This is a genomic window from Geodermatophilus amargosae (genome assembly GCF_900116515.1).
In the GTDB taxonomy this organism is placed as follows: Bacteria; Actinomycetota; Actinomycetes; order Mycobacteriales; family Geodermatophilaceae; genus Geodermatophilus; species Geodermatophilus amargosae.
In genome coordinates this window covers 1-57,671 of the sequence record NZ_FPBA01000030.1, presented here as the reverse complement: position 1 = coordinate 57,671, position 57,671 = coordinate 1, and the positions used below count along the sequence as shown (strand labels likewise).

The window sequence follows — 57,671 nt, the reverse complement described above, 5'->3', positions numbered from 1 at the left end:
CACCGCCGTCGAGGGTGAGCCCTCGTTCCTGCCGGCCAACCGCCAGACGAAGATGTGGAACGGCGGGCCCTACGGCCGCACCCTCCACTTCGGCGTCCGCGAGCACGCCATGGGCGCGGTCATGAACGGCATCGCGCTGCACGGCGGCACCCGCGTCTACGGCGGCACCTTCCTCACCTTCTCCGACTACATGCGCGGCGCGGTCCGCCTGGCCGCGCTCATGCAGCTGCCGGTCACCTACGTGTGGACACACGACTCGATCGGCCTGGGCGAGGACGGCCCGACCCACCAGCCGATCGAGCACTTCGCCGCGCTGCGGGCCATCCCCGGCCTCGACGTCGTCCGCCCGGCCGACGCCAACGAGGTCGTCGTCGCCTGGCGGACCGTCCTCGAGAACAACGACCGCCCGGCCGGCCTGCTGCTGTCGCGGCAGAACCTGCCGGTGTTCGACCGCTCGCAGATGGGCTCGGCGGAGGGCACCGCGCGCGGTGCCTACGTGCTGGCCGACGCCTCGAACGGGCAGCCCGAGGTGATCCTGCTTGGCACCGGCTCAGAGGTGCAGATCGCCGTGGCCGCCCGCGAGCGGCTCGAGGCCGACGGCGTCCCGACCCGCGTGGTCTCCGTGCCCTGCGTCGAGTGGTTCGCCGACCAGGACCAGGCCTACAAGGACGAGGTCCTGCCGCCCACGGTCCGCGCGCGCGTCAGCGTCGAGGCCGGCGTGCCGATGGGCTGGCGGGAGTTCGTCGGCGACGCCGGCCGGATCGTCGGGCTGACGCACTACGGCGCCAGCGCGTCCTACTCCGTCCTGTACGAGGAGTTCGGGCTCACCGACGAGGCCGTCGTCACCGCCGCGCGCGAGTCCCTCGAGGCCGCCCGCTCCGGGAACGCCGTGCCGGCCGGCCCGGTTGCGGCCACCGGCGGCCTCCCCCACCCGACCGGCGACCGATGAAGGACCCCCTGCTCCCCACCACTCGCAGGCTCGCGGCGGGACCCTGCAGGGAGCCGTACCGCACCAGTCCGGAAGGGACCTGACCATGGCACAGAACGAGAACCTGGCCCAGCTGTCGAAGGCGGGCGTCGCCGTCTGGCTCGACGACCTGTCGCGCGACCGCATCCGCAGCGGCAACCTGCAGTCCCTGGTCGACGAGTTCTCCGTCGTCGGCGTCACCACCAACCCGACCATCTTCGCCGCGGCGATCAGCGGGTCGGAGTCCTACGACGACCAGCTGCACGCGATGGCCGTCCGCAAGGTGAGCGTGGAGGAGGCGCTGCGCACCATCACCGCCGCCGACGTCCGGGACGCCTGCGACCTGCTCGCGCCGGTCGCCGAGCGGCAGCCCGGCGACGGCCGGGTGTCGCTGGAGGTGGCGCCGGGCCTGGCCCACGACACCGACGCGACGGCGGCCGAGGCCGCACACCTGTGGTGGCTCGTGGACCGGCCGAACCTGTTCATCAAGATCCCGGCGACCGAGGAGGGGCTGGCGGCGATCACCACCTCGATCGCGCGCGGCATCAGCGTCAACGTCACCCTCATCTTCAGCTCCGAGCGGTACCGCGCCGTCATGGACGCCTACCTCTCCGGCCTGGAGCAGCGGGTGGCCGAGGACGCCGACGCCGACCTGACCCAGATCGCGTCCGTCGCGTCCTTCTTCGTGTCCCGCGTGGACACCGAGGTCGACAAGCGGCTGGACAAGGTCGGGGCCGACCCCTCGCTCAAGGGCAAGGCCGCGCTGGCCAACGCCCAGCTGGCCTACCAGGCCTACGAGGAGGTCTTCTCCTCCGACCGCTGGAAGGCGCTGGAGGCCAAGGGCGCCCGCCCGCAGCGGCCGCTGTGGGCCTCGACCGGCGTCAAGAACCCCGAGTACTCCGACACCCTGTACGTCAGCGAGCTCATCGCCCCCGGCACGGTCAACACGATGCCGGAGAAGACGCTCAAGGCCTACGCCGACCACGGCAGCCCGGGCACCCCGGTGCAGGAGGCCTACGACGACGCGACGGCCACGATGAAGGCCATCGCCGACGCCGGGGTCGACCTCGACGACGTCTTCCGCGTCATCGAGGACGAGGGCGTGCAGAAGTTCGTCGACTCGTGGGACGAGCTCACCGACTCGGTCAAGGAAGAGCTCGAGGACAAGGCGTGACCTTGCAGTTCCGCTGCTCCGGCCTCGAGGTCCCGGAGAACGTCCGCACCCAGCTGGGCGACGACGACGTCGCAAAGCGGCTGGTCGCCGAGGACGCCACCCTCTGGGGCCCCGAGGCCGAGAGCGAGGCCTCGGTCCGGCTCGGGTGGCTGGACCTGCCGGCGACCTCCCGCGCGCTGGTGTCGGGCCTGGCGGAACTGCGCGCCGAGCTGGCCGGCGAGGGTCTCGACCGGGTGGTGCTGTGCGGCATGGGCGGCTCGTCGCTCGCGCCGGAGGTCATCTGCCGCACCGCGGGCGTGCCGCTGGTGGTCCTCGACACCACCGATCCCGGCCAGGTCGCCGGGGCGATGAGCGACCTCGACCGCACCGTGGTCGTGGTCAGCTCCGAGTCCGGCGGCACGATCGAGACCGAGAGCCACCGGCGGGCCTTCGTGGCCGCGTTCACCGAGGTCGGGCTGGACGAGAAGGAGGTCGGCCGCCGCTTCGTCGTCGTCACCGACCCCGGCTCGCCGCTGGCCGACACCGCCGCCGCCATGGGCGCCCGTGCGGTGTTCCTGGCCGACCCGAACGTCGGCGGCCGCTACAGCGCCCTGTCGGCGTTCGGCCTGGTGCCCGCGGCCCTGGCCGGGGTCGACGTCGGCGCGCTGCTCGACGAGGCGGCCGACCTCGCCGAGCACCTCACCGAGCCGGGCAACCCGGCGCTGGAGCTCGGCGTGGCCCTGGGCGCCGGCTTCCGGACCGGCCGCGACAAGGTGGCCCTCGGTGCCGGCAGTGGCCCGCGCACCGAGGGCTTCGGCGACTGGGCCGAGCAACTCATCGCGGAGTCCACCGGCAAGGGGGGCCGCGGGCTGCTGCCCGTCGTCCTCGAGTCGGTGGACGCGCCGGGCTCGACGGCACCGGACGCGCTGCTGGCCGTCGTCGACGGCGACCCGGTCGCGGGCCGGCCGTCGGTCGGCGTCACCGGGCCGCTCGGCGCGCAGTTCCTCGGCTGGGAGTTCGCGACGGCCGTGGCCGGCCGGGTGCTGGGGATCAACCCCTTCGAACAACCGAACGTGACCGCGTCCGAGGAGAACACCGCACGGATCCTCGAGTCCGGCCTGCCCGACGAGCGGCCGCTGGCCACGATCGGCGCGGTGGAGCTGTGCGCCTCCGGCGGTGTGCTCGACGGCGTCGACCTGTCGGCGTCCGACGGGCTGCGCCTGGCCCTCGACGCGTTGCTGGCCGCCGTCCCGCCGCGCGGCTACCTCGCCGTCATGGCCTACCTCGACCGCGTGGCGGACGCCCGCGCCGGGGAGCTGCGCGCGGCGGTGGCCCGGCGGACGGAGCACGCGGTCACCTTCGGGTGGGGGCCGCGCTTCCTGCACTCGACCGGCCAGTACCACGAGGGCGGCCCGCAGGTCGGGGTGTTCCTGCAGCTGACCGGGGCGGTCCCCGAGGACCTGCCGGTGCCCGACCGGCCCTACTCCTTCGGCGTGCTGCAGGCCGCCCAGGCCGCCGGCTACCGCCAGGCGCTGGCCGACCGGCAGCGCCCGCTCCTGCACCTGCACCTGACCGACCGGTCCGCCGGCATCGCTCAGGTGCTCGACACCCTCGGCTGAGCGTCCGCTCTCCAGCCCCACGAGGAGGGCCTGTGATCCCCAATCCCCTGCGCGACCCCCGGGACCGGCGGCTGCCGCGGGTCCCCGAGCCGTGCGCCCTGGTCGTCTTCGGCATCACCGGCGACCTGGCCCGCAAGAAGCTGCTCCCGGCGGTCTACGACCTGGCCAACCGCGGGCTGCTGCCCACCAACTTCGCGCTGCTGGGCTTCGCCCGGCGGGACTGGGGTGACCAGGACTTCGCCGAGCTGGCCCGCGACGCCGCCCGCAACGCCGCCCGCACCCCGTGGCGCGAGGAGGTCTGGGAGCGGCTGGCCGGCAACGTCCGGTTCGTCCAGGGCTCCTTCGACGACGACGACGCCTTCGACCAGCTCGCCAACGCGCTGTCGGACCTGGAGAGCAGCCACGGCATCGGCGGCAACGCCGCGTTCTACCTGTCGATCCCGCCGGCGATGTTCCCGGTCGTGCTCAAGCAGATGCAGCGCACCGGCATGGCAGAGAGCACGCCCGACCGGTGGCGGCGGGTCGTCGTCGAGAAGCCCTTCGGCACCGACCTGGCCTCCAGCCGGGAGCTCAACGAGCTCGTCGACTCGGTGTTCAGCGCCGAGGACGTCTTCCGCATCGACCACTACCTGGGCAAGGAGACCGTCCAGAACCTCATGGCGATGCGGTTCGCCAACGAGCTGTTCGAGCCGGTCTGGAACGGCCACCACGTGGACTCGGTGCAGATCACCATGGCCGAGGACGTCGGCATCGGGGGGCGCGCGGGCTTCTACGAGAAGACCGGCGCGGCCCGCGACGTGCTGCAGAACCACCTGCTGCAGCTGCTGGCGCTGACCGCCATGGAGGAGCCGGTCGAGTTCTCCGCCGACGAGATCCGCACCGAGAAGCTCAAGGTGCTCCGGGCGGTGTCGCTGCCCGAGGACCTGCGCCGCTTCGCCGTCCGCGGACAGTACGAGCAGGGCTGGCTGGCCGGCCAGCGCGCCAGGGGCTACCGGCAGGAGGAGGGCGTCGACCCGGAGTCGGCCACCGAGACCTTCGCCGCCGTCCGGCTCGGCGTGGAGACGCGCCGCTGGGCCGGGGTGCCGTTCTACCTGCGCACCGGCAAGCGGCTGCCCCGCCGGGTCACCGAGATCGCGCTGGTGTTCAAGCGGGCGCCGCACCTGCCCTTCGCCGACACCGACACCGAGGAGCTGGGCAACAACCAGCTGGTCGTGCGCGTGCAGCCCGACGAGGGGGTGACGCTGAAGTTCGGGTCGAAGGTGCCCGGCAGCGTCATGGAGGTCCGGGACGTGTCCATGGACTTCCTCTACGGCGAGCAGTTCACCGAGGCCAGCCCCGAGGCCTACGAGCGGCTGCTGCTCGACGTCCTGCTCGGGGACGCGACGCTGTTCCCGCGCAACGCCGAGGTCGAGGCGTCCTGGGCGGTCATCGACCCGCTGGAGGAGTTCTGGTCCGGCAGCACGCCGCAGCCCTACCGGGCCGGCGAGTGGGGACCGCGCGCCGCCGACGAGATGCTGGCCGCCGAAGGGCGCCGGTGGCGGCGACCGTGAGCGGCCGGCCCACCCGAGCAGAGGAGACCCCGTGACGACGTTGTGGGACACCACCGGTTCCGCGGTGGTCAAGGAGCTGGCCACCCAGCGGCGGACCGGCGGGGCGGTGCTCTCCGGCGTGGCGCTGACCCTCGTGGTCGTCGCCGACGAGGGCCGCGTGGCCGAGGCCGAGGAGGCCGCGACGGTCGCCGCCGAGCAGCACCCCTGCCGGATCCTCGTCGTCGTCCGCCGGCAGATCGAGGCCCCGGTGCCCCGGCTGGACGCCGAGGTGTCGATCGGCGGGCGGCTGGGCCCCGGCGAGGCGGTCGTCATGCGCATGTACGGGCGGCTGGCCCTGCACGCCGAGTCGGTCGTGCTCCCCCTGCTGGCCGCCGACGCGCCGGTGGTCACCTGGTGGCACACCGAGCCGCCGCGGCAGCTCACCACCGACGCGCTGGCGGTCATCGCCGACCGGCGGATCACCGACAGCGCCGCCTCGGCCGACCAGCTCGCCGCGCTGCGCACGCGGGCCCAGGACTACGCCCCCGGCGACACCGACCTGACCTGGACCCGCGCCACCGGCTGGCGGGCCACGCTGACCTCCGCCCTGGACTCGGTCTCCGGCCGCCGGGGCGACGCCGTCCGGGTGCTCGGTGCCCGCATCGAGGGGGATCCCGGCGCGGGCACCGCGCAGCTGCTCAGCGGCTGGATCGCGGCGCGCACCGGCATCGCGTCGGAGGTCGTCCAGGCGACCCGGCACCCCGGGCCCAGCGGCATCGACTCGGTGCTGCTGACCCTGGACCAGGACGAGGAGGTCCGGGTGCACACCGACCGCCGAGGCGGCGCGGTGATCAGCCAGCCCTATCGGCCCGACGCGACGATGGCTCTGCCCGACCGCCCGCTCGGCGACCTGCTGGGCGAGGAACTGCGCCGGCTGGACTCCGACGAGCCCTACGCCGAGGCGCTGGAGGCCGCGACCGGGCTGACCGGCCTGGTCGGCCGTGCCCCGGTCCGCGCGCACGTCTGGGTCGACCCGGCCGAGCAGACGGGCGCGCCGTTCGCGAAGGACGACGTCGGGGAGGACAGCCCGCACGGCGAGGCGCCGACCGTGCCCCTGGACTCCGAGGGAGCCGACGAGGTGGCCGAGCACGGCGAGCACGACACCCCGGACCCGACCGCGCCCGAGGCAGCGCCCGAGTCAGCGCCCGAGTCAGCGCCCGAGGCGGCCCGGTGACGCTCCCGCCCGGGGACCGGATCCTCGCCGCGCTGGCGGAGGCGGCCGACGGCCCGCTCGCCGACGTCCCCGGTCTCCAGGTGGTGGTGGAGCCCGACGCGGAGGCGCTGGCGCGGGCGGTGGCGTCCGCCCTCCTCGCCCGGCTGGCCGCCGCCCAGGCGGTGCACGGGACGGCGTCGGTGGTGCTGACCGGCGGCGGCATCGGCACGGCGGTGCTGCGGCACGTCGCCGAACTGGCCGCGGAGCCCGCCCCCGGCCAGCAGGTCGACTGGACGGCGGTCGACGTCTGGTGGGGTGACGAGCGCTTCGTGCCCGCCGACGACGACGAGCGCAACGAGAAGGGCGCCCGCGAGGCGCTCCTGGACCGGGTGGGGGTCCCGCCGGAGCGGGTGCACCCGATGCCCGCCTCCGACGCCGGCTTCGACACCCCGGAGGAGGCCGCGGACTGGTACGCCGGGGCCCTGTCCGACGCCGCCGGCGACGGCCCGGTCCCCCGCCTCGACCTCCTGCTGCTGGGGATGGGCCCAGAGGGCCACGTCGCCTCGATCTTCCCGGACTCCCCCGCGGCGACCGACGAGCGCACGGTGGTCGCGGTGCGGGACTGCCTGAAGCCGCCGCCCACGCGGGTGAGCCTCGGCTTCTCCGCGATCGCCGCTGCCGAGGAGGTCTGGCTGCTGGTGTCGGGCGAGGGCAAGGCGGAGGCCGTCGCGCGGGCCCTCGGTGGTGCCGCCCGCACGGACGTCCCCGCCGCCGGCGCCCGCGGCCGCCGCGCCACCCGCTGGCTGCTCGACGCCGCGGCGGCGAGCCGGCTGCCCGGGGCCGGCTGACGGCGGATCCTGGCGGCCGGGGACTGCTCGCCCCGGACACGCCGGAGGCCTCGGCGGCGGAGTACCGCGCCGCCGAGGCCGTCAGTTCGGCGTGTTAGGCGCCGCGGCGGGCCCGCAGCTTGGCGAGGGCCTCCTCGAGGAGGGCGTCGCCGTCGGCGTCGCTGCGCCGCTCCCGCACGTAGGCGAGGTGGGTCTTGTAGGGCTCGGTCCGCGGCGCCGGCGGCGGCGCCTGCGCGTCCTGGCCGGCCGGGAGGCCGCAGCGCGGGCAGTCCCAGGACTCCGGGATCTCCGCGTCGGCGGCGAAGGCCACCCGGGTCTCGTGACCCGAGCTGCACCAGTAACCGACCCGGTGCCGCGGCGCTGCCTCCCCCCGTTCGGCCTCACCCATCGGACCCGCACCGACCCGGGTCCCCCGGATCGCGTTGCCACCAGCCACGAGCGCCCCCTTGTGGACGGACCTGCACGGCGCTGGACGCACCGCCGGGGCAGTCTATGGCCTGCGGGGTGTTCCCTCGATCACGATTTCGCTCCGACCTGCGGTTCGGGACCGCTGCAGGGTCCCGCCGCGCGCTCGCGAGCGGTGGAGGGCAGCGGGGTCCTCACACTCAGACCTTGAGCAGGATCCCCAGCGTCACGACGCACACGGCCCAGACGAACCCGACGATGACCGTCAGCCGGTTGAGGTTCTTCTCGACGACGGAGGACCCGGACAGCTGCGAGGAGACCGCGCCGCCGAACATCGAGGACAGGCCGCCGCCCTTGCCACGGTGCAGCAGGATCAGCACCACCAGCATCACGCTGGTGAGGACCAGCAGCACGTTGAGGACGAGTTCGAACACGCCCCCAGCCTAACCGGAGTGCCGGGGCGTCCCGGTCAGCGCACGCCCGCGGTGGCCAGGTCGTGGCCGGCGTAGGGCTCCATGACCAGCCCGTTGTGCAGCCGCTGCCCCGCCAGGAGCTGCACCCGCGTCTCCACCAGCGGCACGTAGGCACCGGTCGCGCCGGCCGCCGTCGCGACGTCCCGCCAGGCGCTGCGCGCGGCCTCCGGGTCGGCGGCCGCCCGGGCGGTGTCCACCAGCCCGGAGATCGCGGGGTCGGCGAGCCGGGCGTAGTCGGTGTTGCCGACCAGGCTGATCGAGCGCCCGTCGACCAGCGGCACGAGGAACGAGCCCGGTGTCGGGAAGTCGGCGGTCCAGGTGGCCAGGACGATGCCGAAGCCGTTGCGGGCCACGTTGTCCGGGCTGCCGACGTCGGTGGCGTAGAAGGTGGTCGCCGGCAGCGGCCGCACCTCCACGGTGATGCCCACCTCGGCGAGCTGCTCGGCGACCTTCTCGGCGACGAGGACGCTCGCCGACGCGTCCGGGACGGCCAGCACGGTGCTGAAGCCCTCCGGCTGCCCGCAGGCCTCCAGCGCGGCCCGGGCGGCGTCCGGGTCGGGACCCGGGTCGGGGTCCTCGGGGCCGCCGTCCAGCGACCGCGGCCACAGCCGCGACGTCCGCACGGCGGCGTCGGCCCCGCCCACGGTCTCCTGGACGGCGCGGCGGTCGATCGCGGCGGCCACCGCGGCGCGGCAGCCGGGGTCGTTCATCGGCGCGACGTCGGTGGGCAGCGCGAGCAGCCGCACGGCGCCGGTGGTGAGGTCGTCGACGCGGTCGGCCAGCGGCACGTCCCCGCCGGCACCCTCCGCGAGCCGGGACTCGGTCGCCGCGTGCAGGCCGGTGCCGGAGATGTCCACGTCGGCCGAGCCGGCCAGCAGTGCCTGGTCCCGCTCGAGGTTGGACAGGCCGGTGCGGACGACGACGCGGTCGGGCAGCGCCGTGCGGACCTCGTCGGTGGCCGCGTCCCAGTGGGGGTTGCGGTCGAGCACGATGCCGGTCTGGGCGTCCACGGTGGTGATCGCGTAGGGGCCGGAGGAGACCGGGTCGCTGCCGTAGGCGGCGCCGGTGTCGTTGGTGACGGGCACCGGGCTGCTCGAGGGCAGCGCCAGGACGTAGGGGAAGTCCGGCTGCGCCGACCGCAGCCGGAAGGTGATCGTCGCGTCGTCGGGCGTCTCGATCGCCGCCAGCCCCAGCTTGTCCGGGGCCTCGTCCTGGTAGGGCCCGGCGTAGGGGTTGTCGGGGTCGTCGAGCAGGTCCACGACGTACGTGGGGCCGCCGACGACGACGTCGGAGGCGAACGACCGCTCGATGCCGTACTTGACGTCGCGGGAGGTGATCGGCGCCCCGCCCTCGAACAGCGCGCCCTGCTCGAGGGTGAACGTCCAGGTCAGCCCGCCGTCGGGGGTGGTGCCGGTGTCGGTGGCGAGGTCGGGCACCAGCTCGCCGGTGCGCCCCGGCTCGCTGGCGTAGGTGACCAGCGTGCGGGTGTAGAGCCGCATGAGGTTCCAGACACCCGGCTGGTAGGACCGCTGCGGGTCGAGGCTGTCGACCTCGCTGGTGACCACGCGCAGCGTGCCGCCCGCCGCGTCGGAGGGTGCGCGGACGCCGTCCACGCCGGCGTCGGGGCCGTCGCCGAGCACCGGGACGCCGGAGTCGTCGCTGCCGCCGCCGCTGCAGCTGACCGCCACGGCGACCACCAGCAGGACGACGAGGACCAGGCCGAGCACGCGCCCGGCGGTGCCCCGCAGCAGCCCCGCCAGCCGGGAGGACCGGGAGCGGGTGGGCCCGTGCAGCGTACTGCCCACCCACCCCACCCCCCGTTCGGCCGCGGGCGGCTAGCTGCTGCTGCCCCCTGCGGCGCTCCGACAGATCTGCGCGAACTCGTCGGTGTCGAGGCTCGCGCCCCCGACGAGTGCACCGTCGACGTCCGGCCCGGCCAGGATCCCGGCCGTGTTGGCGGCCTTCACCGACCCGCCGTAGAGGATACGGACCACCGCGGCCGTCTCCGGGCCGAAACGCCCGTCGAGGCGCGACCGGAGTGCGCCACAGACCTCCTGGGCGTCGTCGGGAGTGGCCACCTCGCCGGTGCCGATCGCCCAGACCGGCTCGTAGGCGAGCACGATGCCGCGGACCTGCTCGGCCGTCAGCCCCTCGAGCGCGGCGTCGAGCTGGTCGGTGCAGTGCCCGACGTGCTGCCCGGCGCGGCGGACGTCGAGGCCCTCGCCGACGCACAGGATCGGCGTGAGGCCGTGCCGCAGGACCGCCTGCACCTTGGCCGCCACCGTGGCGTCGTCCTCGCCGTGCAGCGCGCGCCGCTCGGAGTGGCCGACGACGACGAACCGGCAGGCCAGCGCGGCGAGCATCGCACCGCTGACCTCACCGGTGTAAGCGCCGGAGTCGTGCGCCGACAGGTCCTGCGCGCCGTAGCCGACGGGCAGCTTGTCGCCGGTCACCAGGGTCTGCACGCTGCGCAGCGCGGTGAACGGCGGCAGGACGACGACCTCGGCGTCGTCGAGGTCCTTCTCGGTGAGGCTGAAGACCAGCTTCTGCACCAGGCCGATGGCCTCCAGGTGCGTCATGTGCATCTTCCAGTTGCCCGCGATCAGCGGCCGGCGGCCGGTGCGCGGCGCCCGGGGGGCGGTGCGTGCCATCGCTGTCGCTCCTCAGTCCGCCAGCACCGCGAGGCCCGGCAGCTCCCGGCCCTCGAGGTACTCCAGCGACGCGCCGCCGCCGGTGCTGATGTGCCCGTAGGACGCCTCGTCGAGGCCGAGCTGGCGGACCGCGGCGGCGGAGTCGCCGCCGCCGACCACCGACAGGCCGTCGACGGCGGCCACGGCCTCGGCCACGCCGCGGGTGCCGGCCTGGAAGGGCGCCAGCTCGAACACGCCCATCGGGCCGTTCCAGAACACCGTGCGCGCCCCGGCCAGCTCGCCGCCGAAGGCCTCGACCGTGCGGGGGCCGACGTCGAGGCCCAGCTGCCCGTCGGGGATCTGCTCGACCGGGACGACGGTGGTCTCGGTGTCGGCGCTGAACTCCGGCGCGCAGACGACGTCCAGCGGCAGCACGATGCGCTCCCCCGCGTCGGCCAGCAGCCGGCGGCAGGTGTCGACCTGGTCGGCCTCCAGCAGCGACTTCCCGACGCCGTGGCCCTGTGCGGCCAGGAAGGTGAAGCACATGCCGCCGCCGACGAGCAGCCGGTCGACCTTGGGCAGCAGCGCCTCGATGACGGCGAGCTTGTCGCTGACCTTCGACCCGCCGAGCACCACGACGTAGGGCCGCTCGGGGTCGCTGGTCAGCCGGGTGAGGACGTCGAGCTCGGTGGCCACCAGCCGGCCGGCGACGTGCGGCAGCCGCTGGGCGACGTCGTACACCGACGCGTGCTTGCGGTGCACCGCGCCGAACGCGTCGTCGATGTAGACGTCGGCGAGCGCGGCCAGCCGGTCGGCCAGCTCCCCGCGCTCGGCGTCGTCCTTGGACGTCTCGGCGGCCTCGAAGCGGACGTTCTCCAGCAGCAGGACGCCGCCGTCGGCCAGCGACGACGCCTGCGCCCGGGCGTCGTCACCGGCGACGTCGGAGGCCAGCGGGACGTCGGCGCCGAGCAGCTCGCCGAGGCGCGCGGCGACCGGTGCCAGCGAGTACTGCGGGTCGGGCGCGCCCTTCGGCCGGCCCAGGTGCGCCGCGACGACGACGCGGGCGCCGGCGTCGCCCAGGGCCTGCAGCGTGGGCAGGCTGGCGCGGATCCGGCCGTCGTCGGTGATCGCCCGGGTCTGCTTGTCGAGGGGGACGTTCAGGTCGGCGCGCAGGAGCACGCGCCGGCCCGACACCCCCTCGGCGAGCAGGTCGTCGAGGGACCGCATCAGACGGAGGCGCCGACGAGCTCGACGGAGTCGACCAGCCGGTTGGAGTAGCCCCACTCGTTGTCGTACCAGCCGAGGACCTTGACCATCGGGCCGAAGACCTTGGTCAGCTTGGCGTCGTAGATGCACGAGGCCGGGTCGGTGACGATGTCGGAGGAGACGATCGGCGCCGAGGTGTACGTCAGGATCCCGGCCAGCGGCCCGGACTCCGCGGCCGCGCGGTAGGCGGCGTCGACATCGTCGGCCGAGGCCTCGCGGGTGAGCTGGACGGTGAGGTCGGTGGCGGAGCCGGTGGGCACGGGCACGCGCATGGCGTAGCCGTCGAGCTTGCCCTGCAGCTCCGGCAGCACCAGGCCGATCGCCTTGGCGGCGCCGGTCGAGGTCGGGACCATGTTGAGCGCGGCGGCGCGGGCGCGGCGCAGGTCCTTGTGCGGGCCGTCCTGCAGGTTCTGGTCGGCGGTGTAGGCGTGGATCGTCGTCATCAGGCCGCGCTCGATGCCGAAGGCGTCGTGGAGCACCTTGGCCAGCGGGGCCAGGCAGTTGGTGGTGCAGGACGCGTTGCTGATGATCGTCTGCGAGCCGTCGTACTGCTCGTGGTTGACGCCCATGACGATGGTGAGGTCGTCGCCGGTGGCCGGCGCGGAGATGACGACCTTCTTCGCGCCGCCCTTGTCCACGTGCTTGCGGGCGTCGTCGGCCTTGGTGAAGAAGCCGGTGGACTCCACGACGACGTCGACGCCGAGGTCGCCCCAGGGCAGCGAGGCCGGGTCCCGCTCGGAGAGCACCTGCATGGTCTTGCCGGCGATGTCGATGCCGCCGTCGGAGGCCTCGACGTCCTCGCCGAGCACGCCCAGGATGCTGTCGTACTTGAGCAGGTGGGCCAGGACCTTGGGGCTGGTCAGGTCGTTGACCGCCACGATCTCGATGTCCTTGCCGCTGGCCGCGGCCGCCCGCCAGAAGTTGCGGCCGATGCGGCCGAACCCGTTGATGCCCACGCGTACGGTCACGACAGACCTCCATGTGTCCCGGCGACGCCCGTCGCCCCGGTGGGCCGCACGGCGCGCGGCCTCGATCGGCGTCGACCCTATCGGCCGGGACGTGGACCGTCCGGGTGAGGTCAGACCCCGGGGACGAGCTCCTGGAGGTCGCGGGGCGGAGCGGGGACGGGCAGCACCGCGGCGGGCGGGACCGGGACGGCGGACGGCAGGGGCGCCTCGGCGGCGACCACGCGGTCGCGGCCGGTGGCCTTGGCCGTGTACAGGGCGCGGTCGGCGGCCTCGAGCAGCGCGGCCGCCGAGGTGCCGTCGGCCGGGCAGACGGCGACGCCGACGCTGACCGTCACGGCGACCGGCTCGCCGTCGAGCAGGTGCCGCGCCGCGGCCACCTCGCGGCGGACCTGCTCGGCGCGGACGAGCGCCTGCTCGCGGCCGGCGCCGGGCAGGACGACGACGAACTCCTCGCCGCCGAGCCGTGCGGCCGTGTCGCCCCCCCGGACGGCGGCGGACAGGGTGCCGGCGACGGAGGTGAGGACGCGGTCGCCCGCGGCGTGGCCGAACCGGTCGTTGACGGTCTTGAAGTGGTCGATGTCGACGACGAGGAGGGACAGCTGCCCGGTGCGCGGGCGGTGCGCGAGGTCGGCGTCGAGCGCACGGTCGAGGTGCCGGCGGTTGTGCAACCCGGTGAGCGGGTCGCGGACGGCCTCCTCGGCGAGGACCGCGCGCAGCCGCTCGACCTCCTCGACCTGCTCGGCGAGCTGCCGGTTGAGCCGCTCGACGGCGACCTGCCGCTGCTGCTGCTCGCTCACGTCGCGGACGACGAGGATCCGGCCCAGGGCGCGACCGCGCGGGTCGGCGACGGCGGAGTCCCGCACGTCCAGCCAGACCCCCGGCCGGACCTCGGCGACGCGGTGGCCGTCGAGCCGCTCGGTGGTGCCGAGCACGGCGACCGCCGCGGGGCCGGCGACCTCCGGGAGCGGACGGCCGACCAGGTCGCCGTCGAGCTCGGGCCGCAGCCGCCGGAGCAGCCGCTCGGCGGCCGGGTTGACGTCGATGAGGACGCCGCCGGGGTCGACGACGAGGACGGCGTCGGGGACGGTGTCGACGACCTGCTCCCGGGCGACCGGGACCAGCCGCAGCAGCCCGCCGCGGAAGATGGCCCAGCAGTCGATCAGCCCGGTGACGAGGAAGAACAGCGGGGTGACGTCGGTGCCGCGCCCGTCCAGCTGGCTGACGACGGCGACCACGTTGCCGGTCGTGGAGAGCACCGCCGACCCCAGCAGGATGCCGATCTGGCTGCGGAAGGCGCCGACCGAGGCGACCCAGCGGCGTGCCAGGTGGGTGTAGGCCACGCCCACCAGGACGTAGGAGTAGGCGGTGTGGGCGAGGAAGAGCGGCCCGAAGACGACCTCGGTCTCCCCGCCGGCCGGACCCGTGGCCATGCCGGACACGACCAGGTCGCGGGTCGGCGGGAGGGCGGCGAACAGCACCATGAGCAGCGGCTCGACGAGCAGCAGCGCGGCCCGCCGCGGCGCCAGCCGCCAGGACGGGTCGGACACGGTGCGGGCGAGGACGTACGTGCCGATGACGACGAGGCCGACCGAGGCGAGCAGCAGCGGGAGGTACACCCGGCGCACCACCTCGGTCTGCAGCCCGTAGACGGCGACGTCGGCCAGCGACCAGACGGCGACGCCGCCCATGGTCACCGCGAGCGCGGTCGCCGCGGGCGTGCGGTCTCGCTGTCGCCAGGCCAGGACCCCGGTGCACACGGCGACCAGCGCCGCGCAGGCGAAGACCACCGCCCACAGCTGTGGTGTCATCCCGGCTCCTCGTGGCCACGGGCGAGCCCTGTCGGCCTGCCGCTGGCGGGAGATTCGGCTCGACTGCGTCCGTTCTGGAGCCGGTTACCCCCTCGGGATGAGGGCGCCCGCGGACGGACGAGGGGCCCCCGCACCGGTGCGGGGCCCCCTCGTGAGGTCCCGCTACTGGGCGAGCATGTCCTCGGTGACGACCGACTCGGTGTCGGGGATGCCGAGGTCCTTCGCGCGCTTGTCGGCCATGGCCAGCAGACGCCTTATCCGGCCGGCGACGGCGTCCTTGGTCATCGGCGGGTCGGCGCGCTGCCCGAGCTCCTCCAGCGAGGCCTGGCCGTGCTCGAGGCGCAGCCGGCCGGCGACCAGCAGGTGCTCGGGGGCGTCGTCGGCGAGGATCTCCAGCGCCCGCTCGACGCGGGCGCTGGCCGCCACCGCCGCGCGGGCCGAGCGGCGCAGGTTGGCGTCGTCGAAGTTGGCCAGCCGGTTGGCGGTGGCCCGGACCTCGCGGCGCATCCGCCGCTCCTCCCAGGCCAGGACCGCGTCGTGCGCGCCCATGCGGGTGAGCAGCGCGCTGATCGCGTCGCCGTCGCGGACGACCACCCGGTCGGCGCCGCGGACCTCGCGCGCCTTGGCGGCGATGCCGAGCCGCCGCGCCGCGCCGACCAGCGCCATGGCCGCCTCGGGGCCCGGGCAGGTGACCTCCAGCGAGGAGGACCGGCCCGGCTCGGTGAGCGAGCCGTGCGCCAGGAAGGCCCCCCGCCAGGCGGCCTCGGCGTCGTTGATGCTGCCGGAGACCACCGACGGCGGCAGGCCGCGCACCGGGCGGCCGCGCTGGTCGACCAGCCCGGTCTGCCGGGCCAGGCCCTCGCCGTGCTTGGCGATGCGGACCAGGTAGCGCACGCCGCGGCGGATGTTGCCGCCGGCGAGCACGCTGACGCCGCTGGTGTAGCCGTAGACCTCGCTGATGTCCCGGCGCAGCCGGCGCGCGACCGAACCGGTGTCCAGCTCGGCCTCGATCACGACCCGGCCGCCCACGATGTGCAGGCCCCCGGAGAAGCGCAGCAGCGCGGTGACCTCGGCCTTGCGCTCGGAGGTCCGCGTGCACTCCACCCGGGACAGCTCGTCCTTGACCATGGCGGTCATCGCCACGACGACCACCCCCTGCTCTGCTGCGGCGCCATCCTCGGCGTCACCTCTCCCCCTCGTACCGTCCGCGCACCACCGTTCCCGGTGCACCGGTTGGGACCGTTCCCCCTCACCGCGCCCCGACCACCGATGCCAGCGCGGCCGACAGCCGCGCGGGGTCGTGACGTGGTGAGCCGTCGGGCGCGGCGACCGGAGCCAGTACCAGCTCGGCGCCGCACTCGCGCACCGCTGACAGCAGACCACAGCGGTCAACAACCGATTCCGCATCCGCGACCACGGTGTGCAGCGCCACACCGCCCAGATGGGCCTGCAGCACCCTCAGGTGCTCCTCCGGGGAGAACCCGTCCGTCTCCCCCGGCTGCGGCTCCAGGTTGAGCACCACGACGACGCGGGCGCGGGTTGCGGCCAGCGCGGCGCGCAGCCGCGGCACCAGCAGGTGCGGCAGCACCGACGTGTACCAGGACCCCGGGCCCAGCGAGACGACGTCGGCGGCGGCGATGGCGGCCAGCACGTCGGGGTGCACGGGCGGGTCCGGCGGCGACACGAGGATGTCGCGGACCCGCCCGGGTGTGGAGGCGATCGCGACCTGCCCGCGGATGGTGCGGGCGCGGGCGGGGTCGTCGGGGTCGACGGTCTGCACGCGGGCGACGAGGTCCAGCGGCACGTCGGCCATCGGCAGCACTCGGCCGCACGCGCCGACGAGCTCGCAGACGGCGTCGAGGGCGCGGACGGTGTCGCCGCCGTGCAGCTCCACCAGCCCGGTGAGGACGAGGTTGCCGACCGGGTGCCCGGCCAGGACGCCGGTGCCGCCGAGCCGGTGCTGCAGCAGCCGGGCCATCTCCTGCTGGCCCGGGTCCTCGCCGGCGAGCGCGGCCAGCGCCATCCGGAGGTCACCAGGGGGCAGCACCGGCATCTCCCGCCGGATGCGGCCGGAGGAGCCGCCGTCGTCGGCCACGGTGACGACGGCGGTCAGCTCGGGGGTGAGCTGCCGCCAGGCGCCCAGCGCGGCGGCCAGGCCGTGCCCGCCGCCGAGGGCGACCACCTTCGGTGGAGCCCCCGCTCCAGGTGCTGCCGGGCCGCCCACTACTCGCGGCCCAGGTCGCGGTGGCGCGCGACCGTGTCGATGCCCTCGGCGGCCAGCCGGCGGGCGAACTCCTCGGCGATGGCGACGCTGCGGTGCTTGCCGCCGGTGCAGCCGACCGCGAGCGTCAGGTAGCGCTTGCCCTCGCGCCGGTAGCCGGGGGTGAGCAGCCGCAGCACCTCGGTGTAGCGGTCGAGGAAGGGCCCGGCGTCCTCCTGGCCCAGCACGTAGTCGCGCACGTCGGGGTCCTGCCCGGTGTGCGGGCGCAGCTCGGGCAGCCAGTGCGGGTTGGGCAGGAACCGCGCGTCGACGACGAGGTCGGCGTCCAGCGGCAGCCCGTACTTGAAGCCGAAGCTCAGCACGGTCGCCGTCAGCGGCGGGGTGCGGCCCTCCCGGGCGAAGGCGTTCTCCAGCGTGGCGCGCAGCTGGTGGACGTTGAGGTCGCTGGTGTCGACCCACAGGTCGGCCTCGCCGGCGATGCCGGTGAGCAGCGCCCGCTCGGCGGTGATGCCGTCGAGGATGCGGCCGGAGCCCTGCAGCGGGTGCTCGCGCCGGTTGGACTCGTAGCGCCGCACCAGCACCTCGTCGCGGGCGTGCACGTAGACCACCCGCGGCCGGTGCCCGGCCCCGGCGAGCACCCGGATGGCCTCCTGCAGGTCGCTGGAGAACGCCCGGCTGCGGACGTCGACCACCGCGGCGAACCGGCGGACGTCGCCGCGGGCGCCGAGCTCGACCATGGGCAGCAGCAGTGCCGGCGGCAGGTTGTCGACGACGAACCAGCCGAGGTCCTCCAGCACCCGCCCGGCGCTGTTCTTGCCCGCGCCCGACAGCCCGGTGACGACGACGACCTCGACCGGCGGCAGCTCGGTGCTCGCCGGGTCGAGCGCCGCGGGGACGTCGGACTGCGGGCCGGCGGGCGGCTCGCTCGAGGGCCTCACGACCGGCTCGGCGACCGGCTCGGCGTCCGGCTCCGGCGGCGCGCCGTTGCCGGCGGGGACCGTCGTCCCCGTGTCCTGCGCACGGCTCACGAGGCGACCCGGCCGACCTCGGCGGTGTCCCCTGCCGCCGGGCGGGGCGTGCCCCGCTCGGCCGGCCCGCTGGGGGCCGTCGTGCTCTCGACCGTGTCCACGGCGGCCTCGGCGGAGGACTGCCCCTCGGCGGGCTCGGCGACGGCCGCCAGCACCGCCTCGGCGGTGCGCCGCCCGATGCCGGGGACGGCCGTCAGTTCCTCGACCGAGGCCGCGCGCAGCCGCTTGAGGGACCCGAACTGCTTCATCAGCGCCTTCCGCCGCGTCTCCCCGAGACCGGGGACGTCGTCCAACAGGGAGACCAGCATGCTGACCGAACGCTTCTGCCGGTGGTAGGTGATCGCGAACCGGTGGGCCTCGTCGCGCACCCGCTGGAGCAGGTACAGCGCCTCGGAGGTGCGCGGCAGGATCACCGGGTCCGTCTCGCCCGGCAGCCACACCTCCTCCATCCGCTTGGCCAGCCCGCAGACGGCGACGTCGACGACGCCCAGCTCGTCCAGCGAGCGCGCCGCGGCGGCCACCTGCGGGGCGCCGCCGTCGACGACGAGCAGGTTCGGCGGGTAGGCGAACCGGCGCGGCCGGCCCTCCTCGGCGGCGATGCCCTGCTCGTCGCGCCGGTCGGCCTCCTCCTTGAGGTGGCGGGCGAAGCGGCGGCGGACCACCTCGGCCATGGCCGCGGTGTCGTCGGTGCCCTCGTGCACGGAGAAGCGCCGGTAGTCGGACTTCTTGGCCAGGCCGTCCTCGAACACGACCATCGAGGCGACGACGTTGGTCTGCTGCACGTGGCTGATGTCGATGCACTCGATGCGCAGCGGCGCCTCGGGCAGCTCGAGGGCCTCCTGCAGCTCCGACAGCGCCAGCGAGCGGGCGGTGAGGTCGCTGGAGCGCTTGACCCGGTGCCGGGCGAAGGACTCCTTGGCGTTGCGCTCGACGGTCTCCATGAGGCTGCGCTTGTCGCCGCGCTGCGGGACCCGCAGCGACACCCGGGAGCCGCGCAGCTCGCTGAGCAGCTCCTCGTAGACGTCGGCGTCGTCGGGGAGCTCGGGGACGAGCACCTCCCGGGGCACCGCCTCGCCGGCCTCGGTGGTGCCGGTGGCGTCGTCGACCCCGCCGTAGACCTGCAGGAGGAACTGCTCCACCAGCTCGCCGGTGGTGACCTCCTCGACCTTGTCGATGATCCAGCCGCGCTGGCCGCGGACCCGGCCGCCGCGCACGTGGAAGACCTGGACGGCGGCCTCGAGCTCGTCCTGGGCGAAGGCGACGACGTCGGCGTCGGTGCCGTCACCGAGGACGACGGCCTGCTTCTCCAGGGCCCGCTTGAGCGCGCCGAGGTCGTCGCGCAGACGGGCGGCCCTCTCGTACTCCATCGCCTCGGCGGCCTCGGCCATCTCCCGCTCCAGCCGCCGGACCATGGCGTCGGTGCGGCCGGCCATGAAGTCGCAGAAGTCGTCGACGACCTGCCGGTGCTCGTCGGCGCTGACCCGGCCGACGCACGGCGCGGCGCACTTGCCGATGTAGCCGAGCAGGCAGGGCCGGCCGATCTGCCCGGCCCGCTTGAAGACGCCGTTGGAGCAGGTGCGCGCGGGGAAGACGCGGGTGAGCGTGTCGAGGGTCTCGCGGATGGCCCAGGCGTGCGCGTAGGGGCCGAAGTAGCGGACGCCCTTCTTCTTCGGCCCGCGCATCACCTGCAGCCGCGGGTACTCCTCGTTGAGGGTCACGGCCAGCGACGGGTAGCTCTTGTCGTCGCGGTACCGGACGTTGAACCGCGGGTCGAACTCCTTGATCCAGTTGTACTCGAGCTGGAGGGCCTCGACCTCGGTGCCGACGACGGTCCACTCGACGGCGGCCGCCGTCGTCACCATCTGGCGGGTGCGGGGGTGCAGGCCGGCGACGTCGGCGAAGTAGCTGTTCAGCCGCTGGCGCAGGCTCTTGGCCTTGCCGACGTAGATGACCCGGCCGTTCGGGTCGCGGAACTTGTAGACGCCCGGGCTCTCGGGGATGCTCCCGACCGCCGGGCGGTACGTGGACGGGTCGGGCACGCCTCCACAGTAGGTGGGACCCCCGACGGTCCGCCGGGGAACTCCACCGGTGTGGTTCAGGTCAGGCGTGCCTCCAGCCACGACAGCAGGTCGGCGGTCACCTCGTCCCGGTTGGTCTCGTTGAAGACCTCGTGCCGGGCGTCGGGGTACACGTGCTGCTCGACCGGGAGGCCGCGGTCGCGCAGCAGGTCGGCCAGCGCGGTCACCTGGGCGGCCTCCTCGCCGCCCACCGGGTCGCGCTGCCCGGACAGCAGCAGCACCGGCAGGCCCGCGGGCAGGTCCGCCACGGCCTCGGGGCTCGCGCAGCGGGCGACGAGGGCGAACATCCCGGCGCCGTAGCCGTACGTCGGGGGGAAGTCGTCGCCGCAGAGCGGGTCGGCCACGTAGGCGTCGACCTCGGCCTGGTCGCGGGTGAGCCAGTCGAAGGGCGTGCGGGCCGGCTCGTAGGGGGCGTTGTAGCCACTGAGGGCGTCCATCGGCTGGTCGCCCATCCCGCCGGCGACCGCGGCCTCCAGCTGCGGCACCGCCTCGGCGATGTGCGGCGCCACGCCGATCGGACCGGAGAGGACCAGCCCCGCCAGGCCGGCGCCGTCACGCTCGGCGGAGGCCAGCGCCACCGCCGAGCCGAGCGAGTGACCGAGCAGGAACCTCGGGACGCCGGGGTGCTCGTCGGCCAGCCGCTGCCCGAGGTCGCGGACGTCGTCGAGGACGTCACCGCTCGTCGCCCCGTCGCCGAAGCGGCCCGGCCCCGTGGACTCCGCCGTCCGCCCGTGGCCGCGGTGGTCGAGCGCGGCCACGGCGAACCCGCGGGCGGTCAGGGCCGCGGCCAGCCGCCCGTAGCGGCCGGCGTGCTCGGACAGCCCGTGCACCAGCTGGATCGTCGCGCGCACCTCGCCGTCGGGCGCCCAGCGGCGCTCGGCCAGGCGGGTGCCGTCGGCAGCGTCGGTGAAGGTGGGGTCGGTCATGGGGCTGGCCTCCTCGGACGTCGTCGTCGGAAGTCAGCCTGCCGTTCCGCACCCGGTCCCGCAGCCGGACCGCCGCGGGCGGGCGGTCAGCCCACGGGGTGCGAGCGCTGCAGCGCGGGCAGGTGCACCGCGGCGACGGCGCGCTGGCCCAGGCGGACGGTGCGGGCGCCGAGCACGAGCGCCGCGACCACCCCGACCCCGCCGGCCAGGAACGCCACGGCACCGGGCACGGCCAGCTCCCCGGTGACGCTGAGGACCGCCACGGTGACGAGCGCGGCCAGGACCACGGTCGACCGGATCCGCGGGCCGGTCACCGGTGATCCGCAGTTGGACAGGTCGGGATCGCAGTCGGGCGTGAGCGCGCTCATGGGCGTCTCCTCCATCGGGGACCCCGTCACGCCGAACCCACGGCGTGACGTCCGTCACAGAGAAGATAGGCGCAGTGACGCCCCGGACTCAAGGGGGGCCGGGTGGCCCCTTCACCGTGAGGATCGGGCACTCGACGGTCAGCAGGATCCGCTGGGCGGCGCTGCCCATCAGCAGCTTCCCGACGGCCGACCGCCGGCGCAGGCCGATCACGAGCAGGTCGGCGCCGGTCTCCGACACGGCGTCGGCGAGCTCCTCGGCGACGTCGCGGCCGATCGGCCGGCGCAGCTCGAAGGGCACGCCGGACACGGTGAGCTCGTCCTCGAGCCGGCGCAGCGGGTCGCCCTGCAGGTACTCCTCGTCGACCAGCGCGTCGCCCCGGCTGCTGTTGACCACCACCAGCCGGGCGCCGCGGCGGTACGCCTCGGCCACGCCGTGCTCGAGCGCGGCCCGCCCCCGCGGGGTGGGCACGTGCCCGACGACGACCACCGGCTGCCGGCTCACCGCTCGTCCCCCTCCCCGGGCGGGGCACCGACGGTCTCGCGGTGCCCTCGCTCCGAGTGCCTGAGCCCCTCGCCCGCCTGCAGCTCCTCCGGCGTCGCCCGGCGGCCGCGGACGGCGCGCAGCGCGATCGGCAGCACCAGCGCGAGCAGCGCCAGCCCGAGCACGATCCGGCTGAACCAGGTGTCGACCAGCACGCCGAGGTCGCCGCTGCTGATGGCCAGCGCGCGCCGGAGGTTCGTCTCGGCGACCGGGCCGAGGATGAGCCCGATGACCGCGGGTGCCACCGGCCAGCCGTAGCGGCGCATGGCGAAGCCCAGCAGGCCGATGACCAGCAGCAGCACCAGGTCGAGCGGGTCGGCGTTGACGGCGTAGCAGCCGAGCGAGGCGAACAGCAGGATCCCGGCGTACAGGTAGGGCCGCGGCACGCGCAGCAGCTGCACCCATACCCGCGCCAGCGGCAGGTTCAGCACCAGCAGCATGAGGTTGCCGATGAGCAGTGAGGCGATCAGCGTCCAGACCAGCGTCGACTCGGTGGACAGCAGCGTCGGCCCGGGCTGGATCCCGTAGCCCTGGAACGCGACCAGGATGATCGCCGCCGTCGCCGAGGTGGGCAGGCCGAGGGTGAGCAGCGGCACGAGCACGCCGGCGGCCGCGGCGTTGTTGGCCGCCTCCGGGCCGGCGACGCCCTCGATCGCGCCGCGGCCGAACTCCTCCGGGTGCTTGGTCAGCCTCCGCTCCGTCGCGTAGGACAGGAACGTCGGGATCTCCGCGCCGCCGGCGGGCAGCGCGCCGAGCGGGAAGCCCAGCGCCGTCCCGCGCAGCCACGGGCCCACCGAGCGGCGCAGGTCCCGCCGGGTGAACCACGGCCCGGACGCCGCCATCACCTGGACCGGGCCGCGGCGCAGCCGCGAGGCCACGTGCAGCGACTCCCCCACGGCGAACAGCGCGACGGCGACCACGACGACGTCGATGCCGTCGGCCAGCTGCGGGATGCCGAGGGTGAACCGCTCCTGCCCGGTGAGGACGTCGGTGCCGACCAGGCCGAGGTAGAGGCCGACGCCGAGGGAGGCCAGCCCGCGCAGCGGCGACGAGCCGAGCACCGTGGCCACCGCGACGAAGGCGAGGACGGCCAGGGCGAAGTAGTCGGCCGGCGTGATCCCGATGACGAGGTCGACGACGGTCGGCGCGACCAGCGCGAGCAGCAGCGTGGCGATCGTGCCGGCGACGAACGAGCCGAGCGCGGCGGTGGCCAGCGCCGCGGCGCCGCGGCCGGCCTTGGCCATCTTGTTGCCCTCGAGCGCGGTCATGATCGAGCTGGACTCGCCGGGGGTGTTGAGCAGGATCGACGTCGTCGACCCGCCGTACATGCCGCCGTAGTAGATGCCGGCGAACATGATGAAGGCCGCCGTCGGCTCCAGCGTGTACGTGACCGGCAGCAGCAGCGCGACGGTCATGGCCGGGCCGATGCCGGGCAGCACGCCGACCGCCGTCCCGAGCAGCACCCCGAGCAGCGCGAAGAGCAGGTTGACCGGGGTCAGGGCGTCGGCGAACCCGCCGAGGAGGTCGGTGAACGCCCCCATCAGAACCAGCTCGTCGCGAGCTCGAGCAGGACGCCGCCGGGCAGCGCGACGCCGAGGGCCTTGACGAACACGATCCACACGACGACCGACAGCACCCCGCCGGCCAGCAGCGGACGGACGACGCCGCGGGCACCGAGCGCCCAGGCGACCAGCGCGAACATCAGCGTGACCGCCAGCGGCCAGCCGACGACGTTGATGAGCAGCGCGTGGCCGAGGAAGGCGACCGCGATGATCCCGACCGCGCCCCACGACGTCGGGGCGTCGGGGTCGATGTCCTCGCTGTCGTCGGACGGGCCCCGGTCGCCGCGCAGCACGCGGAAGCCCAGCGCCAGCGCGGTGGCCAGCACGACGGCGCCGACGAGGTAGGGGAAGAAGCGCGGGCCGATGGTGTTCGACGAGCCCGGGATCGCGATGTTCGCGGCGTCGAGCAGCAGGTAGAGGCCGAGCGCCCCGAGCAGCACGACCATCGCCAGCTCGCCGCGGCTGACGCCGGTGCGCGGGGCGGCGGGGTGCCGGCCGGTGGCGGCGGCGTGCGACCCGGTGGCGTCCCGGGTGGAGACGTCGGGGTCGGGCGACCCGCTGCTCACTGCACCAGCCCGATCTCGCGCAGGATCGCCAGCACCCGCTGCTCCTCCTCGGCGAGGAAGCGGCCGTACTCGTCCCCGGTCAGCAGCAGGTCCTCCCAGCCGTTGGCGGCCACCGCCTCGGTCCACTCCTCGCTGTCGTGGACGTCGACGACGAGCGCGGTGAGGTCCTCGCGCGCCTGGTCGGACATGCCCGGCCGGGCCATGAGCCCGCGCCAGTTGGACACCTCGACGTCGAACCCGGACTCGACCAGCGTCGGCACGTCGGGCACCTGGTCGGAGCGCTCGGCGGTGGAGACCGCGAGGCCGACCAGGTCGCCGGTGCGGACCTGCTCGCCGTAGTCGGCGGTACCGGAGATCCCCGCGGCGACCTGGTTGCCGAGCAGGGCCGCGAGCGACTCCCCGCCGCCGGAGTAGGCGATGTAGTTGACCTGCCCGGGGTCGATGCCGGCGGCCTGGGCCAGCAGCCCGGCGAGGATCTGGTCGGTGCCGCCGGCCGAGCCGCCGGCGATCGGCGTGCCCGACGGGTCGGCCGCCCAGACCTCGACGAAGCCCTGGATGTCGCTGTACGGCGCGTCGGCCGGGGCCACGATGAGCTCGGTCTCCCCGATCAGCCGGGCGATCGGGGTGACGTCGGTGAGCCGGGTGGCGGAGTCGTTGGTGTCGACGGCGCCCACCATGACCAGGCCCATCATCATGAGCAGCGCGTCGTCGGTCTCCCGGGAGAGCTGGCCGAGGCCGATGGTGCCGCCGGCGCCCTCGACGTTGAACACCTGCACGTTGCGCGCCAGGCCGCTGGTCTGGACGACGCGCTGGAAGACGCGGGCGGTGGTGTCCCAGCCGCCGCCCGGGCTGGCCGGCGCCATGAGCCGCAGCCGGGACAGGTCGCCGGGCTGCACCACCGTGCCGGCACACCCGGCCAGCGCCCCGGCCGCGGTCGCCAGCGCGGGCCCGGCCAGGGCCCCGGCGAGGAAGGACCTCCGGCTGAGGGGCACCAGCGGGCCTCCCCTCGGCCGTGACGACGGTCACACGGGACGCTAGACCCGCTCCCCCGTCGCCTCAACCGCGGTGGGGCGCCGACCGGGTGGCCGCCCGACGGTCAGGCCGGCGGCGGGGTCATCTGGGCGACGCGGACGGAGTTGCCGAACGGGTCGCGGAGGCCGAAGTCGATGCCATAGGGCTGCACGACCGGCTCCTCGGGCAGGTCGACGCCCTTCTCCTTGAGCTCCGCGTGCGTCTTGTGCGCGTCGTCGGTGGTGAGGAAGAGGTGGCCGCCGCCGGCGCCCTTGGTGACGAGCTCGCGCACCTGGTCGGCGACCTCCGGACCCACCGACGGCGGGGCGGGCCGCTCGAGCAGCACCGCGTGGCCGGGGTCGGAGGGGAGGGCGACGGTCAGGAAGCGCATCGGCCCGAACTGCTGGTCGGTCTGGACCTCGAAGCCCAGCTTGCCGACGTAGAAGTCCAGCGCCTGGTCCTGGTCCAGCACGTAGAGGGAGGTGATCGAGATGGAGGTCAACATGCCGACGACGCTAGGGGCGGCCGCCGTCGCCGGGCTTCTCCGGAACTGCTGTCTTCTCGCTCGGTCGCGTCTTCTCGCTGGGGCGCAGCCACCGCATTCCGAAGCAGCTCGGCACCGGCGCGAGCGGCCCGCGCCGCCGGTAGACGCTCGGCGGCTCCCCCACGACGTCGGCGAACACACGGCTGAACGTGCCGAGGCTGGAGAAGCCGACGGCCACGCAGACGTCGGTGACCGTGCGGTCGGTGCTGCGCAGCAGGAACATCGCCCGCTCGACCCGGCGGCGCTGCAGGTACCGGTGCGGCGTCTCGCCGAAGGTCTGCTTGAAGGTGCGGATGAAGTGCGCCTCGGAGACGTGCGCGATGCGCGCCAGGACAGTGACGTCGAGCGGCTCGGCGTAGGAGCGGTCCATCTCGTCCCGGGCCCGCAACATGCGGCGGTTGGAGTCCTCGCTCGACCGGCTCACCGCTGCGGCAGGACCAGGTGCGCGACGCCGGCGTCGAGGTCGACCCGGCTGCGCGGTGGGGCGCCGTCGGTCTCGTCCTCGCGGAAGACCTCGCTCACCCTGCGCTCGTCGGCGTCGACCATCCGGCCGGGCTCGAGCGCGGCGCACAGGACCTCGGTGCCGGCGGCCGACACCGCGTAGCGCCTCCGCCGGTGCAGGGGGCTCCTGCGCCGCAGCCCGGACGCCACCCGCTCGACCAGCGCCAGTCCGACGAGCAGCACGGCCAGCCCCGGGATCGTCAGTGCGACCAGTGTCCCCGGTCCCATGCGCCCTCCTCCCGGCCGGGTGCAGCATCGCACCGTCCGGGGTGCTGCATGCCCGGGCAGGGCGTCAGTCCGTGAGCTCGCGGCAGCTCGGACAGAGGCCGGTCGTGTCCGTCTCCGGCCACGGGTCGTCGAGGACGGCGACGATGACGCCGCACAGCGCCACCTCGGGCTCGCCCATCAGTTCCTCGGCGTTGCGGTGCACCTCGACGGCGTGCAGAGCGTCGGCAGCGGCGTCCGGGTGCATGCGGCGGGGCCAGCGGGACCGCGGCCGGCCGCAGAGGAGCCTGGTGCCGACCGCGCTCGCTGTTCGATCTGGAGTCACGTCTGCAGCGTGCCCTGGATCACCGTTCCTCAACCGGGCTGCCGCGGACACCGCGGCGACCGCACGTCGATCCCGCAGGTCACCGGCTCGCCTGCGTGTCCGTCGACCGTGTGGACGACGTGGTGACCGCGCCGGCTCCGGTGTCGCCGGTGGGCCGTCTCCGGTCCGCTGGACGCGGTGCAGGCGGCTGCGCGGGAGATCCCGCGGCAGCCGGCGGTGCAGGTGCGCGGTGGTCGAGTCGACCGCCGTCCCGCACCAGCCGGGACCCGCGGCGCGGCGGGACCGACGTCCTCGCCGAGTACCTGGCCCGCGCCGCGATCACGGATCAGCCGTCGGACCGCCGGAGCAGCCACGCGGCGTCGTCCCCGTCGAGGACCGCCGGATGCGCGCCGACCCGTACCCGGCCGACGCGCATCCGTGCTGCTCCCGTCAGCTGGCGCGCTTGCGCGTCGCCCGTTTCTTCGGGCCGGCTGCCGCCTCGACCGCGTCCGGGTCGAGCAGCGGCACCAGGTACCGGCCGGTGTGCGACTCCGGCACCGACGCGACGAACTCCGGCGGCCCCTCGGCCACGACCGTGCCGCCACGGAACCCGCCCTCGGGCCCCATGTCGATCAGCCAGTCGGCGCTCTTGATGACGTCGAGGTTGTGCTCGATGACGATCACCGAGTTGCCCTTGTCGACCAGGCCCTGCAGCACGAGCAGCAGCTTGCGGATGTCCTCGAAGTGCAGGCCGGTGGTCGGCTCGTCCAGGACGTACACGCTGCGGCCGTTGGACCGCTTCTGCAGCTCGCTGGCCAGCTTCACCCGCTGCGCCTCGCCGCCGGACAGCGTCGTCGCCGGCTGGCCGAGCCGCACGTAGCCCAGGCCGACGTCGGTGAGCGTGCGCAGGTACCGCGCGATGCCCGGGATGGCGGCGAAGAAGTCCGCGGCCTCCTCGATCGGCATGTCCAGGACCTCGGCGACCGTCTTGCCCTTGTAGTGCACCTCGAGCGTCTCCCGGTTGAACCGGGCGCCCTTGCACACCTCGCACGGGACGTAGACGTCGGGCAGGAAGTTCATCTCGATCTTCAGCGTGCCGTCGCCCGAGCACGCCTCGCAGCGCCCGCCCTTGACGTTGAAGGAGAACCGCCCCGGCTGGTAGCCGCGGATCTTCGCCTCCGACGTCTGCGCGAACAGCTTGCGGACCTGGTCCCAGACACCGGTGTAGGTGGCCGGGTTGGATCGCGGGGTCCGCCCGATCGGCGACTGGTCGACGTGCACGACCTTGTCCAGGTGCTCGAGCCCGGTGACCGTCCGGTGCCGCCCGGGGACCATCCGCGCGCGGTTCAGCTGGTTGGCCAGGACCGTGTAGAGAATGTCGTTGACCAGGCTGGACTTGCCGGACCCGGACACCCCGGTGACGCCGACCAGGCAGCCCAGGGGGAACGTCACGTCGACGCCCTTGAGGTTGTGCTCGCGCGCGCCCTTGACCACCAGCTCGCGGCCGGGCTGCGGCTGCCGCCGCACCTTCGGCACGGTGATCTCCAGCCGGCCCGACAGGTACTGCCCGGTCAGCGACCGCTCGCTGGCCAGCAGGTCCGCGACGGTGCCGCTGACGATCACCTCGCCGCCGTGTTCGCCGGCGCCGGGGCCGATGTCGACCACCCAGTCGGCGGTCTTGATCGTGTCCTCGTCGTGCTCGACGACGATGAGGGTGTTGCCCATGTCGCGCAGCCGGACCAGCGTCTCGATCAGCCGGGTGTTGTCCCGCTGGTGCAGCCCGATCGAGGGCTCGTCGAGGACGTACAGGACGCCGACCAGCCCCGACCCGATCTGCGTGGCCAGCCGGATGCGCTGCGCCTCGCCACCGGCCAGCGTCGCCGCCGGGCGGTCGAGGGACAGGTAGTCCAGGCCGACGTCGACCAGGAAGGACAGCCGGGCCTGGATCTCCTTGAGCACGCGGTCGGCGATGGCCCGCTCGCGGTCGCCCAGCTCCAGCGCGCGCAGCCAGTCCGCGGCCTCGCCGATCGACAGGCCGGTCACCTCGGCGATCGAGCGGCCGTTGAGCTTGACCGCGAGGATCTCCGGCTTGAGCCGGGTGCCGTGGCACACGGGACAGGGCACGTCGCGCATGTAGCCCTCGTACTTGTCCCGCATGTACTCGCTGTCGGTGTCCTCGTGCCGGCGCTCGAGGAAGGGCAGCACGCCCTCGAACGCGGCGTAGTAGCTGCGCTCGCGGCCGTAGCGGTTCTTGTAGCGGACGTGCACCTGGTCCGGTGAGCCGTGCAGGACGGCCTTCTGGACCTTGGCCGGCAGCTTCTCCCACGGCGTGTCCATGGAGAAGCCGATCTGGTCGGCCAGCCCGGACAGCAGCCGCAGGAAGTACTCGTTGCTCATCGAGCCGGCCCACGGGGCGACCGCGCCCTGCGCGAGGCTCTTCTCCGGGTCGGGCACGACGAGGTCGGGGTCGACCTCCTTGCGGGTGCCGATGCCGGTGCACTCGGGGCAGGCGCCGAACGGCGAGTTGAACGAGAAGCTGCGCGGCTCGAGCGCCTCGAACGACAGGCCGTCGTCGACGCAGGCGAGGTGCTCGGAGAAGGTGCGCTCGCGCTCCGGGTCGTCGTCGGGCAGGTCGACGAAGTCGAGGACGACGAGGCCGCCGGCGAGGCCCAGCGCGGTCTCGACCGAGTCGGTGAGCCGCCGCTTGGCGCTCTCCTTCACCGTCAGCCGGTCGACGATGACCTCGATCGTGTGCTTCTCCTGCTTCTTCAGCTTCGGCGGCTCGGTGAGCGGGTGCACCGTGCCGTCGACCCGGACACGGGAGAAGCCCTGGGTCTGCAGCGAGCTGAACAGGTCGACGTACTCGCCCTTGCGCGCCCGCACGACCGGCGCGAGCACCTGGAACCGGGTGCCCTCCTCCATCGACAGCACCTGGTCCACGATCTGCTGCGGCGTCTGCCGGGCGATCGGCTTGCCGCAGTTGGGGCAGTGCGGCTGCCCGGCGCGGGCGTAGAGCAGCCGGAGGTAGTCGTAGACCTCGGTGATCGTGCCGACCGTCGAGCGCGGGTTGCGGTTGGTCGACTTCTGGTCGATCGACACCGCGGGCGACAGGCCCTCGATGAAGTCGACGTCGGGCTTGTCCATCTGCCCGAGGAACTGGCGCGCGTAGGCCGACAGAGACTCGACGTAGCGCCGCTGGCCCTCGGCGAAGATGGTGTCGAAGGCCAGGCTCGACTTGCCCGATCCGGACAGCCCGGTGAAGACGATCAGGGCGTCGCGGGGCAGGTCGAGGTGGACGTCCTTGAGGTTGTGCTCACGGGCGCCGCGGACGACGAGACGGTCCAATGTGATCCCTGTCGGTCAGCCGGGCCGGGCGGTGCTCGCCGGGCCACGGTGGAGGTGTCGAGATGTCGATACGGGCAACGCCGTCACGGCCCGCGCGCAATCCGTGACGACGGCGACGTTGCCGCCTGGCGCGGGCGCTCAGACGGGAGCCGGGGACGGCATTCCGGCGGGGTCGAAGACCGGCGCGTGACGGCGCCAGGGCGCGCGGCGTTCCAGCTCTCCGGCCAGCCAGAGTAGTCGCGTCTCGCTCCCCGGGGGGCCCACGAGCTGGACCGCCAGCGGGTGCCCCCCGGGGCGCGTCCCCGCAGGCAGCACGACCGCCGGGACCCCCGCCAGGTTCCACGGTGCGGCCCACGGCGCCCACCGGGTGTTGGCGGTGATGTTCGCCAGGAAGCCGCGCTCGTGCCACGGCCGGGCCGGCAGCGGCGGGCCGTTGGTGATCGGCGTCAGCAGCACGTCGAGGTCGTTCTCGGCGAAGAAGGCCGCCGTCCGCTCGCGGAACCGCTCGGCCGTCTGCGGCCGGACCAGCCCGGCCCGCCGCACGAGCCGGCCCAGGCGCGCGTGCGTGCGGCTGCGCGGCTGCAGCGCCGCGCGGTCGATGCCCAGGAACGCCGCGTCGTCCTCCGCACCGGCGAGCCAGCGGGCGACGGCGCCGACGGCGGCGCCCGGCGGGACGACCGGGTCGCGCTCGACGACGACGTGCCCGGCACCGCGCAGCAGCCGGGCCGTCCGCTCGACCGCCGCCCGCGCCGGACCGTCGGGCCGCGCGCCGGGTACCGGGGAGCGCCGGGCGACGGCGATCCGCAGCGGCCGGCCCGGGGCGGACGGACCCGACCAGTCGAGCGCCGAGGTCTCCCCCGCCAGCACGGCGGTGCCCAGCGCGACGTCGTCGACCGTGGTGGCGAGGACGCCGTTGACCGCCATGCCCGACCAGTCGTCGGCGCCGATGCCGGCGGGCAGCACGCCGCGGCCGGGCTTGAGCGTGACCAGGCCGCACGCCGCGGCCGGCAGCCGCAGCGAGCCCATGCCGTCGCCGCCGTGCGCCAGCGGGACGACGCCCGCGGCGACCGCGGCGGCGCTGCCGCCGGAGCTCCCGGCCGGCGAGCGGGCGGTGTCCCAGGGGTTGCGGGTCACCGTGCCCGGGCCGTCGGTGGCGGCGTAGAGGCACAGCTCGGGGACGCGGGTGATCCCGACGACGACGGCGCCCGCGGCGCGCAGCCGGGCGATGACTGCGTGGTCGGCGTCCGCGGGGACCGCGCCGGACGCGGCGCAGCCGTCGGTGGCCACCTCGCCGGTCACCGCGACGTTGTCCTTCACCGCGACCGGCACGCCGGCCAGCGGCATCGTGCCCCGACGCGGGTCGGCGTCGACCGCGGCCGCCTCGGCGAGCGCAGCCTCGGCGCGGACCACGCGGAAGGCGCCGATCCGGGGCTCGACCTCGGCCAGGTGGACCAGGTGGGCGCGCACCACGTCGACCGCAGAGAGCTCCCCGGAGCGCACACCCGCGGCGATCACGGAAGCGGGCAGGCCGACGAGCCGGGCGCCACCCGGAGCTCCGCTAGCGTCCATGCCGCGACCGTATCCGCGGTCGCCGACAGTTTCCGAACGGAGGCCCGATGAGCTACAGCGGCGACGTCGAGGTGGGCGGCCCGGCCGACGTGCGGGAGCTGCCCGGCCTGACCATCAGCAAGATCGCGGTCAGCGAGATGGCCAACAACGCCTACCTGCTGCAGTGCACCGCCACCGGGCAGGCGCTGCTCGTCGACGCCGCGGCGGAGCCCGAGACCCTCCACCGCCTCGTCGGCGGCGCCGACCTGCGCACCGTCGTCACCACGCACGGGCACTGGGACCACCACCGCGCGCTGCCCGACGTCGTCGCGGCCACCGGCGCGCAGACGGTGGCGCACGCGGCCGACGCCGGCGACCTGCCCGTTCCGGTGGACCGGACCGTGGCCCACGGCGACACGGTCGCCGTGGGCGAGCAGGAGCTCGAGGTGGTCCACCTGCGCGGGCACACGCCCGGCAGCATCGCGCTCGTCTGGCGCGGGGGCGGCGACGCCGGCACCCACGTCTTCACCGGCGACAGCCTGTTCCCCGGCGGTCCTGGACGGACGACATCTCCTGAGGACTTCCATTCCCTGATGGACGACCTGGAACAGCGCATCTTCGAGGCCCTCGACGACTCGACGTGGTTCTACCCCGGTCACGGAAAGGACTCCACCCTCGGGGCCGAGCGCATCCACCTCGAGGAGTGGCGAGCACGCGGCTGGTGACCGTCCGCACCCCGCTGACGACGACCTGGACGTCGTCGGCTGGCAGTCATCGCCTCGATCCCTGCACCACTCCTGTGGTCGCAGGAGAGGGACCCAACGGGTCGCAGACACACGAGCCACCGGAGTGGGGAGCGGCGTCCTGTCCCTCAGGGGCCGACTGGGTGGCAGGCACCGTCTGCTCCGCTCCGCGATCGCAACCGCCGCGGCCGTCGCGGCCGGCCTGCGAGGACCTTGGCGTCCTGAACATCGCCGGTACCTCACCGTTCTCCCTCGCCCCGGCCATCGCCCCTGTGATCCTGGATCTGGGCGGCGGGAGCTACGGCGTCCCGTCCAGCGGCGCGGGCGCGGGCGCCCTCGCCGGAGCCGCCTCGATCCTCCCGGTCAGAGGGGTTCGCTGACCGCCCGACCTCCGGACGATGCACCCGCTGATCCGCGGGCGGCCGCAGTGCAGGAGCCAGGGCGGCCGGCAGGCCGGCCGCGGTCCCGCTACGTCCGCGCACCGCCCACCTACGCTGGCCGGATGCCGCTCCTGGGCACCAAGCTGCGCGCCCCGAGTCCGCGCCGTCAGCTCGTCCCCCGCGAGCGGCTGGAGGTCGAGTTCCGCGCGCACCCGACGACGATGCCGCGGCTGGTGCTCGTCTCGGCCCCGGCCGGGTACGGGAAGACGACCCTGATGACCCAGTGGCTGACGCCGGATCGGGTCGAGGACCGCGACGCGGGCCGGAGACCGCACGCCCTGCGGGTGGCGTGGCTGTCCCTCGACGCGGCCGACGCCCACCTGCGTGTCTTCCTCACCCACCTGGTGGCGGCACTCCAGGTCGCCAGCCCCGAGGTGGGGGCCGACGCGCTGGCGCTGATGGACACCGAACGCACCCTCCCGGTCGAGGACGTGGTGGCCAGCCTGGTCAACGACCTCGATGCACTCGCCGGCTCCACCGCCGTCGCCCTCGACGACTACCACCTCATCGACGACCCCGAGATCCACCGTGCGGTCGCCTTCCTGCTCGACCACCTGCCGCCCCAGGTCACCGTGGTCATGACGACGCGTGCGGACCCGCCCCTGCCGCTCGCCCGCCTGCGGGCCCGTGGGGAGCTGCTCGAGGTCCGCGCCGCCGACCTGCGGTTCACCGCGGAGGAGGCCGATGTCTTCCTCAACCGGGTCATGGGCCTCGGGCTCGAACCCGCCCTCGTGGCGGCCCTGGAGAGCCGGACCGAGGGCTGGGCGGCCGGCCTCCAGCTCGCGGCCCTCTCGGTCCGCGGCCACACCACCGCCGGCTCCGGCCACCCGGCATCCGAGGGGATCGCGGCGTTCGTCGAGGCGTTCACCGGCAGCGATCGGTTCGTCCTCGACTACCTGCTCGAGGAGGTCCTGGCCACTCAACCCGAGGACGTGCGCACGTTCCTCCTCGACACATCGGTCCTCGAGCAGCTCACCGGGCCGTTGTGCGACGCGCTCACCGGCGGCAGCGACGGGCAACGGCTGCTGGAGACCCTGGAGCGCGGCAACCTGTTCCTGGTCCCGCTCGACGAGCAGCGACAGTGGTTCCGCTACCAGCACCTGTTCGCCGACGCGCTGCGCGCCCGGCTCCTGGCCAGAAGCCCCGGACGGGTCCGCAGCCTGCACCGAGCAGCCAGTGACTGGCACGCCGAACACGGGACGCTGAGCGACGCGATCAGCCACGCTCTCGCCGCAGGCGATGTCGAGCACGTGGCCGACCTCCTGGAACTGGCGTTGTCAGAGGCCCGTCAGCGCCGGCAGGACCGGACCCTGCGCGCCTGGCTGAACGGCCTCCCCGACGACGTCCTCCGCGGCCGCGCGCTCCTCGCCGTGCAGATGGCGCCGGCGCGACTCTCCGAGGGCGACCTGGAGGGGGCCGAGCGCTGGCTCGACGACGCCGACGCGGCACTCCGGACGACGACGCTCGAACCTGCGGCGGGCGTGCCGCACGCGGGACGTCTGGCTGACGCGGCACGCGCGCGAGAGAAGGAGCTCCGAGCCCTGCCGGCGCAGGCCGCCGTGTACCGCGCCGCAGTCGCTCAGGCCGGCGGTGACGTCGCAGGGACCATCGCGCACGCTCGCCGCGCCCTGGACCTGGCCGGGCCGGCCGACCACGTCGCCCGGTCCGGCGGCGCCGGGTTCCTCGGCCTGGCCGCGTGGGCCGCCGGCGACCTGCCCGCAGCGGTGGACACGTTCGGCGAGGCCGTGCGCAGCCTGCGCGCCGCCGGCAACGTCACCGACGAGCTCGGCACGACCGTCGTCCTCGCCACCATGTGGCTCGCGCGCGGACAGCCCGACCAGGCGCGGCGACTCTACGAGCGAGCCCTCCGGACGGCACGGGCCCATCCGGGCCCGGTGCTGTCCACGACCGGGGACCTGCACGTCGGCCTCGCCGACGTGCTACGGGAACAAGGCGACCTCGACGCCGCCGCGAAGCACCTGCAGATGGCGCGGGAGCTCGGTGAACGCGCGTCGCTCCCGGAGAACCGACACCGCTGGTACACCGCCATGGCCGGACTGCTGGTGGCACACGGCGACCTGGACGGCGCCGTCGGCATGCTGGAGCAGGCGCAGCCGTTGTACCTGCCCGGCTACTTCCCCGACGTGCGTCCCATCCCCGCCGGCCGGGCGCGGGTCCACATCGCGCAGGGGCGGCTGGAGGACGCGGCGGCGTGGGCACGCGCCCACCACGTCACCTCCGACAACCCGTCCGACTACTCGGCCGAGTACGACCAGCTCACGCTCGCCCGTCTGCTCATCGCGCAGCACCGCGCCGCCCCACGACCGAAGACCCTCGAGGACGCCCGCACGCTGCTGGACCGGATCGTGGCCGCCGCCGAGGCAGCGGATCGTGGCGGCAGCCTCGTCGAGGCCCTGCTCGTGCGGTCCCTCGGGCACCGCCACAGCGACCCGGACGCCGCGCTCGCAGACCTGGGTCGCGCGCTGCGGGCCGGCGTCCCGGTCGGGTACTGCCGGCTGTTCCTCGACGAGGGACCCGCGATGGGCGAGCTGCTCCGGGCGGCCGCCGGACGCCCCGACCTGCTCGGCTCGGCAGAGGCAGCGACCTTGCTCCAGGCGGCCGGACGCCAGCAGGACGACCCCTCCCGTACGCGCCCTCCGGCACTCGGGAGCCGGGAGCCGCTGAGCGAGCGGGAAGTCGAGGTGCTCCGGCTGCTGGCGACCGACCTGACCGGCCCCGACATCGCCGGCCAGCTGTTCCTGTCGGTCAACACGTTCCGGACCCACACCCGGCACATCTTCACCAAGCTCGACGTGAACACCCGGCGGGCTGCGGTCAGCCGCGCAGGTGAGCTCGGCCTCCTGTGGGCCCCGCCCCCGGCAGCGGGATGACGAGGCCGGGCCACCCAGGCGGGATCACCAAGGCAGTCACATGATCATGTGACGTGGACTCGCCCACCGCGCTCCTAGCGTCTCCCACATCGCCGGACACCCGCCCGGCACCGGGACGAGGAGCTCCGCCATGACCATCACCGCCACCGGCCTCACCAAGGCCGCGGGCGCCGCAGCCGCGGTCGCCGGAGCCATCTTCGTCACCGTCCAGATCGGTCACCCGTCCACCGGCTCCTTCACCACCGAGACCACCCAGTGGGTGGCCCGCAGCGGCGCCAAGTCCGTGATGGCGGCGCTGGCGCTCGCAGGCATCACCGGCATGTACGTCCGCCAGTACCGCAAGGCCGGCGTCCTCGGCCTGGTCGGCTACCTCGTGTTCGCGGTCGGGTACCTGGCCCTGCTCTCCGTCGAGGTCATCGCCGCCGCCGTCCTGCCCGACCTGGTCGACAGCGAGCCCGGGTTCGTCAACGACGTCGTCGCCGCCGCCAACGGCGGAACGCCCAACGCCGACATCGGCGGACTGCAGACCCTGCTCAACGTGGCCGGGGCCGGCTACATCGTCGGCGGCCTCGTCTTCGGCATCGTCCTGTTCCGCACCGGCGTCCTCACCCGGTGGGCGGCCGCCCTGCTCGCCGTCAGCACCGCCGCCACCGCCGCGCTCGCAGTCCTGCCCGAGTCGTTCAACCGGCCGTTCGCCGTCCCCGCGGGCATCGCGCTCATCGCCTTGGGCGTGTCCCTGTGGCGCAACCCCCGCGACGTCCGTCAGAACGGCCCCGCCACGGTCCCCTCGACCGCCATGGCCGTCAGCCCGGCCGAGCAGCCCGCGGTCCGATGACCATCGCCCGACGGGCCGCCCAGTCGACCTCCCACCGGACCTCATCCGGTGGAGGGTCGACGCGGCCGCGGGACCAGCGGGCCGGCCAGCCTCGGGGCTGGCCGGTCCCGGCCGCGCTGGTGGCGCTGTCCGCCATCCCGCTCGCGGCCGGCTCGCTCCGCCTCGTCCACCTTGCCGGCGGACCCGACCTGGTGCCGGCCGACGACCGGTTCACCGGCTTCCCGACCGCCCTCGTCGTCCACATCGTCGGCGCCACGGTGTTCGCCCTGGTGGGCGCATTCCAGTTCGTGCCCCGCATCCGGCGCCACCACCCCGCGTGGCACCGCCGCGCCGGCCGGCTCGTGATCGCGGCGGGGCTCGCGGTCACCGGCTCGGCGCTGTGGCTCACCCTCTTCTACGAGACCCAGCCCGGGACCGGGAACCTGCTCCACGTCCTCCGGCTCCTGTTCGCCTCCGCGATGGCCGCCGGCCTGCTGCTCGGGATCACCGCGATCCGCCGCCGCGACATCCCCGCCCACCGGGCCTGGATGATCCGGGCCTACGCGATCAGCCTGGCCGCCGGCACCCAGGCGTTCACCGAGGGCATCGCCGCGGCAGTCGTCGGCACCGGGGAGCTCCGAATGGACCTGGCCAAGGGCGCCGGTTGGGTCATCAACCTCGCCGTCGCCGAGTGGGCCATCCGCCGCCTCGCTGGCCGACGCACCCGCCACCACCCACGCAGCACCACCACGCTCCACGGCGCGCCAGTCGGGGCACCGACATGATCCGCCCCACGTCGAGCCCAGCCGGCCCGGGCCGGACCCGCCCTACCGTGACCGGCCCCGCGACGTACGAGATCCGGGTTGCGGGCCACCTCGACGATCACTGGGCCGCCACCCTCGACGACCTCGTCTTGGTCCGCCTCGACGACGGCACCACCAGCCTGACCGGGCCGGTCGTCGACCAGGCGCAACTGCACGGTGTCCTCGCCCGGATCCGCGATCTCGGCGTCCCGCTGCTGACGCTGCGCACCCTCGATCACGCCGGTACACCAGCCGGAACCGAGCGTCCGCGGGATCTGGGCGGCCGGGAACGTCGCTGACCCGGCCGCACGAGTGATCAGCGCTGCAGGCGCCGGCTCCCGCGCGGCGATCGCCATCCACGCCGACCTCGTCGTCGGGGACACCGCTCGGGTGGTGACCCGCTCCGCGCTGGCAGCTCTGGTCGCCGATGCCGTGGGATGACGGCGCTGCCGACGGCCGCGCCGGTGTGCCGAGAAGGCAGGACCCGGTACCAGCCGCCGGTACCGACCGCGGCACCGGTCAGGACGCGACCGGCCCATCTGCGGGAGTGCTGCCGGACACGGCTCGGTCCCGGGGACCTGTGCTCATCGCGGCGAAGCCGGTCGCGGTGTCGTCGAGGACGCGCGGCATCATCGGGACGAGAAGGCCGGTGGAGGTCTCGCGCTGGACGAAGCGGGTGCCACCGTCGGGGAGGGATCGAGGCGCAGTTCGTGCTGGCCGTCGAAGAGGTCGGCATCCCCGAGTCGTCCCCGCCGGCGGATGCGGGTGCGACCGTCCCAGGGGCGCTCGGATGTCGACGGCGTGCTCGATGGTCCTCATGGCGTCGGGCCTCTCCGTCGAAGAGGGCCGGGGTCGGTGGCGCGGCGGTGGCCGATGTCGCCACCGACGTCGCCGACCGCGGGTCCGGCTGCCGGCGGAGACGCTGCGCGCTCCGTGCGCGGTGCCGGACGCCGGTCGCCCGGCCGCACGAGGCGGCCGGGTGACCGGTCCAGGCCCCACGGTCGGACCGATGCCGCGCGACCCGGGCCGCTGGGCGACCGAGCCCCGCGAGGACGCTCAGTCCGTGTCCCGCCGGTACAGCAGCACAGTGCCCACGACGAGCGCGACGGCGGTGTAACCGGCGAAGACCAGCGCGGTCTCCGGCCGGGTGAGCGCAGCGGCGAGCGCCTCGGGGGTGTTGCGGTCGTTCGCGTAGGCGAGCAGCTTGTTCCCGGCGAAGAAGGGCAGGAAGCGGCTGACCTCCACGGGGAGGAAGAGGTTGAACAGGTTCTCCAGGACGAAGCCCCACACCAGCACACCGGCGATGGCTGCCGTGCTGTGCCGCACGATCATGCCGATGCCCAGCCCGAGCACGGCCGACAGCGTGGTGAACAGCAGGGCCCACCCGATCGTGGCCGGCAGCGCCGACGTGGCTCCCGTGTCCAGGCCGGCGAGGGCGGCACCGCCGAAGCCGGCAGCGAGGCCGACAGCTCCGACGAGCAGCCCGAGGACGGCGGCGGTCAGCGTCTTGGACAGCGCGATGATCCAGCGCGCCGGTCGGGCGGCCACCGCCGCGGCCAGGGTGCCGTGCTGGACCTCGGAGCCGAACAGCAGCACTCCGCCGATCGCGGCGAGCATCGAGGTCACGCTGGTCCAGTAGAAGCCGACCTCGGAGACGACGAGCACCTCGTCGGTCACGAACGTCGCGACCGCCCACGAGACGAGCAGGCCCCCGACGAGCGCGAGCAGGAGGATCGCCTGGTTGACCCGGACGGTCGCGGCCTTGATCCAGTCGCTCCTCAGTGTGGCGAGGACGGCCCGGGCGTCACCGCCCGCGGAGCGTGTCGCCGGGCGGTGGTCGGTGGTCGTGGGGGCCGTCGCTGTCTGGTCCGCGCCCGCACCGGTGATGGTCATGTCGTGTCCCTCGGTTCCGTGGTCGGGGTGCGGATCAGGTGGAGGCGAACTCGGCGGAGGACCGGGTCATGTCCAGCAGGCTGTCCTCCAGCGAGCGGGACGTCTCGGTGAGTTCGAGAAGGCGGATGCCGCTGTCGAAGGCGACCTGTGAGACCACGGCGCGGGTGGTTTCCCGGACGACGAGCCGGTCGGCCTCCGCCTCGACGACGAAGCCGTGCGCGGTGAGCAGCGCGACGAGTTCGACCGGCTGCGGCGTCTCGACGATCACGGCGATGTCATGGCGTCCGGTGATCGCCGTGACCGAGTCCGCGGCGAGCAGCCGTCCACCCCGATCACGACCAGGTCCTGGGCGAACATGCTCAGCTCGCTGATGAGGTGGCTGGAGACGAAGACCGTGCCCCCTCGAGCAGCGAAGTCGCTGAGGTGACCGCGCAGCCAGTGGATTCCGTCGGGGTCCAGACCGTTGGACGGCTCGTCCAGCAGCAGGATCTGGGGGTCGCCCAGCAGTGCCGCGGCCAGCGCGAGGCGCTGCCGCATGCCGAGGGAGAACTTGCCGGCCCGCTGATCGGCTGCCGTCTCCAGTCCGACCTCCGCCAGGACCTGCTCGGCCCGGCCGGCGGGGACGCGGCTGATGGCGGCGGTGGCCCGGAGGTGGTTCAGCGCGGTACGGCCGGGGTGCATGCGGGCGTCGAGGACGCATCCGACGGTCCGGGCGGGCCACTTCAGGTCGGAGTAGTCCACGCCGTGGTACCGGACCTCACCGCTGTCCGGTCGGGTCAACCCGACCATCATCCGCATGGTGGTCGACTTCCCGGCGCCGTTCGGGCCGACGAATCCGGTGACGCGGCCACCCGCGACATCGAAGGTCATGTCGTCGACGGCGAGCCGCTTGCCGTACTGCCTGGTGAGGGCCGAGACCGTGATCATGAGCGCACTCCGTGGCTGTGCGGTGAACGTGGCTGCATGGCTGCGGTGCCGGCTCGACCGGAGGTCGACGTCAGGCATCGCGGTTGCAGAAGTGGGAGCGCACTCAGGCCAGCGTGGGCGAACTCGGGCACCGGATGGGTCGTGAGGCCATTCCCTGGACGTCGTACAGGCTTTGTACGGCGTGCAACGTACGGTTCACCCAGGACGGGGCACGCGTCAGGGGGCGGTCGGCTGGCCAACAGCCGGCCCGCCTCCCATCGGGTTGCGTCGCCGCCCGGTCGGCGGTTCCGCCACCGGGAACCGGTCAGGCGGGGTGCGCTCCCGGCGGCCCGGGCTGACCCCACAGCTCGGCCGGCTGGAGACCATCCGGGCCGGCCGCGCGTTCCGTGACGTCGCCTGCCGTGGCGACGCGTGCGGCGATCCCGTCGAGGATGCGGCGCAGCCCCCACAGGTACTGCTCGGTGGAGACGTAGCCCGCCATGGTGGCGGCTGCCTCCGCGCTGCGGGGGAAGCCACCGGTCGGGATCGCCGAGAAGGCCACCAGTCGGGTGGCGACCCTCTCGGGCTCCGACGGCAGCGGACCGGCCCGATGCACGTCGGCGACCTCCAGCGCGATCGAGCCGAACACGTAGACGATGAGCAGGTAGGAGGCCTGTGCGGCCTCGGTGGCATCGAGTCCGGCGTCGACCAGCAGCTGCAGGAGCCGTTCGTTGAGCGCCAGTGCGTGGGGCCCGTCCATCGGGCCGCCGATCATCAGCGGCACCGCGCCGGGATGGGCCGACAGATGGGCGCGGAGTTCCAGGGCCAGGGCCTCCACGCGTTCCCGCCAGGGCCGTTCCCGGTCGGCGAACACGTCGTGGTCGACCCCGCCGAGCAGCCGCTCGGCGAGGCCCTTGATCACGGCGGCCTTGTCCGGGAAGTAGGTGTAGACCGCGTTCGGTGCCACGCCGACCCGAGCGGCGATGCCCCGGACGGACGCCGCGTCGGGCCCGCCCTCGTCGAGCAGATCCAGTGCCGCATCGAGGATCTCGTCGTCGGTAAGGGCCCGACGTGGCCCGCGACGGCGTCGCATGCCTGGGACGGACATCGGCTCGACCTACCCCCTTGACGCCGGTGCCTACACGGTAGAACCCTTGCTGTACATCGTACAAATGTTGTACGCCGTTTAGTTCGTACGTCGTTCAGTTCGTACGTCGTTCAGTTCGTACGTCGTTCAGGGAGTGTCATGACGACCACATCCGTGGACCGCATCCCGCGCCGTACGACGGGCGCGCTACTGGTGACGGGCGCACTGGCGTTCGGCGGGGCGGCCACCGCCCTGTCCGCGACGTTCGACTGGCCCGACATCCTGCGCGAACCGGCGGACGTGGTGCTGCCGGCCGTCGTCGCCGGCGGGACGAGCCTCACCTGGACGTGGTTCACCACCGCCTGGACGTACGCCATCCTGCTCGTCCCGATCCTGCTGCTGCCCGCCGTCCTGGGGCGGCGCGGCGATCCGGTGCTGCGGGTGGCCACCTGCCGGCACTACGGCCGGCACCGCCAGAGCGACTTCGTCCTCCAGCGCCGCACGTCCTGAACACCCCCGTCGACGACGAGAGAGGTCCCCATGGCCACCACCCAGTTCCACGCGCTCCGAGGCCCGCCCAGCGGTGCCGGAGGCCCGAGGACCATGACGGCGGTCGTGCAGGACCGCTACGGCCCGGCACCCGAGGGCCTCCTCCGGGTCGAACGGATGGACCGTCCTACCGTCGGCGACGACGAGGTCCTCGTGCGGGTGCACGCGGCCAGCGTCGACCGGGGAACCTGGCACCTCATGGCCGGCCTGCCCTATCCCATCCGGCTCGCCGGCTTCGGGCTGCGCCGGCCGAAGTACTCCAACCCCGGCCGGAGCCTGGCCGGAACCGTCGAGGCCGTCGGCCCCGGCACGACGGGCTTCGCTCCGGGTGACCAGGTGTACGGCACGTGCAACGGCTCCTTCGCCGAGTACGTGACCGTCGCAGTCGACCGATTGGCCGCGAGGCCGGCCAACCTGACCTACGAGCAGGCGGCCGCCGCCCCCATCTCCGCCGTCACCGCCCTGCAGGGTCTCCGGGACCGAGGCCGGGTGCAGCCGGGGCAGGCGGTGCTGGTCATCGGCGCCTCCGGTGGCGTCGGCACGTTCGCCGTGCAGATCGCGAAGGCGTTCGGCGCGGAGGTCACCGGCGTGTGCAGCACCAGCAAGGTGGATCTGGTCCGCTCGCTCGGCGCCGACCACGTCATCGACTACACCGCCGGAGACGTCGCCGACGGCCGGCGCTTCGACGTCGTCCTCGACACCGGCGGGCACCGCTCCCTGAGACAGCTGCGGCGCACGCTCACCCGCCGGGGCACGCTCATCATCGTCGGCTCGGAGACCGGTGGCCGCTGGCTCGGCGGGTTCGACCGGACCATCCGCGCCCTGCTGCTGTCGCCCTTCGTCCGCCAGCACCTGACTCCGCTCGCCAGCTCGGAGAACGCCGCCGACCTGGTCGTCCTGACCGGGCTCGTCGAGTCCGGCCAGGTCATCCCGGTCATCGACCGGACCTATCCGCTCGAGGAAGCGGCCGCCGCCATCCGCCACCTGCTGGACGGCAGGGCCCGAGGCAAGCTCGTCGTCTCCGTCTCCTCCAGCGGCATGCAGACAACGCCTCCAGGGAGCACGCCATGACCGAGCCCCGAACCCCCTATCCGGTCCGCGTCGACGCGGCACTGGACCCGTCGCTGTCCCGCTGGCTGTGGCTGGTCAAGTGGCTGCTGCTGATCCCGCACGTCGTCGTGCTGTTCTTGCTGTGGGTGGCGTTCGCCGTGGTCACGGTGATCGCTTTCTTCGCGATCCTGTTCACCGGGCGTTATCCACGGTCGCTGTTCGACTTCAACGTCGGGGTCATGCGCTGGTCCTGGCGCGTGCACTACTACGGCTACTGGGCCCTGGGTACCGACCGCTATCCGCCGTTCACCCTCGCCGACGTGCCGGACTACCCGGCGCACCTGGACGTGCACTACCCCGAGCGGCTCTCCCGGGGACTGATCTTCGTCAAGTGGCTGCTGGCCATTCCCCACTACCTGGTGCTGGCCGTGTTCGTCGGCGGCGGCCTGTGGCTGGGCACCCGCGGCGGCGACACGAACGACGCCTGGGACAGCGCCGCGAACGCCGGCATCTCCCTGGTCGGCCTGCTCGTCCTCATCGCCGCCATCATGCTGCTGTTCACCGGCCGCTACCCGAAGCCGCTCTACGACTTCGTCATGGGCATGGACCGCTGGGCGCTACGAGTCGGCCCCTACGCGGCGCTGATGACCGACCGATACCCCCCCTTCCGGCTCGACACCGGCGGCACCGACCCCGGCACGGTCCCCGCCGAGCCCATCGGACCGCCGCCGACCGGGATGCCGACCGCGTCGCCGCCAACCTCGGCCGCCCACGCACGCTGACTGCCGCGGGGATCGCTCGTCGCCCGAGGTGTCGACCCCTCGGGCGACGGGTCCGGGAAGCCGGGGACGCCTCGTCCGCACATCCGGCTGAAGGGCATCACGATGGCGCAGGAGGACCGCCGCGGACGGATGGCTGACCGGACCGTGCCCGCAGTTGGCCTGCAGCGCGTCGTCACCGCCGATGCGCTGCACCCGGGCGTCGTGCGCACGTCTTTCGCCCCATCATGGAGACAGAGCCTGCCGCTCGCGCGGGCGGAAGGAGCCCCCATGTCACGCCCACGACCTCTGAGCCCGGCGGACGCGGCATTCCTCTATGCCGAGACGCGGGAGGCGCCTCAGCACGTCGGCACCCTGATGCGCTTGCAGCCGCCCGAGGAGGCGTCGCCCGAGTATCTGCGCGGCGTCTTCGAGCGGCTCCGGGCCGCACCGTCGGTCGCCAGTCCGTGGAACCGCAAGCTCGCCACGCCCTGGTTCCAGCACAACCCGCTTCACGCGTGGGTCGAGGACGAGGACTTCGACTTCGACTACCACGTGCGCCGCACCGCGGTGCCTGCCCCCGGCGACGAGCGCGAGCTCGGCACCCTGGTCGCCCGGTTGCACGCCAGCCCGCTCGACCTGTCCAAACCCCTGTGGGAGCTGCACGTCATCGAGGGACTCGAGGACGGCGGCTTCGCGCTCTTCGCCAAGGTGCACCACTCCCTCGTGGACGGCTACACGCTCACGAAGGCCCACGAGCACGCCTTCACCACAGACCCGGACAGCCCGCAGTCGCGCCTGTTCTACAACGTCCCGCTCAAGACCGCGGCCGTCTCCGACGACGTGGCTCCCTCGTGGGCGAGCGCGACCGGCTTGCTCCGCTCAGCCGGCCAGGGTGTCCGCGCGCTCGGTCCGCTGACCCGCGCGCTCAGCCGGCTCACATGGAACCGGGGCGCACTGGTCGGCACCTTCCAGGCACCGCACACCCCGTTCAACCAGCGGATCACCCGCAACCGCCGCTTCGCGACGCAGCAGTACCCGCTGGCGCAACTCAAGCGGCTGGCCAAGGCCAGCGGGACCACGCTCAACGACATCGCCCTGGCCGTCTGCGGCGGAGGCATCCGGAGATACCTGCTCGACCAGGGGGAGCTGCCGGATGCCCCTCTGGTCGCCTTCGTCCCGGTGAACATCCGTCCCGAGGACGACCCGGGTGGCGGCAACGCCGTCGGCGCCCTGCTGGCTTCGATGGCAACCGACGTCGCCGACCCGATCGAGCGGCTACGGGCGGTCAACGCATCCACGACCGAGGCCAAGAACCAGTTCGTGGGGATGACCCCGGAGACCATCGTGGCCTACAGCCAGACACTCATGGCGCCCGTCGGACTGCAGACGCTGAGCGCGGTCACCGGGCTCGGCGGGCAGCGGATCCTCTTCAACGTGGTCGTCTCGAACGTGCCCGGTCCGCCCGAGCCGCTCTACTTCGCAGGGGCCCGCGTCGAAGCGATGTACCCGGCCTCCATCGTGAGCAACGGTCTTGCCCTGAACATCACGCTGTTCAGCTACGCCGGCCAGGTGCACCTCGGGTTCACCGGCTGCCGCGACACCGTCCCCCATCTCCAGAAGCTCGCCGTCTACACCGGCGAGGCCGTCGCCGAGCTCGAGCAAGCGCTCGCCCTGCAGCCGTGAGGGGCATCACACCAGCGAGGAGCCGCATCAGGGACCGCATCCCGCCCTGGCGTCACCCATGTCTCACGGCCGAGCCTCCGGAGCGGTCCGGCAGTGCCGGCGCCCACTTCGTGGCCTGCATCGCCGAGGGGCGCTGCGGTGCCGGATCACGCCGCTCAGCCCCTGCTCTGATTCGGGGCTGGTCACCATGAACGACATGACATGCGACCCTTGACACACCGAGGTCGTCTGCAGTGACTGCGCTCAGACACCTACTGACGCCAGAGCCTGGGAGAGCGCCATGTCGTCCAGCGAGGTCCCACACGCCTGCCCCATCGCGGGACTGGCCTGATGGGGAACCTGACCTTCGACTTCTCCGGACGCACCGTCGTGGTCACCGGGGGCGCCCGCGGTGTCGGCCGGGCGATCGGGCAGCACTTCCGGGCGGCCGGCGCGACGGTCTTCCTGGTGGACTACGACAACGACGAGGTCGCGGTTGCCGCGAAGGAGATGAACGCGGTCGGCCTGGCCGCTGACGTCTCACGGACCGCCGACGTTGCCCAGGTGATGGAACAGGTCATCTCCGACACCGGCCGCATCGACGTCCTGGTCAACAACGCCGGCATCCTCCGCGACGGGATGCTGTGGAAGCTGACCGACGAGGACTACGAGTCCGTCATGGCGGTGCACGCCGGAGGCACCTTCCGCTTCACGCGTGCTGCGGTTCCCCATTTCCGCCGGCAGGGGTCCGGCCGGATCATCAACGTCACTTCCTACACCGGCCTCCATGGCAACCCGGGTCAGTCCAACTACTCCATGGCCAAGGCCGGGATCATCGGTTTCACGAAGACCGCGGCGAAGGAGCTGGCGCGTTTCGGGATCACGGTGAACGCGATCTCCCCGAACGCCCAGACCCGCATGATCTCGTCCGTTCCCGCCGAGAAGCTCGACCAGATCAGCGCTGGCATCCCGATGGGCCGCTTCGCGGAGGCGTGGGAGATGGCTGCGGCGGTCGCGTTCCTCGCCGCGGACGAGGCCGCGTACATCACCGGCGTCGTCCTGCCCGTCGACGGTGGCCTCTCGCTGTAGGTCTGCGGCCCAGAACAGCGCGGGCCGCCAGGCTCCACCGCTGAAGCCACAGCCGGGCGGCTGCTGCAGGTGATCGAGGGGCGCGCTCCTCGAGGAGACGCGCGGTGACCGGCGCGAGCCGCTGAAGACCTCGCCCGCACAGGCTCGTGGGCCCCTCGCTCGCGCGCCGGTCAGGATCGCCAGGACACGTTCTGGACTCTGCGCCGTGGCGGGGTACCGCGGACCAGCGTGGCACGTACCTCAGTGCTCGGGATCGGCGGATCGCCCCACGGCCTTCACACCGGGCGACTTGGTGGCTGCCGAGATCCCCGGCGGGCGACCCGCCCGCGGTGAGAGCCGGGTTCAGGACCACGGCAGATGACAGGGCATCCTCACGGAACGCCACGGAGTCACTGCCGACCAGGCGCGGTCCTGGTCCGCGCCTCACGAGAAACCAATCGCAAGGTGATCGACATCGCGCTGGAGCTCAGCGGCATGGGGGCGATTGCCGGACCCTGCCGCGGTGGACGAGGCGGCTCCTCCGAGGCGCAGTGGCTCGGCTCCACGCACCGTCGGAGTGGCCGTCAGTCGGCGCACCGCTCACAGGCGGCCTGCACCCACGTTTATCGCGCGGTGCGTCCGCCCGCTGAGGTCGGTCGTAGGGGCGTGCTGCACCGGGGGTTGGACGGCTTCCCCGCATGGGGGCGTGGCCGACGAGCCCGAGGGTGGCCGGCGGCTCGATCACCCGCTGCGGCGAAGCGAGCACTCTGGTACGTCGGCTCCCGGGACCTGCGCGGCGGCCAGTTGAGTCGTTGCCGTGGCGTTGGCGCGTGCCGCTGCGGGCCGGGTCCCGAGCGGTGAGCCTCAGGACATCGCCGCACATCAGGCGCTCAACACGAGTAGCGTCGCCTGTGACGCTCGATCGCTCGGCGTCGATGGCGCGTCACACAGCCGGCGTCTCATGCACGGCCCTCAGATCGAGGTCCGCGGCCGAGGTCACCCGTCCCCGGTAAGAGCAGGCCGGAGGCCCGCCGTGGCCAGTGACCAACCCTCCGCATCGGCTTCCGCCGTCCGAGCGCTGGAACGCCTCGGCTCGCTGTCCCTGCGACAGGTGTCGATGGACGACCTGCTGCAGACCATCGCCGACCTGGCCAAGACCGTGCTGCCCGGCAACCCCGAGGCGTCGGTGACGCTGCTGGTCAAGGACCACCCGACCACGGTCGCGAGCACCGGCGAGCTGGCCACCGACCTGGACGAGGCGCAGTACGACCGCGGCCACGGCCCCTGCCTGCACGCGGCCCGCACCGGCGAGCTGACCGAGATCACCGACATGCGCACCGACAGCCGGTGGCCGGACTACACGCCCCAGGCCGTCGAGCACGGGGCCCTGAGCTCCCTGTCGGTGCCGCTGGCCATCGACGACGACGAGCAGGTCGCCGGCGCGCTGAACGTCTACGCCCGCCGGCCGCACGCCTTCGACGAGGACAGCCAGACGGCGGCCACCCGGTTCGGGCCCTACGCCGCGGTCGCCGCCGGCAACCTGCACGCCTACCTGAGCGCACGGGACAGGGCCGACGACCTGCAGGCCGCGCTGCAGACCCGGGGGGTCATCGACCAGGCCAAAGGCATCCTGATGGACCGCCACAAGCTCACCGCCGACCAGGCGTTCCAGGTCCTGGCCCAGATGTCGATGAAGGCCAACCGCAAGCTGCACGCGATCGCCGACGACCTGGTGCACACCGGCGAACTCCCCCCGGGGAGCTGGTTCTCCGGGACGAGCTGACGTCGTCCACCACCCATCGAGTCGCCCGGATCCGAAGGCGTCCGGAGACTCACCAGCAGCCGCAACGGCTTCCGCGGGGGCTGTTGCGGTCAGGCCCCGCCGTTCCAGTCGAGCGGACGGCGGGGCCGCCCCTCTGTTCCTGAGACATCCTGCGGGGATCCCACGGCACACCCTCGCCGGGCTCCTGCTCGATGCGCCCGCCGCCCCTCGCCGCCGGTCCGTCCGTTCGAGGGCAGCACGGCGCATCGATCGACCACCGAGAGGAAGCACTCCGGGCTTGACCCGGCTCGTTCAGGCCGACCTCGCAGGGCGAGGCGGTACGACGGAGCAGGAAGCCGGATGCTCGAGGTTGGGTCCGGATACGGCCGCGGAGCGCTACGGCGGTGACGTTCGCGCCCCCCAGCGCGTCCGACCCGAGATCGCTGACGCGCCGGAGTTCGCACGAACGTTCGTCGGCGGGGGTGATCAGACGAGTCGAATGGACTCCGCGGTGCGGTTCGACCTGCTGGTGGCTCGATACGGCCAGACCGACGGACGGGTCAACCCTCAGGAGTCCCTCCGCTGGATTCAGCGGTCGCCCCCGTCCTGCCGGACGACGCGTGGGTCCACCCCGGCCACGGCAAGGACAGGACGCAGGGCACCGAGCATCCCTCGCCTTGGGAGTGGCGCGCCCGGGGCTGGTGACGAGTCGGCCGAGCTCAGGGCATCAGGCGGCCGAGGGGCGCGGGTCGTGCACGTCGGGGCGATCGGCGAACAGCGGCGGCAGGAAGCGCAGCATCAGCGCCGACCAGGTGACGTGGGTGAGCACCGGGGCCTGGATGCCGCCGGTGACCCGCCGCTGCACCCCGAAGAGCGCCCCCATGACCAGTGAGGCGAGCAGCAGAGCCGGGTTGCGGGTGGCCGCGGTGGCCAGGCAGTAGACCGCGGTCGAGGTGACCACCGGGCGATCGGCGCCGATGGCGGCGTACAGCGCGCCGCGGAAGAAGACCTCCTCGGCCACGCCGTTGGCCAGCGCCGTCGTGGCCACCAGGGGGGTCGACCCCTGGTGCGCATAGCGCATGACCTTGGTGATCGACCGGTCGAGGACGGGGATCCGGCGAGCCACCAGGGCCGCGCCGTAGAAGACGCCGAAGGCGCCGATCCCGGTGACCACCGGTGTCACCACGGGGCGGCGCAGCTGGTGGTCGGGGGTGAGCATCCAGCCCAGGTGCAGCGGACCCGAGGCCAGGCCGCCGGTGACCCAGGTGCCGGCCACGGCCATCGTGAGGCCGTAGAAGCCCGGCGAGCCGGGCTTCGTCGACAGCGAGATCCCGAGCAGCCCAGCACCCCCCAACGCCACTCCCGCGGTGACCCTCCGACGACGACGGAAGGCCGCGTCGGTCTCGCGGTGGTCGCGGGGCACCGGCTCGACCAGCCAGTCCGGCAGCCGGCCGGCCGCTCGTGCCAGCGGTCCGCCGCGGCGTCGGCTCACGAGCGGGCGCCGCGGGCGAGCAGGCCGGCGCGGCGGACGCGGGCCGCGCGCCGACGGTCGGCAGCCCGCTCGCCCAGCGCCACCAGCACCATCTCGTCGTAGTCCATCGGCTCGAAGGGCACCACCGTGCGGATCGCGTCGTCGGTGACGACGACCTCGTTGATCATCGAGTCGACCAGCGAGCGGCCGGTGGTCACGTCGACGTCGGTGACCAGCGCCAGCCAGCGCGAGGACAGGCTCGGCGTCAGCAGCGGCACGGGGACGACGAACAGGTGCCTGCCCTGGATGTCGGCGACCCGGCTGAGCATCTGGAGGTAGGTGAGCACCTCGGGGCCGCCGACCTCGAACACCCGGCCCCCGGCGTCGGGCGCCTCGAGGACGCCCACCAGGTAGCGGACGACGTCGGCGACGGCGATCGGCTGCGTGCGGGTGTGCACCCAGCGCGGGGTGACCATCGCAGGCAGGTGCGCCACGAGCTGGCGGGTCATCTCCCAGGAGACGCCGCCGTGGCCGACGACGATGCCCGCGCGCAGGGTGGTGACGGGGACGCCGGTCGAGGCGAGCAGCCGCTCCACCTCACGGCGGCTGCGCAGGTGCGGGGACAGCTCGTCGCTGTCGCGGCCCAGGCCGCCGAGGTAGACGATCCGCTCGACGCCGGCGTCGGCGGCGGCGCGGGCGAAGGTCCGCGCGGCCTCGGCGTCCTTGCGCTGGAAGTCGGCGTCGCCGAGGGAGTGCACGAGGTAGTAGGCGGCCTCGCAACCGCGCAGCGCCCCCCGCAGCGAGGCCTCGTCGGTGACGTCGCCGGCCACCGGCGTGCCGGCGCCGCCGTAGTCGTCCGGCCGACGGGTCATGGCGCGCACGTCGTGGCCCGCCTTCACCAGGGCCGGCGCGAGCCGGCCGCCCACGAATCCGGACGCGCCGGTGAGGAGGAGTTGCATCAGCCTCGGGTACCCCAGCGCGCTGACCGGAATCCCGCTGGCCCGCGCGCCGCCGACGCCCGCGGCCGCGGCGCCTGCAGTCAGCCGCCGCTCGGCACCGGCTCGGGCGCGAGCGCCCGTCCTTGCCGGAGTGGCGCCCGCCAGTGGTGACGCCCGCGCGCGCCGACGGGTGCGGAACGGCGGAAACGCCTGCTCAGCCGCCTTGCCGGCGGACCACCTGCCCCACCGTCTTGAGGACGATCTTCATGTCGAGCCAGGGCGACCAGTTCTCGATGTAGTAGTTGTCGAACCGTGCCCGGTCCTCGATCGAGGTGTCCCCCCGGAGTCCGTGGGCCTGCGACCAGCCGGTCAGCCCGGCCGGCACCCGGTGACGGGCTGTGTACCGGGGGATGTAATCGGAGAACTGCTCGACGAAGTGCGGACGCTCCGGGCGGGGACCGACGAGGCTCATGTCACCCCGCAGGATGTTCCACAGCTGCGGCAGCTCGTCGAGCGAGGTGGCGCGGATGAACTTGCCGACGGGCCCGAGCCGGTCGTCGTGCTTGATGTTCCAGTTGGTCTGCGACTCGGTGTCGTCCGCAGGCCTGAGCGAGCGGAACTTGAGAACCTGGAAGGGCCGTCCGTCGATCCCCACCCGCTCCTGCCGGAAGATTATCCCGGGCCCGCCCTCCCACCGGACGGCCAGGGCGACGGCCGCCAGCACCGGTGACAGGAGGAGCAGCGCGATCCCCGAGGTCAGCACGTCGACCAGCCGCTTCACCTTCCACCAGGGGCTGCGGAAGACGGCGCGCCGCACACGGACGAGGGGGATCCCCCACACCTCATCGGTGTACCGGTTGGCGTTGGTGAGCTCGAACAGCCTCGGGACCATGAAGACCTCGACGTCCAACCGGTCGCAGGTGCGCAGGATGTCGACCAGCTCGTCCTCGCTGATGCCGCCGAACGCCACGATCACGTCGCGGATCTCGTGACGGCGGATGACCTGCCCCAGCTCCTCGTACCGGCCCAGGACGGGAGCAGGCAGCAGCGGTGGATCGTCGGCCGGCGGATCGGAGTCGACGAAGCCGACGGGTTCGAGCCCGTACGTCCTCCGCTCCTTCAGCGTGTTCGCCAGGCGCAGGCCCACCGTTCCTGCGCCGACGATCAGCGTCCGGTGGCGTACCTTGCCGCGGCAGCGGGCCAGCCGGACCACCGTGTAGGCGATCCGCCGCACCACCAGGACCGCTGCCAGCAACACCAGCGCGTGCAGCACCTGACGCGGAGGCGGGTCGACACTCGGCAGCAGGGAGATGAGGGCCAGCTTCAGGGCGAAGCCGACCACGGAGGCCGCCAGGATGTAGGGCAGGTCGTCGAGCAGCGACAGGTTCAGCCGCGACCGGTAGAGCCCCACCGCGTAGAACACCAGGATGTAGACGGCCAGGACGATCACGTGGATCGGGTTCGCCGGCGCGGTGATGGCTGTGGCCACCACGAAGGCGAGCACGTCGCCCAGCAGCAGGTAGGGCCGCACCCCGGCTCGCAGCCACCAGGGCTCCGGGTTGCGCCACGGTCGCTCGAGCTCCAGCCTCCGGGCGGCCGGCGTCGGCGGCAGGCCACCGTCGGCCCGCACCTCGTCCGATCCCGCCGTCGTCGGGTCGACCGCCGTGCTCAACAGCCCCACGTCACGCGCAGGACTGACCCCCGTGTTGTCGTCCACTGCCCCTCCTCGGCACGCCGCCCCCGCAGCTTCACGCGCCTGCTGCATCCCGGCCCGCCATCGGAGCGCGGGGTGCCGGTGAAGTTTAAGGTCGGTCCGGGGCAGCCGCATCCTCTACGGCAGATCGGTCCCACGCGGGCGATCAGGGCGCGTCGCCCGCCCGGGGCACCTCGACCGGCGCTCGACGAGAGGCACGGGTGGTCGTGAACCGGATCGCCAGCACGACGGCGAGCACGAGCGCACCGGCACCGGTCCCCCATGCGCCGGCGGCTGCGCCCGGTTCGACGGCCAGCAGCACGGCGGTCACGCCCACGGACGTCCCCGCGGCCGCCAGTGCACCGACACACAGCCATCGCTCCTGCCCCTCTGCCAGCAGCACGAACCACAACAGGTAGCCGAGCAGGATGAGGGGTGTGATCGCCGCCAGCACGCGCACGGCGGGCACGGCCGACTGCCACTGGCCGCCGAAGACACCCGTGGTCACGGGGCCCGCCAGGAGCACGCCGAGGGCCGCCACCGGCACGGAGAGCCCCAGGACCGCTACGAGGTAGCGCCGGGCATGGGCACGCGCCGCCCCGGGAGCCTCGGCCGCGAGAGCCGCGATCCCCGGGAACAGGCCGATGCCCAGCGTGTGAGCGAGCGTGACGCTGGCGTCGAGCAACCGCGTTGCCACGACGTAGTCGGCCAGGTCGCGCGTGGAGGCCATGCCGCTCACCAGCAGGGTCCCCTGCCGCCACAGGAGCACGAGTGCGGTCCCCGCCACCGCCAGCCAGGCGCTTCGGCGGACCAGGGCTCCGAAGGAGGGCCCTGCGTCCGTCCGGGCGCCGGGGCGCAGCCAGACGGTCGCGACGGCGAGGACGACGATCTCCTTGCCCGCGACGATCCAGAGCAGCGGGACGATCCCCGCGCCGGCCAGGACGGCCAGAGAGCCGGCCGTGACCAGGAGCATGGCACCCACCCCCTGCAGGACGCCCTCGAGGACGACCTTGCCGTCACCTCGCAGCACCTCGGCCCACAGGTTGAACACCGAGTTGGCGACGACGAACACCGAGCAGGGGACGAGCACGGAGGCCTCGACCCCTGCCGGGCCGGCGAGGACCGCCACCACGCAGGTCAGGACCACTGCCACCACCGTGGACAGCGCCTGAGGACCGAGGGCCGAGCGCAGCGCCGCGGGAGCCGCGGCGACCTTCGCCGCGACGTCCCTCCCGGCGAGGCTGGCCACCCCGAGGTCGGTGAGACTGGCCATCAGCGTCACGGTGCCGAGCAGGAAGCCGTACAGCGCGACGGTGGCCGGGTCGGCCACCCGGGCCAGCACCACGACGAGGATGATGCCGACGAGGCGCCCGAAGATCCGCGAGATCAGCGCCGCGGCCACCCCGATGCGGACGAGCCTGCCCTTCGACAGGACCTCGTCGGGTTCGAGTGCTGTCACGTGCGCGCCTCCCTCGACGGCAGCCGTACCCGGTCCCGGCCGACGGCGAGAGCGGCACCGGTCGCGAGACCCAGCAGGTAGAAGGTCATGAAGCCGGTGGGGTAACTGCCCAGCGTCGTCCTCGAGATCCAGTCGACGACCGACACGGCCAGTACCGCCAGGCCGAGCCAGGCCGCTCCGCTGTCCCCCCGCGCCGGCCCGCTCAGCCATCGGGCGTAGGCCACCACGACGGCCAGCAGTGCGACCACCCCCACGAGCCCCACGTCGGACAGGACCTGCGCCCAGGAGGAGTCCAGGAAGGACGGGTCGCCGGCGAACAGCGCCTCGCTCTCGCGGTTCGGGTCGTAGGCCGGCGCCGCGGAGACCAACCCCGCCTCGGCTCGCGTCGAGCCTGCGCCGAGCGCTCCCACCCCGTTCCCCCGCACGAGGGATGAGATCCCCTGGTAGGCGACTCCCCACGCGTCGAAGCGCCCGTTGAGCGTGAACAGCAGCGGGCGGACCGGTCCGCCCGGGACGGTGGCGGAGACCAGGTACACCCCGGCCGCGAGGACGGCGCCCGCCGCAGCCCCCACGACGCCAACCACGGCCGCACGGGTCTTGCCCTGGCGCAGCAACACCACGATCGCGAGGACGGCGAGCTGGAGGACCGCGGTGCGGACCTGGGTGGCACCCAGGATGGCCGCGACCGAGATCCAGAGGACGACCGCCTGACGCCGGGACGCGACGGTGAGGGCCAGGCAGGCCCCGAGGACGGCGAACGCGGCGAGCGAGAACGACTCCTCGAAGGACCCCGGGCTGCGCAGGGCGCCTCCCGAGCTGAGCCGCACCTGTGAGCCGAAGGCGTAGCCCCACTGGTAGACCAGCGCGTCCGGGCCGACCGCCTGCTGGATCCACGCCAGGATCGCCTGGGCCGCTAAGAACACGGTCATCGCGTGCACGAGGTGCCGCAGAGCGGCCTCCGGTCGGGGTGTCGCGAGCCCGATGAACAGCAGGAGCAGGGGCTCCACGAGCAGACGTGTGCCGAACACCCAGCCGCCACCGTGGTCCCCGCCGAGGTCGAGCAGGTAGAGGCCGACGAGCACGGTCAGGGGGAAGCCCACGGAGAGCGGAGGCAGTCGCGCGGCGAGGGAGGTACGCCCCTGGAGGACCGCCAGCACGGTCACCCCCAGGAGCAGGACGACGAGTGCGTCCTTGGCCACACCCAGCGAGTCCGAGATCCGGAGGCGCAGCTCCGCGGTCGTACCGAAGAGGAACACGACGGCCCAGGGCGCCAGCCACGGACGGCGCACGAGGAGCCAGATCCCGGCGAGCACGAGCCCGAGTCCGAGGACGACGACGGGCATCAGACGGCGTCCACGGCCTGTGCACCGACGACGCCGGGCCTGCCGCGCACGGTCATCCCGTCACGACGACGGCGTCGGGTGGACGCTCCCAGTGCCGGCTGAGGCGGTGCACGGTACGCACCTCGCGCAGCGGTGCCCCCTGCTCGACCGCGAGGACGACCGCGGTGGCCTGTTGCAGAGCCGGGGCGACCACGGTCGTCGTGGGGTCAGCCGTCACCCGCACCCGGTTCTCGGCGGGACCGACGTCCACGGCCGTGCCACCGTCGGTCACCGGGACGTGCTCGTCCGCGGGGCGGTGGGCGGGGATGGTGTCCCGGAGCACCGCCGCGACCTCCTGCGCCGCCGCCACGGAGGCCGCGCCTGCGGGGACCACCACCAGCCGGTGCCCGGTCCCCGGTCCGCCGAGCCGCTGGAGGTCCTCGACGAGCCGCTCGGACCCGGGGACGACCTGTCCGGCACGGATGACCCCGACGGGGAGTCCGAACATCTCGCCTGCGTCCCGTGCGGAGGAGACGCGGGAGGGGCGGGCGGAGCGCACCGCCAGGAGCCCGGCAGCGAGGATGAGACCCAGGACCCCACCCGTCGCCGCGTCGCGGGGCACCGCCGGTGCGGTCTGGACGGGCGTCGTGGTGCTGAGGACCCGGACCGGGTCCGCGGTGCGAGCGAGGACCTCCGCCCGGGCGCGGACGTCCTCGGCGGCGCCTCCGTCAGAACCGGCGGTGGCGCCCGCCGCAGCCGCAGCCGCGTTCGCGGCGTCGACCGCCTGCTGGCGTGCGACGTCGGCGAAGGAGGTCACGACGGCGGCGAGCCGGGCGGCGACCTCCTCCGTCTCCGTCGCGGTGACGGACACGGTGATCACGCCGGACCCGGGGCTCGGAGTGACCGTGACCGCTCCCTGGAGGTCCGTCCATGCCTGACCGTCACCCAGCCGGCCGGCCGCCGGGGCGAGGACGGCCTCGGACGCGGCCAGCGCGGCGGCGTCGGCCACCTCCCGCTCGGCCGCCGCCGGATTGGCCCCCGGGAAGACCACCGGGTCCTGGGAGGGCGGCGTGTAGACCATGGTCGACTGCGCCTCCCACTGCGGGCCACCGACGAGGCTCACCGCGACCCCCGCAGCGGCACCGAGCACGGTCGCGAGGAGCGGCAGACCGAGGAGCCGCCACAGGCGCGCGATGCCCCCGCGCTCGTCCAGGGCGTGCCGTCCTCCGGTGGGCCGGGGGGTGCCGGAACCGCCCGAGTTCACGTCCGCCGACCGCTCGGGGCCGACCACCCGTCGTAGAGCTCGTTGACCTCCGAGATCCACCGGTCGAACGGGAACGCCTCCGCCAGGCGGCGCCGTCCGCCCGCACCCAGCTCGGCGGCGCGCGCGGGGGACCCGAGGACCTCCACCAGCGCCTCCCCGAGCGCGCGCGGCGCCATGGGCGGCACGAGGAGCCCGGTCACCCCGTGGTCGACCATCTCCGCCAGCCCGCCGGTGGCCGTCGTGACCACCGGGACACCGCCGGCCATGGCCTCGAGCACCGCGTACGGGAAGCACTCGATGTTGTAGGACGCGAGCACGAAGACGTCGGCACCGGCCGCGAGGAGCGGAGCATCGACACGGGCGCCGAGGAAGTGCACGCGCTCCAGTCCCGGCGCTGCCGCGACCTGCTCCAGCGCGCGGCGTTCCGGCCCGTCCCCCACCACGACGAGTGACGCGTCGGGGACCTGCCGGGCCACATCCCGCCACGCGTCGAGCAGGTCGCGGTGGCCCTTGTCCGCCCGCAGGGCGCCGACGACGACGGCGACCGGTCCCGGGAAGCCCCCCGGGACAACCGCCGCCAAGGCCGCGCGACCGTCACCCACGGTCGTCGCCGGCAGGCTGTTCTGTACGACCTCCATCTTCTGCGTCGGCAGGCCGAGCTGGCCGCGCAGGTAGGTGACCTGCGTGTAGCAGACCGCCGCGTAGCCGCTCACCAGCCCGCCGAGCACCGACTCCACGGCCCGCTCGCGCCTCCCGCGGTGACCGATGTGGCCGTAGGTGTGCTTCCACACGACGTAGGGGACCCGGCCGCCGGCCATCGCCCGGTGCTGCAGCAGTGCGAGCCGGACCGGCAGGTCGGCCGCGAAGTGCTGAGCGCTGACGACGGCCGGCCGGTGCCGGCGGACCAGTCCGCGGATCGCCCGTGCCGTCCTGGCGACGCCGCCTGCTCCCGCCGGTTCGGGCACCAGGTCGACGGGGATGCCGGAGGCCCGGAGTTCGTCGCCGTAGGGGCCGTCGCGGAACGTGACCACGCGTGACCGCCAGCGCTGCTGATCCAGGTGCTGTGCCAGGAGGACGACGTGCCGCTCCGCTCCACCCAGCTGGAGGCCGGGGAGGACGAACAACGCAGTCCGGGGGGTCGGCTCGCTCATGCACCCATCCCATCGGTCGGCATGCTCACGACGCCGTCCCGCTGCCACCGCCGGCCCCGAACCCGGACGTCGGGAGTCACCTTCCCCACGCTTCCTGTACACCGCAACGCGAGATCGCTCGATGGGGGGCGGTCCGACCCGACGGGTGCCGCGTCAGGGTCCCTCCCCCCCGGAGCGTCCGCCGATCCGTGCCCGCTCCTCCGCGAGGTGGTCGTTGGCGGTGCGCAGAGCGGCCAGGGCCGGTTTCGGTGTGCCGTCCAGCCGGGTCAACCCGAAGTTGTTCTCATACGCGTTCCA

The 57,671-nt window shown here is 73.8% G+C and carries 52 protein-coding genes (1 of these 52 running past the window's edge); 18 read left to right on the top strand and 34 right to left on the bottom strand.

Translation table 11 applies throughout. The features are described 5' to 3' along the window. The 6 genes from tkt to pgl form a co-directional block, all read left to right on the top strand. Window positions 1-949 carry the final stretch of a transketolase gene (tkt, locus tag BM414_RS25335; RefSeq protein WP_093584164.1) on the top strand. It extends 1,277 nt beyond the left edge of the window, so 949 of the gene's 2,226 nt are visible here — the last part of the coding sequence; its start codon lies off the left edge, out of view; the stop codon is at window positions 947-949. 85 nt (window positions 950-1,034) lie between these two features. After that, a complete protein-coding gene (gene tal, locus BM414_RS25330; protein WP_093584162.1) occupies window positions 1,035-2,141 on the top strand; it encodes a transaldolase in 1,107 nt (368 codons plus the stop codon). Beyond that, on the top strand, window positions 2,138-3,739 hold the full coding sequence (locus BM414_RS25325) for a glucose-6-phosphate isomerase (RefSeq protein ID WP_093584160.1): 1,602 nt from the start codon (window positions 2,138-2,140) through the stop codon (window positions 3,737-3,739). Before tal ends, BM414_RS25325 begins: the two co-directional genes overlap by 4 nt. A 32-nt stretch (window positions 3,740-3,771) precedes the next feature. Continuing rightward, window positions 3,772-5,289, top strand: a complete 1,518-nt coding sequence (zwf, locus tag BM414_RS25320; protein WP_093584158.1) for a glucose-6-phosphate dehydrogenase — start codon at window positions 3,772-3,774, stop codon at window positions 5,287-5,289. 31 nt (window positions 5,290-5,320) lie between these two features. After that, the gene (locus tag BM414_RS25315) at window positions 5,321-6,502 is read left to right on the top strand and encodes a glucose-6-phosphate dehydrogenase assembly protein OpcA (RefSeq protein ID WP_093584156.1); all 1,182 of its coding nucleotides are present in this window, start codon (window positions 5,321-5,323) and stop codon (window positions 6,500-6,502) included. Beyond that, entirely contained in the window at window positions 6,499-7,329 is an 831-nt protein-coding gene (gene pgl, locus BM414_RS25310) for a 6-phosphogluconolactonase (RefSeq protein WP_093584154.1), read from the top strand. The genes BM414_RS25315 and pgl overlap by 4 nt, the downstream gene beginning before the upstream one ends. A gap of 94 nt (window positions 7,330-7,423) precedes the next feature. Here pgl and BM414_RS25305 read toward each other — a convergent pair whose 3' ends face one another. The 23 genes from BM414_RS25305 to BM414_RS25195 all read right to left on the bottom strand — a co-directional run bounded on the left by BM414_RS25305 (window position 7,424) and on the right by BM414_RS25195 (window position 31,668). Beyond that, window positions 7,424-7,765, bottom strand: a complete 342-nt coding sequence (locus BM414_RS25305) for an RNA polymerase-binding protein RbpA (protein WP_093584152.1) — start codon at window positions 7,763-7,765, stop codon at window positions 7,424-7,426. A 169-nt stretch (window positions 7,766-7,934) separates the two neighbouring features. Next, window positions 7,935-8,168: a preprotein translocase subunit SecG gene (gene secG / locus BM414_RS25300; RefSeq protein ID WP_093584151.1), complete on the bottom strand. Its 234-nt coding sequence runs from the start codon at window positions 8,166-8,168 to the stop codon at window positions 7,935-7,937. 35 nt (window positions 8,169-8,203) lie between these two features. Beyond that, window positions 8,204-10,012, bottom strand: a complete 1,809-nt coding sequence (locus BM414_RS25295; RefSeq protein WP_245784986.1) for an ABC transporter substrate-binding protein — start codon at window positions 10,010-10,012, stop codon at window positions 8,204-8,206. 30 nt (window positions 10,013-10,042) lie between these two features. Further along, window positions 10,043-10,858, bottom strand: coding sequence for a triose-phosphate isomerase (gene tpiA, locus BM414_RS25290; RefSeq protein ID WP_093584149.1), 816 nt, complete (start codon window positions 10,856-10,858; stop codon window positions 10,043-10,045). Window positions 10,859-10,870: 12 nt separating this feature from the next. Then, on the bottom strand, window positions 10,871-12,064 hold the full coding sequence (locus BM414_RS25285; RefSeq protein ID WP_093584147.1) for a phosphoglycerate kinase: 1,194 nt from the start codon (window positions 12,062-12,064) through the stop codon (window positions 10,871-10,873). Beyond that, complete coding sequence (gene gap / locus BM414_RS25280; RefSeq protein ID WP_093584145.1) at window positions 12,064-13,071, bottom strand: type I glyceraldehyde-3-phosphate dehydrogenase; 1,008 nt, start codon at window positions 13,069-13,071, stop codon at window positions 12,064-12,066. The genes BM414_RS25285 and gap overlap by 1 nt, the downstream gene beginning before the upstream one ends. A gap of 110 nt (window positions 13,072-13,181) precedes the next feature. Continuing rightward, window positions 13,182-14,879, bottom strand: a complete 1,698-nt coding sequence (locus BM414_RS25275; protein ID WP_093584143.1) for a histidine kinase N-terminal 7TM domain-containing diguanylate cyclase — start codon at window positions 14,877-14,879, stop codon at window positions 13,182-13,184. 162 nt (window positions 14,880-15,041) lie between these two features. Next, window positions 15,042-16,016 carry a DNA-binding protein WhiA gene (gene whiA / locus BM414_RS25270; RefSeq protein WP_204263308.1) on the bottom strand — a complete coding sequence of 325 codons (975 nt, stop codon included), beginning with the start codon at window positions 16,014-16,016 and terminating at the stop codon, window positions 15,042-15,044. 112 nt (window positions 16,017-16,128) lie between these two features. After that, window positions 16,129-17,061 (bottom strand): gluconeogenesis factor YvcK family protein, encoded by a 933-nt coding sequence (locus tag BM414_RS25265; protein WP_245784985.1) that lies wholly within the window; start codon window positions 17,059-17,061, stop codon window positions 16,129-16,131. 41 nt (window positions 17,062-17,102) lie between these two features. Continuing rightward, window positions 17,103-18,128, bottom strand: coding sequence for an RNase adapter RapZ (rapZ, locus tag BM414_RS25260; protein ID WP_245784984.1), 1,026 nt, complete (start codon window positions 18,126-18,128; stop codon window positions 17,103-17,105). Next, on the bottom strand, window positions 18,125-20,167 hold the full coding sequence (gene uvrC, locus BM414_RS25255) for an excinuclease ABC subunit UvrC (protein ID WP_093584141.1): 2,043 nt from the start codon (window positions 20,165-20,167) through the stop codon (window positions 18,125-18,127). The genes rapZ and uvrC overlap by 4 nt, the downstream gene beginning before the upstream one ends. 56 nt (window positions 20,168-20,223) lie before the next feature. Beyond that, complete coding sequence (locus BM414_RS25250; RefSeq protein ID WP_093584139.1) at window positions 20,224-21,132, bottom strand: alpha/beta hydrolase; 909 nt, start codon at window positions 21,130-21,132, stop codon at window positions 20,224-20,226. Window positions 21,133-21,218: 86 nt separating this feature from the next. Next, complete coding sequence (locus tag BM414_RS25245; protein ID WP_093584137.1) at window positions 21,219-21,500, bottom strand: hypothetical protein; 282 nt, start codon at window positions 21,498-21,500, stop codon at window positions 21,219-21,221. Window positions 21,501-21,588: 88 nt separating this feature from the next. Then, window positions 21,589-22,002, bottom strand: coding sequence for a universal stress protein (locus BM414_RS25240; RefSeq protein ID WP_245784983.1), 414 nt, complete (start codon window positions 22,000-22,002; stop codon window positions 21,589-21,591). Beyond that, complete coding sequence (locus tag BM414_RS25235) at window positions 21,999-23,582, bottom strand: tripartite tricarboxylate transporter permease (protein ID WP_093584135.1); 1,584 nt, start codon at window positions 23,580-23,582, stop codon at window positions 21,999-22,001. The genes BM414_RS25240 and BM414_RS25235 overlap by 4 nt, the downstream gene beginning before the upstream one ends. After that, entirely contained in the window at window positions 23,582-24,169 is a 588-nt protein-coding gene (locus BM414_RS25230) for a tripartite tricarboxylate transporter TctB family protein (RefSeq protein WP_093584133.1), read from the bottom strand. The genes BM414_RS25235 and BM414_RS25230 overlap by 1 nt, the downstream gene beginning before the upstream one ends. Continuing rightward, entirely contained in the window at window positions 24,166-25,161 is a 996-nt protein-coding gene (locus BM414_RS25225) for a Bug family tripartite tricarboxylate transporter substrate binding protein (RefSeq protein ID WP_093584131.1), read from the bottom strand. The genes BM414_RS25230 and BM414_RS25225 overlap by 4 nt, the downstream gene beginning before the upstream one ends. A 104-nt stretch (window positions 25,162-25,265) precedes the next feature. Then, window positions 25,266-25,685 carry a VOC family protein gene (locus tag BM414_RS25220; RefSeq protein WP_093584129.1) on the bottom strand — a complete coding sequence of 140 codons (420 nt, stop codon included), beginning with the start codon at window positions 25,683-25,685 and terminating at the stop codon, window positions 25,266-25,268. A gap of 10 nt (window positions 25,686-25,695) precedes the next feature. Then, complete coding sequence (locus BM414_RS25215) at window positions 25,696-26,115, bottom strand: helix-turn-helix domain-containing protein (protein WP_175551801.1); 420 nt, start codon at window positions 26,113-26,115, stop codon at window positions 25,696-25,698. Window positions 26,116-26,144: 29 nt separating this feature from the next. After that, window positions 26,145-26,453 (bottom strand): DUF6191 domain-containing protein, encoded by a 309-nt coding sequence (locus BM414_RS25210; protein ID WP_093584127.1) that lies wholly within the window; start codon window positions 26,451-26,453, stop codon window positions 26,145-26,147. 64 nt (window positions 26,454-26,517) lie between these two features. Next, window positions 26,518-26,697, bottom strand: coding sequence for a hypothetical protein (locus BM414_RS25205; protein ID WP_093584125.1), 180 nt, complete (start codon window positions 26,695-26,697; stop codon window positions 26,518-26,520). A gap of 507 nt (window positions 26,698-27,204) precedes the next feature. Beyond that, window positions 27,205-30,099: an excinuclease ABC subunit UvrA gene (uvrA, locus tag BM414_RS25200; RefSeq protein WP_139246046.1), complete on the bottom strand. Its 2,895-nt coding sequence runs from the start codon at window positions 30,097-30,099 to the stop codon at window positions 27,205-27,207. Between the two features lie 138 nt (window positions 30,100-30,237). Beyond that, entirely contained in the window at window positions 30,238-31,668 is a 1,431-nt protein-coding gene (locus tag BM414_RS25195) for an amidase (protein ID WP_093584123.1), read from the bottom strand. A gap of 47 nt (window positions 31,669-31,715) precedes the next feature. Here BM414_RS25195 and BM414_RS25190 point away from each other — a divergent pair, with 47 nt between their 5' ends. From BM414_RS25190 to BM414_RS31530, 6 genes are all read left to right on the top strand, one after another. Next, complete coding sequence (locus BM414_RS25190; protein ID WP_093584121.1) at window positions 31,716-32,372, top strand: MBL fold metallo-hydrolase; 657 nt, start codon at window positions 31,716-31,718, stop codon at window positions 32,370-32,372. A 520-nt stretch (window positions 32,373-32,892) separates the two neighbouring features. Then, window positions 32,893-35,721, top strand: a complete 2,829-nt coding sequence (locus tag BM414_RS25185) for a winged helix-turn-helix domain-containing protein (protein ID WP_093584166.1) — start codon at window positions 32,893-32,895, stop codon at window positions 35,719-35,721. Window positions 35,722-35,851: 130 nt separating this feature from the next. Further along, the gene (locus BM414_RS25180; protein WP_175551800.1) at window positions 35,852-36,556 is read left to right on the top strand and encodes a hypothetical protein; all 705 of its coding nucleotides are present in this window, start codon (window positions 35,852-35,854) and stop codon (window positions 36,554-36,556) included. Next, window positions 36,553-37,320, top strand: a complete 768-nt coding sequence (locus BM414_RS25175; RefSeq protein ID WP_093584119.1) for a DUF2306 domain-containing protein — start codon at window positions 36,553-36,555, stop codon at window positions 37,318-37,320. Before BM414_RS25180 ends, BM414_RS25175 begins: the two co-directional genes overlap by 4 nt. A gap of 47 nt (window positions 37,321-37,367) precedes the next feature. Continuing rightward, complete coding sequence (locus BM414_RS25170; protein ID WP_175551799.1) at window positions 37,368-37,637, top strand: hypothetical protein; 270 nt, start codon at window positions 37,368-37,370, stop codon at window positions 37,635-37,637. A gap of 13 nt (window positions 37,638-37,650) precedes the next feature. Next, the gene (locus tag BM414_RS31530) at window positions 37,651-37,779 is read left to right on the top strand and encodes a hypothetical protein (RefSeq protein WP_281246788.1); all 129 of its coding nucleotides are present in this window, start codon (window positions 37,651-37,653) and stop codon (window positions 37,777-37,779) included. A 615-nt stretch (window positions 37,780-38,394) separates the two neighbouring features. Here BM414_RS31530 and BM414_RS25165 read toward each other — a convergent pair. The 4 genes from BM414_RS25165 to BM414_RS25155 form a co-directional block, all read right to left on the bottom strand. Further along, window positions 38,395-39,231: an ABC transporter permease subunit gene (locus tag BM414_RS25165; RefSeq protein WP_093584117.1), complete on the bottom strand. Its 837-nt coding sequence runs from the start codon at window positions 39,229-39,231 to the stop codon at window positions 38,395-38,397. 34 nt (window positions 39,232-39,265) lie between these two features. Further along, complete coding sequence (locus BM414_RS31125; RefSeq protein WP_245784982.1) at window positions 39,266-39,499, bottom strand: hypothetical protein; 234 nt, start codon at window positions 39,497-39,499, stop codon at window positions 39,266-39,268. Next, the gene (locus BM414_RS25160) at window positions 39,496-40,158 is read right to left on the bottom strand and encodes an ATP-binding cassette domain-containing protein (RefSeq protein WP_245784981.1); all 663 of its coding nucleotides are present in this window, start codon (window positions 40,156-40,158) and stop codon (window positions 39,496-39,498) included. Before BM414_RS25160 ends, BM414_RS31125 begins: the two co-directional genes overlap by 4 nt. Before the next feature lie 304 nt (window positions 40,159-40,462). Continuing rightward, complete coding sequence (locus BM414_RS25155) at window positions 40,463-41,230, bottom strand: TetR/AcrR family transcriptional regulator (RefSeq protein ID WP_245784980.1); 768 nt, start codon at window positions 41,228-41,230, stop codon at window positions 40,463-40,465. A 153-nt stretch (window positions 41,231-41,383) separates the two neighbouring features. Between BM414_RS25155 and BM414_RS25150 the strand changes: the two genes are divergently transcribed. The 6 genes from BM414_RS25150 (at window position 41,384) to BM414_RS25125 (ending at window position 48,097) form a co-directional block, all read left to right on the top strand. Then, on the top strand, window positions 41,384-41,734 hold the full coding sequence (locus tag BM414_RS25150; RefSeq protein WP_139246045.1) for a hypothetical protein: 351 nt from the start codon (window positions 41,384-41,386) through the stop codon (window positions 41,732-41,734). A gap of 93 nt (window positions 41,735-41,827) precedes the next feature. After that, window positions 41,828-42,844 carry an NAD(P)-dependent alcohol dehydrogenase gene (locus tag BM414_RS25145; RefSeq protein ID WP_093584111.1) on the top strand — a complete coding sequence of 339 codons (1,017 nt, stop codon included), beginning with the start codon at window positions 41,828-41,830 and terminating at the stop codon, window positions 42,842-42,844. Further along, window positions 42,841-43,605, top strand: coding sequence for a DUF4389 domain-containing protein (locus tag BM414_RS25140; RefSeq protein WP_093584109.1), 765 nt, complete (start codon window positions 42,841-42,843; stop codon window positions 43,603-43,605). Before BM414_RS25145 ends, BM414_RS25140 begins: the two co-directional genes overlap by 4 nt. A 102-nt stretch (window positions 43,606-43,707) precedes the next feature. Beyond that, window positions 43,708-45,267 carry a WS/DGAT/MGAT family O-acyltransferase gene (locus BM414_RS25135; protein ID WP_342716329.1) on the top strand — a complete coding sequence of 520 codons (1,560 nt, stop codon included), beginning with the start codon at window positions 43,708-43,710 and terminating at the stop codon, window positions 45,265-45,267. Window positions 45,268-45,597: 330 nt separating this feature from the next. Then, on the top strand, window positions 45,598-46,335 hold the full coding sequence (locus BM414_RS25130; protein ID WP_093584105.1) for an SDR family NAD(P)-dependent oxidoreductase: 738 nt from the start codon (window positions 45,598-45,600) through the stop codon (window positions 46,333-46,335). Between the two features lie 1,012 nt (window positions 46,336-47,347). Then, on the top strand, window positions 47,348-48,097 hold the full coding sequence (locus tag BM414_RS25125) for a GAF and ANTAR domain-containing protein (protein ID WP_093584103.1): 750 nt from the start codon (window positions 47,348-47,350) through the stop codon (window positions 48,095-48,097). A gap of 706 nt (window positions 48,098-48,803) precedes the next feature. Here BM414_RS25125 and BM414_RS25120 read toward each other — a convergent pair. The 7 genes from BM414_RS25120 to BM414_RS25085 all read right to left on the bottom strand — a co-directional run bounded on the left by BM414_RS25120 (window position 48,804) and on the right by BM414_RS25085 (window position 57,374). Then, entirely contained in the window at window positions 48,804-49,568 is a 765-nt protein-coding gene (locus tag BM414_RS25120) for a CPBP family intramembrane glutamic endopeptidase (protein WP_093584102.1), read from the bottom strand. Beyond that, window positions 49,565-50,506 carry an NAD(P)H-binding protein gene (locus tag BM414_RS25115; protein WP_093584100.1) on the bottom strand — a complete coding sequence of 314 codons (942 nt, stop codon included), beginning with the start codon at window positions 50,504-50,506 and terminating at the stop codon, window positions 49,565-49,567. The genes BM414_RS25120 and BM414_RS25115 overlap by 4 nt, the downstream gene beginning before the upstream one ends. Window positions 50,507-50,699: 193 nt before the next feature. Continuing rightward, entirely contained in the window at window positions 50,700-52,202 is a 1,503-nt protein-coding gene (locus BM414_RS25110) for a sugar transferase (RefSeq protein WP_245784978.1), read from the bottom strand. A 142-nt stretch (window positions 52,203-52,344) separates the two neighbouring features. After that, entirely contained in the window at window positions 52,345-53,637 is a 1,293-nt protein-coding gene (locus BM414_RS25105; RefSeq protein ID WP_175551797.1) for an oligosaccharide flippase family protein, read from the bottom strand. Then, complete coding sequence (locus tag BM414_RS29735; protein WP_175551796.1) at window positions 53,634-54,980, bottom strand: hypothetical protein; 1,347 nt, start codon at window positions 54,978-54,980, stop codon at window positions 53,634-53,636. Before BM414_RS29735 ends, BM414_RS25105 begins: the two co-directional genes overlap by 4 nt. 52 nt (window positions 54,981-55,032) lie before the next feature. After that, window positions 55,033-56,223, bottom strand: a complete 1,191-nt coding sequence (locus BM414_RS25090; RefSeq protein ID WP_217644926.1) for a YveK family protein — start codon at window positions 56,221-56,223, stop codon at window positions 55,033-55,035. Beyond that, the gene (locus BM414_RS25085; protein WP_093584088.1) at window positions 56,220-57,374 is read right to left on the bottom strand and encodes a glycosyltransferase; all 1,155 of its coding nucleotides are present in this window, start codon (window positions 57,372-57,374) and stop codon (window positions 56,220-56,222) included. The genes BM414_RS25090 and BM414_RS25085 overlap by 4 nt, the downstream gene beginning before the upstream one ends. Between the last annotated feature and the right edge of the window lie 297 nt (window positions 57,375-57,671).

Excerpts from the sequence above, each read along its gene's own strand:
- BM414_RS25285 (WP_093584147.1), bottom strand. The coding sequence starts at position 12,064 with ATGCGGTCCCTCGACGACCTGCTCGCCGAGGGGGTGTCGGGCCGGCGC.
- BM414_RS25155 (WP_245784980.1), bottom strand. The coding sequence starts at position 41,230 with ATGCGACGCCGTCGCGGGCCACGTCGGGCCCTTACCGACGACGAGATC.
- BM414_RS25210 (WP_093584127.1), bottom strand. The coding sequence starts at position 26,453 with ATGGGACCGGGGACACTGGTCGCACTGACGATCCCGGGGCTGGCCGTG.
- whiA (WP_204263308.1), bottom strand. The coding sequence starts at position 16,016 with ATGACCGCCATGGTCAAGGACGAGCTGTCCCGGGTGGAGTGCACGCGG.
- BM414_RS25160 (WP_245784981.1), bottom strand. The coding sequence starts at position 40,158 with ATGATCACGGTCTCGGCCCTCACCAGGCAGTACGGCAAGCGGCTCGCC.
- BM414_RS25250 (WP_093584139.1), bottom strand. The coding sequence starts at position 21,132 with ATGACCGACCCCACCTTCACCGACGCTGCCGACGGCACCCGCCTGGCC.
- BM414_RS25190 (WP_093584121.1), top strand. The coding sequence starts at position 31,716 with ATGAGCTACAGCGGCGACGTCGAGGTGGGCGGCCCGGCCGACGTGCGG.
- tal (WP_093584162.1), top strand. The coding sequence starts at position 1,035 with ATGGCACAGAACGAGAACCTGGCCCAGCTGTCGAAGGCGGGCGTCGCC.
- BM414_RS25245 (WP_093584137.1), bottom strand. The coding sequence starts at position 21,500 with ATGAGCGCGCTCACGCCCGACTGCGATCCCGACCTGTCCAACTGCGGA.
- BM414_RS25205 (WP_093584125.1), bottom strand. The coding sequence starts at position 26,697 with ATGCACCCGGACGCCGCTGCCGACGCTCTGCACGCCGTCGAGGTGCAC.
- BM414_RS25195 (WP_093584123.1), bottom strand. The coding sequence starts at position 31,668 with ATGGACGCTAGCGGAGCTCCGGGTGGCGCCCGGCTCGTCGGCCTGCCC.
- BM414_RS25135 (WP_342716329.1), top strand. The coding sequence starts at position 43,708 with ATGGCGCAGGAGGACCGCCGCGGACGGATGGCTGACCGGACCGTGCCC.
- BM414_RS25165 (WP_093584117.1), bottom strand. The coding sequence starts at position 39,231 with ATGACCATCACCGGTGCGGGCGCGGACCAGACAGCGACGGCCCCCACG.
- BM414_RS25085 (WP_093584088.1), bottom strand. The coding sequence starts at position 57,374 with ATGAGCGAGCCGACCCCCCGGACTGCGTTGTTCGTCCTCCCCGGCCTC.
- BM414_RS25215 (WP_175551801.1), bottom strand. The coding sequence starts at position 26,115 with ATGTTGCGGGCCCGGGACGAGATGGACCGCTCCTACGCCGAGCCGCTC.
- BM414_RS25180 (WP_175551800.1), top strand. The coding sequence starts at position 35,852 with ATGACCATCACCGCCACCGGCCTCACCAAGGCCGCGGGCGCCGCAGCC.
- BM414_RS25220 (WP_093584129.1), bottom strand. The coding sequence starts at position 25,685 with ATGTTGACCTCCATCTCGATCACCTCCCTCTACGTGCTGGACCAGGAC.
- BM414_RS25175 (WP_093584119.1), top strand. The coding sequence starts at position 36,553 with ATGACCATCGCCCGACGGGCCGCCCAGTCGACCTCCCACCGGACCTCA.
- BM414_RS25235 (WP_093584135.1), bottom strand. The coding sequence starts at position 23,582 with ATGGGGGCGTTCACCGACCTCCTCGGCGGGTTCGCCGACGCCCTGACC.
- BM414_RS25140 (WP_093584109.1), top strand. The coding sequence starts at position 42,841 with ATGACCGAGCCCCGAACCCCCTATCCGGTCCGCGTCGACGCGGCACTG.
- BM414_RS29735 (WP_175551796.1), bottom strand. The coding sequence starts at position 54,980 with ATGCCCGTCGTCGTCCTCGGACTCGGGCTCGTGCTCGCCGGGATCTGG.
- BM414_RS25130 (WP_093584105.1), top strand. The coding sequence starts at position 45,598 with ATGGGGAACCTGACCTTCGACTTCTCCGGACGCACCGTCGTGGTCACC.
- BM414_RS25150 (WP_139246045.1), top strand. The coding sequence starts at position 41,384 with ATGACGACCACATCCGTGGACCGCATCCCGCGCCGTACGACGGGCGCG.
- tpiA (WP_093584149.1), bottom strand. The coding sequence starts at position 10,858 with ATGGCACGCACCGCCCCCCGGGCGCCGCGCACCGGCCGCCGGCCGCTG.
- BM414_RS25145 (WP_093584111.1), top strand. The coding sequence starts at position 41,828 with ATGACGGCGGTCGTGCAGGACCGCTACGGCCCGGCACCCGAGGGCCTC.
- BM414_RS25115 (WP_093584100.1), bottom strand. The coding sequence starts at position 50,506 with ATGCAACTCCTCCTCACCGGCGCGTCCGGATTCGTGGGCGGCCGGCTC.
- BM414_RS25185 (WP_093584166.1), top strand. The coding sequence starts at position 32,893 with ATGCCGCTCCTGGGCACCAAGCTGCGCGCCCCGAGTCCGCGCCGTCAG.
- BM414_RS25275 (WP_093584143.1), bottom strand. The coding sequence starts at position 14,879 with ATGACACCACAGCTGTGGGCGGTGGTCTTCGCCTGCGCGGCGCTGGTC.